The organism is Microbacterium plantarum, assembly GCF_035231185.1.
Lineage (GTDB): Bacteria > Actinomycetota > Actinomycetes > Actinomycetales > Microbacteriaceae > Microbacterium > Microbacterium plantarum.
Genome location: NZ_CP141117.1, coordinates 2,285,855 through 2,341,797, shown reverse-complemented (window position 1 = coordinate 2,341,797; position 55,943 = coordinate 2,285,855). Strand labels below are relative to the sequence as shown.

59 protein-coding genes and 1 tRNA gene (2 of these 60 running past the window's edge) are annotated in these 55,943 nt (G+C 69.3%); 45 read left to right on the top strand and 15 right to left on the bottom strand.

Translation table 11 applies throughout. From position 1 onward, the window contains the following. From VC184_RS11310 to VC184_RS11260, 11 genes are all read left to right on the top strand, one after another. Positions 1-616, top strand: partial view of a hypothetical protein gene (locus tag VC184_RS11310; protein ID WP_323986195.1) — the 3' portion only. Its footprint begins 338 nt before the window's first position; the window shows 616 of its 954 coding nt (coding positions 339-954); its start codon lies beyond the left edge, outside the window; it ends in the stop codon at positions 614-616. Positions 617-761: 145 nt separating this feature from the next. Next, the gene (locus VC184_RS11305; protein ID WP_323986194.1) at positions 762-1,697 is read left to right on the top strand and encodes a hypothetical protein; all 936 of its coding nucleotides are present in this window, start codon (positions 762-764) and stop codon (positions 1,695-1,697) included. Continuing rightward, on the top strand, positions 1,690-2,595 hold the full coding sequence (locus VC184_RS11300; RefSeq protein ID WP_323986192.1) for a hypothetical protein: 906 nt from the start codon (positions 1,690-1,692) through the stop codon (positions 2,593-2,595). The genes VC184_RS11305 and VC184_RS11300 overlap by 8 nt, the downstream gene beginning before the upstream one ends. Positions 2,596-2,663: 68 nt before the next feature. Then, positions 2,664-3,158, top strand: coding sequence for a hypothetical protein (locus tag VC184_RS11295; protein ID WP_323986191.1), 495 nt, complete (start codon positions 2,664-2,666; stop codon positions 3,156-3,158). An 8-nt stretch (positions 3,159-3,166) separates the two neighbouring features. Continuing rightward, complete coding sequence (locus tag VC184_RS11290) at positions 3,167-4,087, top strand: peptidoglycan DD-metalloendopeptidase family protein (RefSeq protein ID WP_323986190.1); 921 nt, start codon at positions 3,167-3,169, stop codon at positions 4,085-4,087. Further along, complete coding sequence (locus VC184_RS11285) at positions 4,087-4,536, top strand: hypothetical protein (RefSeq protein WP_323986189.1); 450 nt, start codon at positions 4,087-4,089, stop codon at positions 4,534-4,536. Before VC184_RS11290 ends, VC184_RS11285 begins: the two co-directional genes overlap by 1 nt. Continuing rightward, on the top strand, positions 4,533-4,859 hold the full coding sequence (locus VC184_RS11280; RefSeq protein ID WP_323986187.1) for a hypothetical protein: 327 nt from the start codon (positions 4,533-4,535) through the stop codon (positions 4,857-4,859). The genes VC184_RS11285 and VC184_RS11280 overlap by 4 nt, the downstream gene beginning before the upstream one ends. A gap of 59 nt (positions 4,860-4,918) precedes the next feature. Next, positions 4,919-5,245, top strand: coding sequence for a hypothetical protein (locus tag VC184_RS11275; RefSeq protein WP_323986185.1), 327 nt, complete (start codon positions 4,919-4,921; stop codon positions 5,243-5,245). 18 nt (positions 5,246-5,263) lie between these two features. Next, on the top strand, positions 5,264-7,168 hold the full coding sequence (locus VC184_RS11270) for a sialate O-acetylesterase (RefSeq protein ID WP_323986184.1): 1,905 nt from the start codon (positions 5,264-5,266) through the stop codon (positions 7,166-7,168). 460 nt (positions 7,169-7,628) lie between these two features. Then, the gene (locus VC184_RS11265; protein WP_323986182.1) at positions 7,629-7,913 is read left to right on the top strand and encodes a hypothetical protein; all 285 of its coding nucleotides are present in this window, start codon (positions 7,629-7,631) and stop codon (positions 7,911-7,913) included. A 215-nt stretch (positions 7,914-8,128) separates the two neighbouring features. Further along, positions 8,129-8,329 carry a DUF3263 domain-containing protein gene (locus VC184_RS11260; RefSeq protein WP_323986180.1) on the top strand — a complete coding sequence of 67 codons (201 nt, stop codon included), beginning with the start codon at positions 8,129-8,131 and terminating at the stop codon, positions 8,327-8,329. Between the two features lie 66 nt (positions 8,330-8,395). Here the strand turns inward: VC184_RS11260 and VC184_RS11255 are convergent. Further along, positions 8,396-8,468, bottom strand: a tRNA-Arg gene (locus VC184_RS11255). A gap of 88 nt (positions 8,469-8,556) precedes the next feature. Between VC184_RS11255 and VC184_RS11250 the strand changes: the two genes are divergently transcribed. The 4 genes from VC184_RS11250 to VC184_RS11235 are packed head-to-tail and all read left to right on the top strand — an operon-like array spanning position 8,557 to position 10,308. Next, positions 8,557-8,982: a hypothetical protein gene (locus VC184_RS11250; RefSeq protein WP_323986178.1), complete on the top strand. Its 426-nt coding sequence runs from the start codon at positions 8,557-8,559 to the stop codon at positions 8,980-8,982. Next, a complete protein-coding gene (locus VC184_RS11245) occupies positions 8,979-9,332 on the top strand; it encodes a transcriptional regulator (RefSeq protein ID WP_274178808.1) in 354 nt (117 codons plus the stop codon). Before VC184_RS11250 ends, VC184_RS11245 begins: the two co-directional genes overlap by 4 nt. Further along, positions 9,329-9,928, top strand: a complete 600-nt coding sequence (locus tag VC184_RS11240; RefSeq protein WP_323986176.1) for a GNAT family N-acetyltransferase — start codon at positions 9,329-9,331, stop codon at positions 9,926-9,928. Before VC184_RS11245 ends, VC184_RS11240 begins: the two co-directional genes overlap by 4 nt. Further along, positions 9,925-10,308 carry a YybH family protein gene (locus VC184_RS11235; RefSeq protein ID WP_274178806.1) on the top strand — a complete coding sequence of 128 codons (384 nt, stop codon included), beginning with the start codon at positions 9,925-9,927 and terminating at the stop codon, positions 10,306-10,308. Before VC184_RS11240 ends, VC184_RS11235 begins: the two co-directional genes overlap by 4 nt. Before the next feature lie 17 nt (positions 10,309-10,325). Here the strand turns inward: VC184_RS11235 and VC184_RS11230 are convergent, their stop codons facing one another. Together VC184_RS11230 and VC184_RS11225 are read right to left on the bottom strand one after the other, a co-directional pair. After that, the gene (locus VC184_RS11230) at positions 10,326-11,132 is read right to left on the bottom strand and encodes an SGNH/GDSL hydrolase family protein (RefSeq protein ID WP_323986174.1); all 807 of its coding nucleotides are present in this window, start codon (positions 11,130-11,132) and stop codon (positions 10,326-10,328) included. Between the two features lie 75 nt (positions 11,133-11,207). After that, positions 11,208-11,615, bottom strand: a complete 408-nt coding sequence (locus tag VC184_RS11225) for a RidA family protein (protein WP_114588469.1) — start codon at positions 11,613-11,615, stop codon at positions 11,208-11,210. Positions 11,616-11,719: 104 nt separating this feature from the next. Between VC184_RS11225 and VC184_RS11220 the strand changes: the two genes are divergently transcribed. The 3 genes from VC184_RS11220 to VC184_RS11210 are packed head-to-tail and all read left to right on the top strand — an operon-like array spanning position 11,720 to position 15,095. Further along, positions 11,720-12,547: a transglutaminase-like domain-containing protein gene (locus tag VC184_RS11220; RefSeq protein ID WP_274178803.1), complete on the top strand. Its 828-nt coding sequence runs from the start codon at positions 11,720-11,722 to the stop codon at positions 12,545-12,547. A gap of 59 nt (positions 12,548-12,606) precedes the next feature. Then, positions 12,607-14,274: an arginine--tRNA ligase gene (locus tag VC184_RS11215; RefSeq protein ID WP_323986172.1), complete on the top strand. Its 1,668-nt coding sequence runs from the start codon at positions 12,607-12,609 to the stop codon at positions 14,272-14,274. Positions 14,275-14,279: 5 nt separating this feature from the next. Continuing rightward, entirely contained in the window at positions 14,280-15,095 is an 816-nt protein-coding gene (locus tag VC184_RS11210; protein ID WP_323986170.1) for an LmeA family phospholipid-binding protein, read from the top strand. Positions 15,096-15,127: 32 nt separating this feature from the next. Here VC184_RS11210 and VC184_RS11205 read toward each other — a convergent pair whose 3' ends face one another. Continuing rightward, entirely contained in the window at positions 15,128-15,643 is a 516-nt protein-coding gene (locus tag VC184_RS11205; protein ID WP_269267742.1) for a hypothetical protein, read from the bottom strand. Positions 15,644-15,678: 35 nt separating this feature from the next. Between VC184_RS11205 and VC184_RS11200 the strand changes: the two genes are divergently transcribed. The 7 genes from VC184_RS11200 (at position 15,679) to prfA (ending at position 24,501) form a co-directional block, all read left to right on the top strand. After that, a complete protein-coding gene (locus VC184_RS11200; RefSeq protein ID WP_323986169.1) occupies positions 15,679-16,272 on the top strand; it encodes a YdeI/OmpD-associated family protein in 594 nt (197 codons plus the stop codon). A gap of 129 nt (positions 16,273-16,401) precedes the next feature. Continuing rightward, on the top strand, positions 16,402-17,811 hold the full coding sequence (lysA, locus tag VC184_RS11195; protein ID WP_323986167.1) for a diaminopimelate decarboxylase: 1,410 nt from the start codon (positions 16,402-16,404) through the stop codon (positions 17,809-17,811). Further along, a complete protein-coding gene (locus VC184_RS11190; protein WP_269267739.1) occupies positions 17,808-19,127 on the top strand; it encodes a homoserine dehydrogenase in 1,320 nt (439 codons plus the stop codon). The genes lysA and VC184_RS11190 overlap by 4 nt, the downstream gene beginning before the upstream one ends. 1 nt (position 19,128) lies before the next feature. Beyond that, positions 19,129-20,214: a threonine synthase gene (gene thrC, locus VC184_RS11185; protein WP_323986165.1), complete on the top strand. Its 1,086-nt coding sequence runs from the start codon at positions 19,129-19,131 to the stop codon at positions 20,212-20,214. After that, a complete protein-coding gene (gene thrB / locus VC184_RS11180; protein ID WP_112617273.1) occupies positions 20,211-21,140 on the top strand; it encodes a homoserine kinase in 930 nt (309 codons plus the stop codon). Before thrC ends, thrB begins: the two co-directional genes overlap by 4 nt. A 152-nt stretch (positions 21,141-21,292) precedes the next feature. Then, complete coding sequence (rho, locus tag VC184_RS11175) at positions 21,293-23,422, top strand: transcription termination factor Rho (protein ID WP_323986163.1); 2,130 nt, start codon at positions 21,293-21,295, stop codon at positions 23,420-23,422. A 2-nt stretch (positions 23,423-23,424) separates the two neighbouring features. After that, complete coding sequence (prfA, locus tag VC184_RS11170) at positions 23,425-24,501, top strand: peptide chain release factor 1 (RefSeq protein WP_323986161.1); 1,077 nt, start codon at positions 23,425-23,427, stop codon at positions 24,499-24,501. A gap of 104 nt (positions 24,502-24,605) precedes the next feature. Here prfA and epsC read toward each other — a convergent pair whose 3' ends face one another. Together epsC and cysK are read right to left on the bottom strand one after the other, a co-directional pair. Continuing rightward, the gene (epsC, locus tag VC184_RS11165) at positions 24,606-25,178 is read right to left on the bottom strand and encodes a serine O-acetyltransferase EpsC (protein ID WP_323986160.1); all 573 of its coding nucleotides are present in this window, start codon (positions 25,176-25,178) and stop codon (positions 24,606-24,608) included. Continuing rightward, entirely contained in the window at positions 25,178-26,131 is a 954-nt protein-coding gene (gene cysK, locus VC184_RS11160) for a cysteine synthase A (protein ID WP_323986159.1), read from the bottom strand. The genes epsC and cysK overlap by 1 nt, the downstream gene beginning before the upstream one ends. 126 nt (positions 26,132-26,257) lie before the next feature. Between cysK and prmC the strand changes: the two genes are divergently transcribed. The 17 genes from prmC (at position 26,258) to VC184_RS11075 (ending at position 42,932) form a co-directional block, all read left to right on the top strand. Continuing rightward, positions 26,258-27,139, top strand: a complete 882-nt coding sequence (gene prmC / locus VC184_RS11155) for a peptide chain release factor N(5)-glutamine methyltransferase (RefSeq protein WP_323986157.1) — start codon at positions 26,258-26,260, stop codon at positions 27,137-27,139. A 34-nt stretch (positions 27,140-27,173) separates the two neighbouring features. Further along, positions 27,174-27,935, top strand: a complete 762-nt coding sequence (locus tag VC184_RS11150; protein WP_112617267.1) for an L-threonylcarbamoyladenylate synthase — start codon at positions 27,174-27,176, stop codon at positions 27,933-27,935. After that, on the top strand, positions 27,932-29,083 hold the full coding sequence (locus tag VC184_RS11145; RefSeq protein ID WP_112617266.1) for an MraY family glycosyltransferase: 1,152 nt from the start codon (positions 27,932-27,934) through the stop codon (positions 29,081-29,083). Before VC184_RS11150 ends, VC184_RS11145 begins: the two co-directional genes overlap by 4 nt. After that, on the top strand, positions 29,080-29,538 hold the full coding sequence (locus VC184_RS11140; RefSeq protein ID WP_112617265.1) for a hypothetical protein: 459 nt from the start codon (positions 29,080-29,082) through the stop codon (positions 29,536-29,538). The genes VC184_RS11145 and VC184_RS11140 overlap by 4 nt, the downstream gene beginning before the upstream one ends. A gap of 182 nt (positions 29,539-29,720) precedes the next feature. Continuing rightward, entirely contained in the window at positions 29,721-30,497 is a 777-nt protein-coding gene (gene atpB, locus VC184_RS11135) for a F0F1 ATP synthase subunit A (protein WP_309300110.1), read from the top strand. Positions 30,498-30,540: 43 nt separating this feature from the next. Further along, positions 30,541-30,780: a F0F1 ATP synthase subunit C gene (atpE, locus tag VC184_RS11130; RefSeq protein WP_091502856.1), complete on the top strand. Its 240-nt coding sequence runs from the start codon at positions 30,541-30,543 to the stop codon at positions 30,778-30,780. 31 nt (positions 30,781-30,811) lie between these two features. Further along, a complete protein-coding gene (locus tag VC184_RS11125) occupies positions 30,812-31,363 on the top strand; it encodes a F0F1 ATP synthase subunit B (protein ID WP_112617572.1) in 552 nt (183 codons plus the stop codon). Beyond that, entirely contained in the window at positions 31,363-32,151 is a 789-nt protein-coding gene (locus tag VC184_RS11120) for a F0F1 ATP synthase subunit delta (RefSeq protein ID WP_112617263.1), read from the top strand. The genes VC184_RS11125 and VC184_RS11120 overlap by 1 nt, the downstream gene beginning before the upstream one ends. A 73-nt stretch (positions 32,152-32,224) precedes the next feature. After that, on the top strand, positions 32,225-33,865 hold the full coding sequence (atpA, locus tag VC184_RS11115; protein WP_274178794.1) for a F0F1 ATP synthase subunit alpha: 1,641 nt from the start codon (positions 32,225-32,227) through the stop codon (positions 33,863-33,865). A gap of 21 nt (positions 33,866-33,886) precedes the next feature. Beyond that, entirely contained in the window at positions 33,887-34,789 is a 903-nt protein-coding gene (locus tag VC184_RS11110; protein ID WP_112617262.1) for a F0F1 ATP synthase subunit gamma, read from the top strand. A gap of 21 nt (positions 34,790-34,810) precedes the next feature. Continuing rightward, on the top strand, positions 34,811-36,256 hold the full coding sequence (gene atpD / locus VC184_RS11105) for a F0F1 ATP synthase subunit beta (protein ID WP_091502862.1): 1,446 nt from the start codon (positions 34,811-34,813) through the stop codon (positions 36,254-36,256). Between the two features lies 1 nt (position 36,257). Then, entirely contained in the window at positions 36,258-36,515 is a 258-nt protein-coding gene (locus VC184_RS11100) for a F0F1 ATP synthase subunit epsilon (protein ID WP_023955192.1), read from the top strand. A 69-nt stretch (positions 36,516-36,584) separates the two neighbouring features. Then, a complete protein-coding gene (locus VC184_RS11095) occupies positions 36,585-37,337 on the top strand; it encodes a YaaA family protein (protein ID WP_282501307.1) in 753 nt (250 codons plus the stop codon). 113 nt (positions 37,338-37,450) lie between these two features. Next, positions 37,451-38,182: a large exoprotein gene (locus VC184_RS11090; protein WP_112617260.1), complete on the top strand. Its 732-nt coding sequence runs from the start codon at positions 37,451-37,453 to the stop codon at positions 38,180-38,182. A gap of 84 nt (positions 38,183-38,266) precedes the next feature. Then, positions 38,267-39,250, top strand: coding sequence for an aldo/keto reductase (locus tag VC184_RS11085; RefSeq protein ID WP_112617259.1), 984 nt, complete (start codon positions 38,267-38,269; stop codon positions 39,248-39,250). 72 nt (positions 39,251-39,322) lie between these two features. Beyond that, entirely contained in the window at positions 39,323-40,123 is an 801-nt protein-coding gene (locus VC184_RS11080; RefSeq protein ID WP_114588455.1) for a PP2C family protein-serine/threonine phosphatase, read from the top strand. Between the two features lie 67 nt (positions 40,124-40,190). Then, the gene (locus VC184_RS11075) at positions 40,191-42,932 is read left to right on the top strand and encodes an FtsK/SpoIIIE domain-containing protein (RefSeq protein WP_282501306.1); all 2,742 of its coding nucleotides are present in this window, start codon (positions 40,191-40,193) and stop codon (positions 42,930-42,932) included. Here the strand turns inward: VC184_RS11075 and ald are convergent. Together ald and VC184_RS11065 are read right to left on the bottom strand one after the other, a co-directional pair. Beyond that, on the bottom strand, positions 42,898-44,013 hold the full coding sequence (gene ald / locus VC184_RS11070; protein WP_274178789.1) for an alanine dehydrogenase: 1,116 nt from the start codon (positions 44,011-44,013) through the stop codon (positions 42,898-42,900). The two genes, VC184_RS11075 and ald, sit on opposite strands and share 35 nt — an antisense overlap. Before the next feature lie 34 nt (positions 44,014-44,047). Further along, a complete protein-coding gene (locus tag VC184_RS11065; RefSeq protein ID WP_112617255.1) occupies positions 44,048-45,037 on the bottom strand; it encodes an asparaginase in 990 nt (329 codons plus the stop codon). A 52-nt stretch (positions 45,038-45,089) separates the two neighbouring features. Between VC184_RS11065 and VC184_RS11060 the strand changes: the two genes are divergently transcribed. Further along, positions 45,090-45,569, top strand: a complete 480-nt coding sequence (locus tag VC184_RS11060) for an OsmC family protein (RefSeq protein WP_112617254.1) — start codon at positions 45,090-45,092, stop codon at positions 45,567-45,569. A gap of 9 nt (positions 45,570-45,578) precedes the next feature. On the opposite strand, the gene VC184_RS11055 is transcribed toward VC184_RS11060, so the two are convergent. Both VC184_RS11055 and VC184_RS11050 read right to left on the bottom strand, forming a co-directional pair. Beyond that, positions 45,579-46,382, bottom strand: a complete 804-nt coding sequence (locus tag VC184_RS11055; protein ID WP_378719934.1) for a lysophospholipid acyltransferase family protein — start codon at positions 46,380-46,382, stop codon at positions 45,579-45,581. Between the two features lie 125 nt (positions 46,383-46,507). Beyond that, entirely contained in the window at positions 46,508-47,932 is a 1,425-nt protein-coding gene (locus VC184_RS11050) for an HNH endonuclease signature motif containing protein (protein WP_274178788.1), read from the bottom strand. A 142-nt stretch (positions 47,933-48,074) separates the two neighbouring features. Here VC184_RS11050 and VC184_RS11045 point away from each other — a divergent pair, with 142 nt between their 5' ends. Beyond that, positions 48,075-49,052 (top strand): FKBP-type peptidyl-prolyl cis-trans isomerase, encoded by a 978-nt coding sequence (locus tag VC184_RS11045; RefSeq protein ID WP_274178787.1) that lies wholly within the window; start codon positions 48,075-48,077, stop codon positions 49,050-49,052. Between the two features lie 57 nt (positions 49,053-49,109). After that, positions 49,110-50,195, top strand: coding sequence for a 1-deoxy-D-xylulose-5-phosphate reductoisomerase (gene dxr, locus VC184_RS11040; protein ID WP_274178786.1), 1,086 nt, complete (start codon positions 49,110-49,112; stop codon positions 50,193-50,195). A gap of 9 nt (positions 50,196-50,204) precedes the next feature. Here dxr and pflA read toward each other — a convergent pair whose 3' ends face one another. The 5 genes from pflA to VC184_RS11015 form a co-directional block, all read right to left on the bottom strand. Then, on the bottom strand, positions 50,205-51,008 hold the full coding sequence (gene pflA / locus VC184_RS11035) for a pyruvate formate-lyase-activating protein (protein WP_274179033.1): 804 nt from the start codon (positions 51,006-51,008) through the stop codon (positions 50,205-50,207). Positions 51,009-51,022: 14 nt separating this feature from the next. Further along, positions 51,023-53,296: a formate C-acetyltransferase gene (pflB, locus tag VC184_RS11030; RefSeq protein WP_274178785.1), complete on the bottom strand. Its 2,274-nt coding sequence runs from the start codon at positions 53,294-53,296 to the stop codon at positions 51,023-51,025. Positions 53,297-53,478: 182 nt separating this feature from the next. After that, the gene (locus VC184_RS11025; RefSeq protein ID WP_274178784.1) at positions 53,479-55,086 is read right to left on the bottom strand and encodes a Mur ligase family protein; all 1,608 of its coding nucleotides are present in this window, start codon (positions 55,084-55,086) and stop codon (positions 53,479-53,481) included. Positions 55,087-55,152: 66 nt separating this feature from the next. Continuing rightward, a complete protein-coding gene (locus tag VC184_RS11020) occupies positions 55,153-55,854 on the bottom strand; it encodes a DUF1775 domain-containing protein (protein ID WP_274178783.1) in 702 nt (233 codons plus the stop codon). 57 nt (positions 55,855-55,911) lie between these two features. Continuing rightward, positions 55,912-55,943, bottom strand: partial view of a hypothetical protein gene (locus VC184_RS11015; protein ID WP_274178782.1) — the end only. It continues 556 nt past the right edge of the window; the window shows 32 of its 588 coding nt (coding positions 557-588); its start codon lies beyond the right edge, outside the window — the gene reads right to left on this strand; it ends in the stop codon at positions 55,912-55,914.

The following is a 55,943-nucleotide window of genomic DNA, read 5'->3' as shown; positions in this document are numbered from 1 at the left end:
ATGCTGGGACGGTGACACATCCATGGGGCGTGTGAGCCTCGGCGGTGTCACACTCCCGGGTCCGGCAGACCCTTGGGTGACGATCGTGCAGCAGCCCCTCGAACCGCGCCTGAACGCGGTGCTCGAGGAGACGGCAGTGAACGCGCCCGGTGTCGGACGTGTCGGCCCCGGGTCGCTGGTCACGGTTGAGGGCAAGTCGTACCCGACGGTCCTTTCCCAGGGTCCCCGTGGCGGGCTGACGGGTGTGGAGTTGTCGTTCGCGGCAACCACACGGGACACTGCTGCGGCGACCTGGGCGACTGTCGGAACCGAAGACAACCCACAACTTCCCGTGTGGCTTGTCCGGTCCCGTCACCCCCTGCTCCCCGCCGTGTTCTTTTGCGACAACCGTGGCCTGCAAGAAATCGGTGTGAACCTGCACGTCGGCGGGGAAGAATCACGTTTCGAGCTGACAACCGACGAGGTTTCCCCGCCGGCGCCGGCTCTGGTGATATCGCCGTTGTCGTACGACGACTTGGATTCCGCGTTCCCTGACTACGACATGGCTGACGCAGCGTTCACGTCATACGACGCGCGGGATTCGGCGTGGGAATACGCGGGGGCGTCTGGTGGCTAGGGCGGTTTCGAGTACGACGGCGGCGTTGATCGTTGACCGTGGGTTCGATGTGGAGTGGGTTGCTGACCTGATCTACGACGGTGACCGGCGGCTCGCGAACATTCCGATCCGGGACGTGCGGTTGCAGTGGTCGGGTTCGCAGTTCGTGGCGGGATCCGGGTCGGTTTCGATCGTGTGGTCCGATGATCACGCGTCGTCGATGCTTCCTCGGCAGATCGGTGACTGGTTCTCGCCGTTCGGTTCGGAATTGCAGGTCGATGTGATCGTTCGTGCGGGCAGGTTCAGTGAACGGATCCCGCAGGGCCGGTTCGTGATCGAGTCTGTGCCGGAAGCGAACCGGACCGATTCCGCGTTCGGTGTGCGGAAGATCACGGCCGGTGAGGTGTTCAAGGTGGAGTTGCGTGACCCTCTGGTGAGGGTGGCGCGTGACGAGTTCTCGTTCCCGACTGCACCGTCGTCCACGTCGGCGTGGGGTGAGATTCAGGCGACCACCGGGTTCCCTGTGGTCCGGAACATGCCTGATGTGGTCGTGCCCGGTTCGGTGTCGTACGCGGATGAGAAGTCCGGTGTGTTGAACAAACTGTTCGACCTGCTGGGCGCGTGGCCGCATGTTGATGCGGCTGGTGCGTTGACGGCACGTCCGAAAGCGTGGCCGGCCCCGATGGGTGTCGTCACGGGGGTTGTGTCGGCGCCGATCTCGATGCGGTCGGAGAAGACGTACAACCGTGTCGTGGTGGAGGGGAAGTCTCCTGAGGGTCTCCCGTTGTATGGCGTCGCTGATGTGCGTGAAGGGTTCCTGCGGGTCGCGAACGCGGATGGTTCCGCGTCGCCGTTTGGTGTCGCCGTGTACCGGTACGCGTCCGACTTCCTGCAGTTCCAGGGGCAGGTTAACGCGGAAGCGCGCGCCCTCCTCGAACGGGTGTCGCGGGTGCGTTCCGTGACGCGTCGCGTGGAGGAACCGTTCAACCCGACCCGTGAGCTCGGTGACGTGCTGACCCTCCATGACGGGGTGGGGCGGGTGATCGACCTGACCCACGACGGTGCCGTGACGCAGATGGTGTTGGAGGTTCCCGATGAGTGAAGCCGCCCGCCGTGTCGTTGACCAGAAGACGAAGGTCACGTCCCGTGTCGGCAGGTATGTCGGCAACCAGGGCCAGTTGGCTTTGGTGGACATGGGAGACCAACGCGTCCCGGTCGTGTTCGCGACACCGTGGGTTCCGGAGATCAACGAACCGGTTCATGTCGACACGATCGACGGTGTTTCACGGTTGATCGGTCCGACGGCACCGAAACCTGGCATGGGCGTTGTGGTGACGGTGGACGCGTCGGGGGATTACGTGGATGTGATAACCGATTTCGGGACGTACCGGATGCCCTACGCGGCAGCGGACGCGGACACCCCACCGCCAGGTTCGGGTGATTCGGTGGGTATCGACTGGTCTTCCGGGCCGAAGTGTTACCGCTTGTCCACGTCTCCTGACCCGGTGCCGCCGCCCCCGGACCCAGGCGGGGGTGGTGCGACCACGCACACGAGCGTGTTCCGTGCCGTTGATGCTGGTTCTATCCGGAAGACCGGTGTGAACGGGTGGTGGAACCCGCGCCCGTGGAACAGCCCATCCAATTTCGGTGCGTGGTTCTACGGGACGCAGATGGCCGACACGATCCCCGACAACGCAGAGTTCGTTGGGCTCGAGATCTACCTGACGTGGGCTGTGCGGCGGTGGCCGAACACGCTCCGTTGGGGAACCCACACGCACGCCCGCAAGGACGGGCTGATCAATGTGAACGGGTCGGACCTGTGGGATCCGGGTTCCGCGGCGGGATGGTACACGCCCCCGTTCGCGCAGCCCTGGTTCAACACCGCGAAGACCGGTGTTCTCGGTGTCGCGTTGAACGCGCAGGGGTCCGGTCAGGAAGAAGCACGGTCGCTTGCTGAGGACGGTCAGTCCGGGGCGCTACGAATCACTTGGAGGGCCTGATGGGCAACGTTGTAAACGCGGACGGTTCGGTTCAGATCACACCGACGCCGACTCAGACGGTCGCTGACATGCAGCGGATCGCGGACCGGGTCGAGCAGATCGGTGGTGTCCTGCGGGTCACGTCGACGGAGCGGCAGCAGTTGACTGCCGGTCAGACGAAGGTGGGTTGGTTGATCTCGGAGACTGACACGGGTCTCGTGTACCTCCGAACCGCCGACCGCCCCCAGGGTCTCCTGATCATCGAGGACACGGGGTGGATTGATCTGACCCTCGCGAACGGTTGGCAGAACTGGGGTGAGGCGTACGAGATCGCGCGTGTCCGCCGGCTGAACCGGACCGTGCACGTAACCGGGCTGATCCGAAACGGTGACCCCGGTATCGGTGTCCGAATCACCACACTCCCGGTCGGGTTCCGTCCGGGGAAGGTGCAGCAGAAGGTTGTGTGGGCGAACGGTCAGGCCCGTCAGGTCGATATCTACCCGGATGGTCGGATCCTCATTGGTGACACCCCGACCTCAACGTTCCGGATGACGCTCGACATGTCGTTCGTCGCCGAACAGTAGGAGGCGTGATGCTCTCTCGAGCCGAGTTCTACGCCGTCCGTATGTGGACGCTCCTCTTTGCCGCGTGGGGTGCGTTGTACTCGATTGTCGAGTTCCGGCACATTGGTATCGACATCGGCACGAACCGTCGCGTGATCGACGTCCCGGCGCTGCTCGGGGGGACCGTCGTTCGGGTGATCCGAGCCTCCGAGACCCTCGGGTCGGTCGTTGTTCTCGACGTCGGGCACGGCCTGTTCCATTCGTACTGTCACCTGTCGAAGGACCGTCTACCGGTACGCGGTGACTGGATCGGTCCCGGGGAACGAGTGGGACGGCTCGCCGGCGGGCCGAGCACGCTGCCGATGGGTCACGTCGACTATCCGGGCAGCGCGTGGGGTGGCATCCACCTGCACCTGGTCATCAGCACTCACCCCGAGTCGGCGTACAGCAAGGTTGCCGGGCATCGCACGCTGAGGGCGTTCCGTGACCCGGCTGACACAATCCGCGAAGTCTTGTCCGCGCCCGCCGCGAACAAAAGTCGCCCGTTTGTCCCGCAGACCTTCGAGGTCGTGGAGGAAGAGGTAGAGATGAAGATCATCACGTCGAGCATCGGCCAGTCGCTCGCGATTGGTTCGCTGGTTGTGCAGTTCGGTTCGCCTGAGGAGGTCGAGGTCGCACTGTCGAAGGGTCTCGAGATCCAGGAGGTTCACCCGGAGACGCACAAGCGGATGATCGCGGAGAGCAACCTGCGACGCCACGACCGGCTCCCGTTCGTGCTCGTGTACGGTGACCCGTCGGGCACGGTCTACACGTTCGCCGGTGACGAGCTGAACCCGGTGTACGACCCGTCGACTCTGCCTGTTCTGAAGCAGGGCGCGTATGACACGGTCACGTGGAGCGCGGAGGAGATCCGTCTGCGGTTGGCTCAGCAGGAAGCCGCACGGAGCTGATGCGGCGCCTGTGGCGGGCGTCTATCTGGCACCCCGACGCGATCCCGCCCGACGAGTTCAAGTACCGGAACCTGAAAAGAGTCTGGTTGCCCCTGTATGACGCGATAGCGATCTTCGCCGGCATCCAGGCGATCATGTTCGGTTCCACCATCCTGAACCGGCTCTTCAACCCACTCATGGTCGACCTGTTCGGTGGTGTGCTCACAGGTGTCGCAGTCGTCTGCCTCGCCGGCGTCGCGTTCCCCAGACTGTGGGCGGTGGAGATCGTCGGGAAGATCCTCCTCGTCGGGCTCGTCGCCGGTTACGTCACCACGATTCTCCTGTTCTCCGAGAACCCGGGACCGAACCTGTTCGTCGTGGGGATGCTGACGTTCGGTCTGCCCCTCGCGTTCTTCCGGTTGAACCTGCTCGGGGAGGAGTTCAAGGAACGACGGGCGGTGGTTGCATGAGCGAAATCGTCATCGCGGTCATCGGTGGTGTGTTCCTGCTCGGTGGGGCGCTGGTCGCGTACATCGGCACCCGCGGGAAGACGCAGGCGGACGCGAAGACTGCCCTGGATGCTCGTATCGACGCGCGCGTGGAAACTCAGCTTGAGTCCGCGTGGGAACAGATCGACGAGTTGAAAACGAAGGTCGACAACCACGACAAGAAGTGGGGCGCAGTCGGGCGGGTCTTCCGTGCGATCGATCAGCAGTTCGGCACACCGAACCTGAACCCCTCCGACATCGTCCTCATCGAGGACACCATTCCGCCTCACTGGATACGCCGGTAGGCCCAGTCCGCACCTTATTCCGCCGCCTCTCGGGGCGGCTTTCCTGTTTGGAGGAAGCAATGTCCACTCCCGTTCCCGAAATCTGGTTCAAGACCCAGCGCGCCCTGCGTTCGATCGCCGGATCCCTCATCGTCCTCGTCCCCCTCGCGAACGGTGTCGCAGCCGCCGCAATCGCGTACCTGACCGCGCAGACCGACGTGGCCGTGCACCCGGTCGTGTTCGTGTGGCTCAACGCGATCGTCGCCGTCACCGCGCTCATCATCGGCCTCGTGTCACGGATCATGGCAGTCCCCGGTGTGAACGAGTTCCTCACCCGCCTCGGCCTCGGTTCCGTCCCGAAGGGGTCGGTCGGCGACGTCAACGCGATCAACGCAACCAACCACTGACACGGGAAGGGGTTTCGCATGGCACTCGCGCAGATCACTATCCGCCGCGGCACAACTGCCGAGTGGGCGGCAGCGAACCCTGTCCTCGGCGACGGGGAAATGGGATACGACTCCACCCTGAAACGGGTGAAGGTGGGCGATGGAGTGGTGTCGTGGGTCGGCCTCGGCTGGTCGACGATGTCACCGGGGGAGGTGCAGTCTGTCCTCACCGCCGCGACGATCATCGACCAGGCTGACACCCCCACGGACGCGTCCGTCGCGAACCTGATCACCACCCCCGGATCACAGACCAACACCCAACTATCCACCGCCATTGCCGAGGCCGCCGGGAATGAGTGGCTGCTGCTACACGCGGGACCACCGGCAGCACAGTCCAACGTGGCTGGACGTGGAACTCCGTACTCCGCTGTCACCGATCCGGAGAACGAACTCATCTTCCAGTTCGGCTACAAGACGCGGACCCTCCGCAAGGCGACCGAACCGCTCGACATGAATGAAGGCGGGACCCCGGGAATTGGGCCGATGTTCCAGTTCGCACGGCAGCTCATCGCACGGGGCCTCAATGGCGGTCGGAGGATCCTCATCATCCCGTCGGCTCGGGGAGGAACGCAGCTGTCAAAGGACACCGCCGCCACCTGGCGTTCCAGCGTCCGCGACTCGCTGTGGGATAACTGGGTGCGACTGCGAGCGGACGCCATCGCGGCGATCGAAGCACGCGGCGAGACGTGGATCGACTTCGCAGCTATCAGCATTCAGGGCGAGAGTGACGGCGACCAGAATGTCTCCGGCGCCACCTACCAGGCGGATCACGACGCAAACATCGTGGCGATGCGCGCAATCGTTGGCGACGACATGCCGCTGCTCGTCGGCGGCATGGTTCCGGAGTACCTCAACACCGGCACCCGAGCCGCGATCAACGCCGTCCATGCGACCGTCGCGGAACGCCACCGCGCCGTCGCCTTCGTGCCAGCTCCGCTGAACCGCAACAAGGGCGATGGCAACCACTTTTCCCGTCAAGGCGAGGTGGAGATCGCAGCCAATATGGCTGACGCATTCGCGAAGCTCTATGCAGGGCTCCCTTACGATTCGGGATACAGCGCGCCTGCAGGACAAGTGACGGGCGTTGCCATAGGAGCGGTGGCGGGAACCTCGGTTTCACTGACGTGGACGGCGCCCGTGAACGCGGTCAGCTACCGGGTCGAATACCGTGCGGTTGGTGCCGCCTCGTGGACTGCCGGGCCGCAGCCCACCACGACCGCAGCTACCGTGTCCGGCCTGACGCCCGTGACGCAGTACGAATTCCGCGTGACTGCTCGGAACGGTGCTGGTGTCGACAGCGCTCCCTCCGCAGCCGTGTCTGCCACGACTGCTGCACCATCGTTCCGCGCCTTCACTAGCGACGGATTCTCCGGATCTGGCGTCCTGGCGGGTCGGACGACGGATGCCTTCGACGGTGGGTCGCCGGCAGGCTATGCAACGCCCGGCCCGTCCGATCGCGGAACAGTGAGTGGGGGCAAGCTAGTCCCGGGGAGTGGCAGTGGCGTCTGGGGGCAATTCCTACTTCCGGATCCGCGCGGACGGGTGGAGCTGACGTTCGACGCTCTACCGACGGCCGGCTTCGTCTACCTGTCAGCGCGCACGTCGAACGTTTCGGGCGCGGGCGGTTATCGACTGGCCGTCGGGTCGACTTCCATGCAGCTCGAGTCGAACGGGGCGGTGATCGCGTCGGCTATTCCGATCACAGCCCCCGCATCGGTCGCGCTGGATGTGAACGGGACAGCTATCCGCGTCCTCGTCAACGGTTCCGAAGTGGCGAACGTCACGGACTCGGTAACCAGCGCGGCCGGATATGCCGGCATCGGTCTGGGAAGCACCGCTGTCGGCTTCGTCTGTGACGCGCTGAAGGTCTCGACGGTGTTCTAGCCGTGCGCCTGCATCTCGGCGTCGAACTCTCCGCACGCGTCCGAGCAGTACCGGTCACCGGATCGCTTCGGGCGCTGCCTGCACATTACGCACCGCGAGTTGCGGCGGACGAACCACGCTGCGATCCGATGTATCGGCAGTCGGTCGGCGGTCATGCGCGAGAGTGTACCGGAAACACATCTATCGCACGCAGATAGTTCAGCCCCCGACCGCCTCCACGCGAGGTCGGTCGGGGGCTGTTTCGCGTGTCCGGGACTGGTGGCGCGCCTTCGCCGAGGCTAGTTTGATACGAGGCCTAGCTGTGAGAGCCGGTCGTCAACTTGAGCCCATGAGGGATCGTCCTCGTACCAGCCCTCTGCGCGCGCTTGCGCGACGAGCGACACGATCTCGTGCTCAATCTCCTGCCGCGTCATGCACTCATGGTAGACCATGTCGGCGCCGGATGGCATGATCGACACCCATGGCCAACTGGCACCCGATACTTGCTGCCGAGGAACGCGTACCCGGCACGTGGACGATGGTCGACCCTGACGGCCGTGAGTACGGGCTCGTGGAGATCCGCCGGGTCGACGGGCGGATCGCGTACCGGGTGACCGCGATGGGGCGGCCGGCCGGCTACACAGCCACGCTCCGGGAAGCGTGCTTCCGTATCCACCATGCGTTCATCGCGTCGCACAGCCCCGGCCCACCACCGGGCGGGATCTACCCTGACCTGAACGGCATCCTCGACGCCGGCCGCGGGTAGTCAGCGTCGCTTTCGGTTCCGCGCGCGCTCGAGTTCTTCCGGTGTCGCCTGACGTGACACTACCGGGGTTGCCTCCGGTGTCCCCTGACCGAGGAACGGGCCCGTCTCGGCTCGCATCTGATCTGCGGACGGGAAGGGGCGGCTTCCTGAACGACGGTTGCTCGGCATGCCCGCACCATACAGCAATGTCCGAACCCCCACCGATGATGGGGTGCATGGTCAGCACAGCACAGCTGCTCGACTTCGAAGCCGCACACCCCACATGGACGGGGCGCAAGGAAGAAGCCATCATCCGTGAGCTCGGGTTGCGTCCCGCACGGTACTGGCAGTTGCTGCACCGTGCCGTGTTGACGCGGGAAGCGGTCGAGCATGACCCGATGACATCCCACCGGATCGTGCGTCGACTGGCTTCGTGAGGCGTGGGATGCACTTAGGGATGCACCGGGATTCCCCGCCTGACCTGCTTGCCTTACTCTCTACTGTGCCCCCGACAGGAATCGAACCTGCGACCTTTGGTACCGGAAACCAACGCTCTATCCCCTGAGCTACGGAGGCGTGCCGATCGAGACTATCACCGCGGAGGCGACCGGAACGACCGCGGGAGAGGTGGCAGCATTCGCTTTACAACTGTTAAAGTCATTGCATGGCGCAAAACAGCTTCGCATACGATGACGCAGCCCGCATGGTCGCCGTCGGGACGAAGGCCGAGAGGGATGCGCGTCGCGCGACGCGCTGGTTCCGGATCTTCGTCGTGGCGCAGGCCACGTACGCGCTCGCGTTCACCCTGTCGATCGACGTCGCCGGCGTCGGCTACTGGAAGGCCTTCGCACCCTTCCTCCTCGCGACGCTCTGCATCTGGACCATCGCGTTCCGCTACCAGCGGTCGGTGCCCCGCAACGGACTGCGGAACATGGGGATCGCGGTCGCGACCTGGTTCGCGCTCTACACGCTGATGCTCGACCCGGCGCTCCAACTGCTCCAGCTCTCGTCGCCGTGGTGGTGGGTTCTCGCGGGAATCGTGTCAATCTCTCCGATCCTCGCCTGCCTCTTCCCGAGCTCACGCCGATGAGTCACCCGCGCAAGGACATCGACGCCCTCATCCATTCGCCCGTGCGCTTCTCGCTGCTCGCTGCCCTCCGCAATCTCGAGGACGTCGACTTCCGCTTCCTCGCCGACCTGCTCGAGGTGAGCGACTCGACCCTGTCGCAGACGCTCACCGTGCTGGCCGACGCGCGGCTCGTCGAGGTGCGGAAAGAAGCCGTCGGCAGGCGGACGCGGACGTGGGTCGGCATCACGGATGCCGGTCGCGAGGCGTTCGCCCGCCACCTGGCGACGCTGCAGGCGATCATCGAATCCGGTTCCGCGACGCCGACAGCGCCGGCATCCGACCGCAAGCAACCCAAGGACGCACCCGCATGACACCTCGCACTCGTCTCGCCGCCGAGAACGAACTGGATGCCGCCGCCGACGCTCTCGCGGAGGCGTTCGAGGATTACGCGTGGACACGCCATGTCATCCCCGACGATGACTACGCGTGGCGGCTCCGTGAGCTGCAGCTCGTCTACCTGCGGCACGCGCACGCCCACGGCTTCGTCGGGGTCACGGGGCCCGCTGACGGAGTGATCGCCGTGCTCCCGCCGGATGCGCCCGACCCGGCACCGGCCGTCGTCGACCGCATCGTTCAGCTGCACGGCGACCGACTCGGACGACTCGGCGACGCCGCTGACACGCCGTCCGAGCCGGACTCGTGGCGGATCGAGACGGTCGGCGTCGTGCCCGCCAGTCAGGGGCAGGGCCTCGCATCCGACCTCATCCGGTTCGCGCTCGCGGAGGGCGGGCGACGGGGCGCCGACCGCTTCGCGCTCGACACATCGGACGAGCGCAACGTCCGGCTCTACGAACGACACGGCTTCTCGGTCGTCTCGCGGGTCGAACCGCGGGGCGCGCCACCGGTGTGGAGCATGAGCGCCGTCGTCGGCGCCGCCGCTCCGATGAACGAAAGGACCAAGACATGACCGCATCCGAGACGCTCGCCCGCTACATCGCCGCGACCAACACGCATGACTTCGACGAGGTTGCACAAGTGCTCGACGCGAGCGCGGTGTACTACTTCGGCGATGCCACCTGCGTCGGCCTCGCTTCCGTCCGCGCCTACTTCGAGCGGACGTGGACGCTCATCCCCGATGAGGTCTACGGGGCGGAGGACGTCGAGTGGGTCGTGGATGCCGCCGATGCGGCGGTGGCCGTCTACACGTATCGCTGGAGCGGACACATCGACGGACAGGCCCGAAGCGGTCGCGGTCGGGCGACCAACGTCTTCCACCGCACCGGCTCGGGCTGGCGTCTCGTGCACGAGCACCTCAGCACGGGCCCTTCGCCCCACAGCGGCGCTTAGGCGGCGAGACCAGCGGGTCAGGGGACGAGCGGCTCGGGAACGGGCTCGGCGGCGACGGCCGGTGCATCCGTGATCGCCGCGACGTCGGCTGCGAGGCGATCGGCGAGATACGCGTGCCCCGCTGTCGATGGGTGGTCGCGCCCCGTGGCACTGGTGTCGATGACGTCGCTGTAGTTGGCGTCGGTGATCCAGCCCTCGGCGATGGGGGAGAGGTACCACCAGCCCCGGGCGCCGGCGAGCTCGGCGAGATCCCGGTCGACGCGGGCCGTCTCACTCTCGACCGGGAGCACCTGCGGTGCGGGGCCCAGCACGACGATGCGCGCTTCGGGGTAGGTCGCCGCGAGATCGTCCCACGCCGCGTTCACGGCGTCGCGGTACCCGGCGGCACCTTGCTTGCGGTCGTTGATCGACCCCTGGATGATCACGAGGTCGGGATCGAGTGCGGGGTCGAGCGCGGCGATTCGGTCGCCGAACGCGGGACCGTCGATGCCCGGCTTGAGGTAGCCGCTGCCGCGGATGCCGTCGACGATCGTCGTCCACCCGGTTCGCTGGGCGACGACATAGGCGTATCCGAGGGTCGGATCGGATGCCGCGGAGCCGTAGGTCCACGAGTCGCCGAAGATCAGAACGCGAGCCCCCGTGGGAAGCGCGAGCGGCGGCGCCTCGATCCTCGCGACCGCGCCGGGTCCGGCCGCCACCGGTGCCGCCGTGGGAGCCGCCCAGGGCCGCAGGAATGCCGTCAGCGCCACCGCGACGACGGCGGCCGAGATCGCCGAGACAGCCCACACGGTTCTGCGGCGGGGGCGGGCGTTTCGGGTTCGCACACGCTGAGGGTACGTCATCGGATGGGGTGCCGGGACGCCTGCGTGGCAAGACCGCGCGGCCCGAGGCCTGACCCCTCAGTCGCGGACGGCGGCGACGGCTTCGATCTCGACGAGCTGATCGTCGTAGCCGAGCACCGTCACGCCCATCAGCGTGCTGGGCACGTCGTGGTCTCCGAAGGCGTCGCGCACCACCTCCCAGGCGGTGACGAGGTCGGCCTGCGAGCTCGACGCGACGAGCACACGCGTGCTGATGACGTTCTCGATCCCCGCGCCGGCGGCCGCCAGGGCGACCTTCATGTTCTCGATGCAGGATGCCGCCTGGGCGGCGTAGTCGCCGACGCCGACCGTCGACCCGTCGGCGGCGAGCGGGCACGAACCGGCCAGGAAGATGAGGCGCGCGTCGGCGGGCGCGGTGGCCGCGTACGCGTACTCAGCGGCATCCGACAGGGATGACGCGCGGATGAGGGTGACGGTCTTCGACATGAGGGCTCCTCGTTTCATGGCCGACCACCAGCCTCTCATCGCGGCCGATCCGATCACCGCCGGGAGCGGCCCGACGGCGCTTCGCTGCGTGCGAGGATTACCCGGTGCAGCGCATCCTGACGGCCGAACTCGACCTCCAGCTGACCGGTCCCGTCGACGTCATCCTGCAGATCGCCGCGTCGCGCGCGGCGTCTTTCCGCAACGAAGAACTGAGCGTCACGCTCGCCGGCCGCTCGCTGTCCGTCTCCGAGATCGTCGACCCGCCCGCGTCTCCCGCGGGCACGCGCATCCATCGCCTCGCGGGAGAAGCGGGCACGATCTCGGTTCGGTACCGCGCTGTCGTCGACGGCTCCGCCGCCCCGGCGCCGACGAGCGAGCTCGAGACCATCGCGTACCTGCGGCCGAGTCGCTACGCGCAGTCCGACGAGGTGTTCGCGCACGCGCGTCGGCAGTTCCGGGGCCTGCAGGGCCGCGAACTCGTCTCGGCCATCAGCGACTTCGTGGCCTCGAACACGACCTACGCGCCGGGTCTCAGCCTCGGCACCGACTCCGCGGTCACGACCCTCGCGACCGGACAGGGGGTGTGCCGCGACTACGCCCACCTCGTCATCGCGCTGCTGCGCGCGATGGACGTTCCCGCGCGCTATGCCGCCTGCTACGCGCCGGGGCTTCGCCCGATGGATTTCCACGCCGTCGCCGAGGCGTACGTCGACGGCGCCTGGCACGTCATCGACGCGACTCGGCTGTCGAACCGCCGCGGGCTCGTCCGGATCGCGACCGGCCGGGATGCCGCCGACTGCGCGTTCCTCAGCTACTACGGCGGCAACGTCGCGCTCACGCATCTGCGGGTCGATGCCGAGGTCGCCGGGGGAGACGCCGCCGTCGACGATCCCGCCCGAGACGATCACGAGGCTTTCATCACCCTCGCGTGATGCCGTCCGCGAGACGTTCAGCATCGGGCCCGTGGCCGCCCGCCTAGAATCGGAGGGCTATGAATCCCGATGCTCTTGCCGAAGCCCTCCTGTCCGTCGTCGCCCCGCTCGCCGAGGCGCGACGCCCCGGCTCGAGCGATGGTCTCACCGCCGCCGACTTCGTGTTCGAGCGCCCCAAGAACCGGGACCACGGCGACTGGGCGTCCAACGCGGCGATGAAGCTGGCCAAGCGTGTCGGTGCGAACCCGCGTGAGTTCGCCGCCGAGATCGCCGCGGCGCTCGCCGAGACGCCGGGGGTGGCATCCGTCGAGGTCGCCGGCCCCGGGTTCATCAACATTCGCCTGGATGCCGCCGCCGCCGGCGCGCTCGCCCGCGAGATCGTCGAGGCGGGGGCCGCGTTCGGCCGCAACGACAGCCAGGCCGGCAACTCGATCAATCTCGAGTTCGTGAGCGCGAACCCCACCGGTCCGATGCACATCGGGCACACGCGCTGGGCGGCGCTCGGCGACGCGATCGCCCGTCTCCTGCTCGCCAGTGGGGCCGAGCTCGTCCGCGAGTTCTACATCAACGACGCGGGAGCGCAGATGCAGCGGTTCGGCCGCTCCGTGCTCGCGAGCGCCAAGGGAGAGCCCACGCCCGAGGACGGCTACCCCGGCGCGTACATCGACGACCTCGCCCAGCGGGTGCTGTCGGCGCGCCCGGATCTGCTGACCCTCGCCCTCGAGGAGCAGGAGCAGGTCGCTCTCGACCTCGGCTACGAGCTCCAGATGGCCGACCTCAAGGACTCGCTCGAGAAGTTCAACGTGCACTTCGACGTGTTCTTCAGCGAGCGGCTGCTGCACGCGACCCCCGCCGACGGTGGACCGAGTCTCGTCGACCAGGCCGTGGACCGGCTGCGTGCGCAGGGACACGTCTTCGATCAGGACGACGCCGTCTGGGTGCGGACGACCGACTTCGGTGACGACAAGGACCGCGTCATCCGTCGTTCCAACGGCGAGTACACCTACTTCGCCGCCGATGCCGCCTACTACCTGAACAAGGGCGACCGCGGTTTCGCGCACAAGATCTACCTGCTGGGCGCTGATCACCACGGCTACGTCCACCGTTTGAAGGCCCTCGCAGGCGCGGCCGGTGACGACCCCGAGAAGGACATCGAGGTGCTGATCGGCCAGCTCGTCTCGGTCAACGGTGCGCGTCTGTCCAAGCGTGCGGGCAACATCATCGAGCTCGACGACCTGCGCGACTGGCTCGGCACCGACGCGCTGCGCTACTCGCTCGCGCGTTACCCCGCCGACTCGCCGCTGACCCTCGATCCCGAGATCCTGCAGAAGCGCACGAACGACAACCCCGTGTTCTACGTGCAGTACGCGCACGCCCGCACGCACAACGTCGCGCGCAACGCCGCCGACTCCGGGGTCACCCGCGATGCGTTCGCCCCGGAGCTGCTCGACCACGAGACCGAGTCGGCTCTCCTCGGCGCGCTCCAGGAGTTCCCGCGCGTCGTGGCGTTCGCTGCCGAGCTGCGCGAGCCGCACCGGGTCGCCCGGTACCTCGAGGAGCTCGCGAGCCTCTACCACCGCTGGTACGACACCTGCCGTGTCACGCCGCTCGGAGACGAAGAGGTCACCGACCTCCACCGCACTCGCCTCTGGCTCAACGACGCCACCGGGCAGGTGCTGCGCAACGGGCTCGACCTCTTGGGTGTCAGCGCCCCCGAACGGATGTGACCGACGTGAGCGGTGCCACTCAGCCCACCCTTCCGCTGCCCGAGGCTGTCGCCGTGCCGCCGAAGCGACGGCGGCGGGCGCTGCCGTGGATCATCGCTCTCGTCGTGGTCGTCGGCCTTGCGATCGCCGCGTGGTTCGTCGCTGAGAGCATCACGCGCAGCATCCTCACGAATACCGTGCGCGAGCAGGTGATCACCCGGCTCGCACTGCCCGAGGACCGGCAGATCGACGTCGGCTTCGACGAGCCGGTGCTGCCCCAGGTCATCGGGGGCCGGCTCGACCGTCTCGATGTGGCGAGCGACGGGATCCCGCTCGGCGACGTCGTGGCCGACGTGTCGGTGCGCGCGACCGATGTTCCCATTCGAGCCGACGGAGGCGACATCGGATCGGCGGAGGCGACGGTGGTCTTCGCGGAGGACCAGCTCGAGACCCTGCTATCGCAGGTCTCCGGCGACTCAGGTGCGGGGGTCACGCTGGATCCGCCGAACGTGACGGTCGACGTCGAGATGCCGCTGTTCGCCCTCTCGGTTCCGCTCGGGCTCGACCTGACGCCGAGCGCTGCAGACGGTGACATCGTCCTGACGCCCACTGCTGTCCGGCTCGGTGGCGCGGCGCTGACCGGCGACGATCTCCGCCAGCGATTCGGCTCGGCCGCCGACGGCGTGCTGCGCGACTACCCGATCTGCATCCGCGATCGCCTTCCCGCCGGGCTGACGCTGCGCGAGGTGCGCGTGGAACCCGGCGCGCTGGTGGCCGAGGTCGATGTCGACGGAGCGATCATCCGCGATCCGGCGCTTCAGGCCGACGGCACCTGCGCCTGAGCCGGCCGCCCCACCCGGACGCCTGCCCCGGCTCAGTGGCCGTGAGCGAGGAGAAGCGCGACGGCGACCGCCGCGACCAGCCCGAGCAGCAGCGCGGATGCGACCAGGCGCTGCAGCGCGGTCAGGCCCGTGCGCGCACTGGCGAGCAGCACGACACCGACCAGCACCGCCGCGTCGGCGATGATCCCGATGATCAGCGCCGTGTCGAGGTCGATGAGGTCGAGCAGGGCGAGCAGCAGCGCGAGCAGCGGGAGCGACGCGGTTCCGAGGGCGACCACGGCCGTGCGCGCCATGACCGCCAGCTCTCGTGCGCTCGGGAACTGGCGATGCCCGATCTGATGGGCGATGACTTCGGCGACGAAGCCGGCGGCCGCGATCGCGAAGATGCCGACCGCGAGGGCGAAGATCGACTCGGTGACCGTGACGTGCTCGGCCGTGAGGAGTCCCGCCAGGATCGCCAGCCCGGTCACCGTCGCATAGATGCGTTCCTTCAGCGCACCGATACGCTCGTCGAGTCCGGCCGGTTCGCGCGTTCCATTGCCCATCATCGCCTCCTGCGCCAGGCTACAAGCGTGGAGTGCTCATGACAGCGGATGCCGGCGGTCCGCCTCTTCTCGTCGTCTCGGATGCGGCCGCGTGGCGAGCCTGGCTCGACGCGCACGAGTCCGACTCCGACGGCGTGCGGCTGGTGCTCGCAAAGAAGAACGTGACGGAGCCGACGTCGCTGACGTACGCCGAGGCGCTCGACGAGGCGCTCTGCAGCGGCTGGATCGACGGCCGGCGGAACTCCCGAGACGACTCCACCTTCCTGCAGCTCTTCACGCCGCGCCGCGCCCGTTCGATCTGGTCGCTCCGCAATGTGGGGATCATCGAGCGGCTGGTCGCGGAGGGGCGCATGCGTCCCCGCGGCCGGATGGAGGTCGAGCGTGCGCAGGCCGACGGGCGCTGGGAACGCGCTTACGCAGGCCAGGCCGGGGCCGCGGTGCCGGCTGACCTCGAGGCTGTGCTCGCGGCGTCGCCCGCGGCATCCCGCCGGTTCGCCGCGCTCCGCGCCGCCGAGCGGTACTCCGTCCTGCATCCTGTCCTGAGCGCGCCGTCGGATGCTGCGCGGGCGGCGCGGATCCGCCGGGCCGTCGCCCGGCTCGCGGAAGAGGACGCGCCCTCGTCGCTCTCGTGAGCGGGCTCACGGCCGCGTCTGTCGCGGGCGGTCACACCGGCGGAGCCCGCGCGGCGGGTGTCCTAGACTGGCGGCACCGTCGCGGCCCCGTCTGCCGGACGGTCAGCGTCTCTCCCGATTGGTGTTCCCGTGTCCGCGTCCGACGTCCGCCCTGCCGTACCGGAATGGCTGCTCCCTCCCGCTGACGTCAACGAGCTGGTCGAAGCCGTCTGGCCGCCCCGCGCCGAGCGCGACGACCTCGGTGCGCTGTCCGTCGGCGGCATCGCGACCACCGACCTCGCCGCTCAGTTCGGCACGCCGCTCTACGTGCTCGACCAGGATGCCGTCGTGGCGCAGGCGCGTCGCGTCCGTCAGGCATTCGACGCCGCCGCCGCACGCCACGGCACGAGCGCTCGGGTGTACTACGCCGGCAAGGCGTTCTTGAGCACCGAGATCGTGCGATGGGTGACGGCGGAAGGGCTCGCGGTCGACGTCGCGACCGGCGGTGAGCTCGCCGTCACCCTGGCTGCGGGAGCGGATCCGGCGCGCATCGGACTGCACGGCAACAACAAGTCGCGCCTCGAGCTCGCGCGCGCCGTCGAACTCGGAGTCGGTTCCGTCATCGTCGACAGCCTCGTCGAGATCGACCGGCTCGCCGAGATCGCCGCCGCACGCGAGGCGGTCCAGCCCGTGCTGGTCCGGGTCAACAGCGGCGTGCACGCCGAGACCCACGACTTCCTCGCGACGGCCCACGAGGACCAGAAGTTCGGCTTCGCGCTCACGGATGCCGAGGCCGTGGTCGCTCGCATCCGCGAGCTGCCCTCGCTGCGTTTCCTCGGGCTCCACTGCCACATCGGATCGCAGATCTTCGGTACGGCGGGCTTCGCCGAGTCGGCGTCACGGCTCGTGGCCGTCCACGCCCGCCTTCTCGGCGGCGGCGAGGTTCCGGTGCTCAATCTCGGCGGCGGCTTCGGCATCGCCTATACGAGCGTCGACGACCCGACCCCGATCGAAGAGCTGGCCGACGGCATCGTCGCGGCCGTCGCTCGCGAGTGCGAGGCCCACGGCATCCCGCTGCCGATGCTCGCCTTCGAGCCCGGTCGGGCCATCGTCGGCCGCGCCGGGGTGACCCTGTACGAGGTCGGCACCACCAAGCCGGTCCGCGTCAGCGACGAGCTCGAGCGCCTGTACGTCAGCGTCGACGGCGGCATGAGCGACAACGCACGGCCCGCCCTGTACGGCGCGGCCTATTCGGCACGAGTCGCGAACCGTCGCAGCGACGCGCCCGCCGCGCTCTCGCGTGTCGTGGGTCGGCACTGCGAATCGGGCGACATCGTCGTCGACGCCGAATACCTGCCCGCCGACGTCACTCCGGGCGATCTGCTGGCTGTCCCGGCGACGGGTGCCTACTGCTACTCGCTCGCCAGCAACTACAACTACGTCCCGCGCCCGCCCGTCGTCGCCGTCTCGAACGGCGTAGCCCGGGTGATCGTCCGCGGCGAGACGATCGACGACCTGCTCGCCCGCGACGCGGGCATCCCCACAGAAGGAGCCGAATGACGGACTACCGCCGCCTGCGCGTGGCCCTGCTCGGAGCCGGCGCCGTCGGCTCGCAGGTCGCCGCGCTGTTGCTCAAGCATGGAGACGAACTGGCCGATCGCGCCGGAGCCGCCCTCGACCTCGTCGGTATCTCGGTGCGCGACATCGACGCGCCGCGAGACGTCGAGCTGCCGCGCGAGCTGCTGACCACCGATCCCGAACCGCTCCTCGTCGGCTCCGACATCGTCATCGAGCTGATGGGCGGGATCGAGCCCGCGCGCACGAGCATCCTGAAGGCCATCGGCGCCGGAGCCGACATCGTCACGGCGAACAAGGCGCTGCTCGCCACGCACGGACCCGAGCTGTTCGAAGCGGCCGACCAGGTGGGCGCGTCGATCTACTACGAGGCTGCGGCCGCCGGCGCCATCCCGATCATCCGCCCGCTGCGCGACTCGCTCGCCGGCGACCGGGTGCAGCGCATCATGGGCATCGTCAACGGAACGACGAACTACATCCTCGATCGCATGGACCGCGAGGGATCGGACTTCGCCGACGTCTTGGCCGACGCGCAGGCGCTCGGGTACGCCGAGGCCGACCCGACCGCCGACGTCGAGGGGTACGACGCTGCCCAGAAGGCCGCGATCCTCGCGTCGCTCGCCTTCCACACCGCCGTGCCGCTGAATGCGGTGCACCGCGAGGGCATCACCCAGATCGACGCCGACATGATGGATGCCGCGCGCAAGGCCGGCTTCGTCATCAAGCTCCTCGCCGTGTGCGAGCGCCTCGCCGATGCCGAGGTGTCGCCGTCGGGCGAGACGATCTCGGTGCGCGTCTACCCCGCGCTCGTGCCTCGCGAGCACCCGCTCGCGAGCGTGCACGGAGCCAACAACGCCGTGTTCGTCCAGGCGGAGGCCGCGGGCGACCTCATGTTCTACGGCGCGGGCGCGGGCGGGGTGCAGACCGCGTCGGCTGTGCTGGGCGACGTTGTATCGGCGGCCCGCCGCCACATCGCCGGCGGTGTGGGCGTGGGGGAGTCGACGCGGGCGAACCTGCCGGTCGTCCCGATCGGTCACGTCACCACGCGCTACCAGATCACCCTCGAGGTCGACGACCGCTCGGGCGTCCTCGCCGCGGTGGCGGGGCTGCTCAGCGACGGCAACGTCTCGGTGGCGACGCTCGAGCAGACGATCGTCGCCGACGGCGACGTGCAGACGGCCCGCCTGGTCATCGGCACGCACACCGCCCGCGAGCAGGACCTCAGCGACGCTGTCGCCTCGCTCGGCGAGAGCGGCGTCGTCAAGCGCGTCGTCTCGGTGCTCCGGGTCGAGGGAGACTGACATGGCATACGTGTGGCAGGGGGTCCTGCGCGAGTTCGCCGACCGTCTCGACGTCACCGAATCGTCGACGATCGTGACGCTCGGCGAGGGCGGTACGCCGCTGGTGCCCGCTCGCGAGCTCTCGCGGCGCACCGGCGCCGACGTCTGGGTGAAGTTCGAGGGCATGAACCCGACGGGGTCGTTCAAGGACCGCGGGATGACGGTCGCGCTCTCGCGCGCCGTCGAGCGCGGGGCGAAGGCCGTCATCTGCGCCTCGACGGGCAACACGTCGGCCTCTGCTGCGGCCTACGCCGCCCACGCCGGAATCACAGCTGCCGTCCTCGTCCCGGAGGGCAAAATCGCGATGGGCAAGCTGAGTCAGGCGGTCGCGCACGGCGGCCGTCTCATCCAGATCCGCGGCAACTTCGACGATTGCCTCGAGATCGCGCGCGAACTGGCCGACCACTATCCGGTGCACCTGGTCAACTCCGTCAATCCCGATCGCATCGACGGGCAGAAGACCGCGGCGTACGAGATCGTGTCGCAGCTGGGCGACGCGCCGGACTTCCACTTCGTGCCCGTCGGCAACGCCGGCAACTACACGGCCCATGCTCGCGGCTACCGCGAGGAGGCGGCCCGCGGGGCGGCGACGCGCGTTCCGCGGATGTTCGGCTTCCAGGCCGCCGGATCGGCGCCGCTCGTCCGCGGCGAGGTCGTGAGAGACCCCGACACCATCGCGACCGCGATCCGCATCGGCAACCCGGCCTCGTGGCACCTCGCCCTCGAGGCCCGTGACGCGACGCAGGGCTGGTTCGGCGCCATCGACGACGACCGCATCCTCGCGGCGCAGAAGCTTCTCGCGAGCACGGCCGGTGTGTTCGTCGAACCCGCGTCCGCGATCACCGTCGCCGGCCTGCTCGACCGGGCCGAGGCGGGCGTCATCCCCGCGGGCTCGACCGTCGTGCTGACCGTCACCGGTCACGGCCTGAAGGACCCGCAGTGGGCCCTCCGCAACGCGGACGGCACTCAGGCCGAGCCGATCGTCGTCGACGCGGCGACGTCGGAAGTGGCATCCGTGCTCGATCTCGCGCCGGAGGCGACGGCATGACCCGCTCGGTTCAGGTGCGTGTTCCCGCGACCAGCGCCAACCTCGGTCCCGGCTTCGACACCCTGGGTCTCGCGCTCAGCGTCTACGACGAACTGATCGTCACGGAGCTGCCGGCACCCGGCCTCGAGATCACCGTCTCCGGCGAGGGAGCCGCCGACGTCCCGACGGACGCCTCGCACCTCGTCGTGCGGGCGATGGCCTACGCGTACGAGGCGTTCGGGCGGACGATGCCCGGCGTGCGCCTCGAAGCGGTCAACGCGATCCCGCACGGGCGGGGGATGGGCTCGTCGGGCGCCGCAGTCGTATCGGGACTCCTCGCGGCGAAGGGCCTCCTCGCGGGCGACGTGGAGATCGGTGCCGACGCGCTGCTGCGCCTCGCGACAGAGCTCGAGGGCCACCCGGACAACGTCGCGCCGGCCCTGTTCGGCGGCCTCACGATCGCCTGGGTCGACGAGCACGGCCCGCAGCACAAGAAGCTGCTCGTCCACCGCGGCGTCGCGCCGCTGGTGTTCGTGCCCGACTTCACGATGTCGACCTCGGTGGCGCGGGGGTTCGACCCTCTGCAGGTCACGCGCGAAGACGCGATCTTCAATCTCTCGCGTTCGGCGCTGCTCGTCGCGGCTCTCACGCAGAGCCCTGACCTGCTGTTCGCGGCCACCGAGGACAAGCTCCATCAGTCGTACCGCGCCCAGGCGATGGTCGAGACCGACAAGCTCGTCCGGGCTCTGCGTGCCGAGGGGTTCGCGGCGGTCGTGTCGGGTGCCGGCCCCAGCGTCCTGGTCCTCGCCGACGGGCCGGGGCAGCGTCTTGCGGCCGCCGAGGTGGCCGCGCATACCACAGACACCCCGTGGGACGCGCGGATGCTGGCGGTCGATGTGCGCGGTGGTATGGTGAGGGACCATACGGAGGGTTCCACACCTTTGTGATCTGAGCCTCCGTCGCAATTCTGCGAATCACCGCGAACACCCCTGATCCATACCCCGTGCCGTCGGCCGGACGCGTGTGGCAGGTGGATGGCGCCCGCCGTGGACGGCGCTGGACGCGGTTCTGTCATATCCACCGTTTAAGAGGAGCACTCGTGGAGTCCAACTCCGAGAACCCGACGATCGACGAGACCGTCGACGCCCCAGCCGAAGAGGCGACCGAGCAGCAGGATGCCGTCGTCGAGACGCCCGCTGAGGAGGCCGCCCCCGTCGAAGACGCTGCCCCCGCTGAGGAGGCCGCCCCCGTCGAAGAGGCGCCCATCGAGCAGGCGCCCGCCGAGGTGGCCGCCCCCGCCGAGGTCGCCGCCCCCGCCGAGGCGGCTGAGCCCGCCGAGAAGCCGGCGAAGGCGCCGCGCAAGCGAGCACCCCGTCGCGCGAAGAGCACGGATGCCGCGCCTGCGGCGGCCGCTGACGAGACCCCGGCCGCCGCCTCCGAGGCAGCAACGGAGCTCTCCGCCGCCACCGATGCGTCGGCCACCGCCGATGCTCCCGCAGCCGACGCCGTCGCCGCCGACGCGCAGCCGGCTGCGGATGAGAGCGCGTCTGACGCCACGGCCGAGGCCGTCGAGGCGGAGCCCGCGGAGGCGCCGAAGAAGCCGGCGCGAGGCCGTGGCCGCGGACGCAATGCCAAGAAGGAGGCCGAGGCCGAGGCTGAAGCCGCCCCCGCGGGCGATGCGGCCACCGAATCCGCTGACGCTCCGTCTGCGGAGGGTGCCGTCGACGCTCCCGCCGAGCAGGCGCCGGACGCCGACGCCTCCTCCGACGACTCGTCGAAGTCCGACTCCGGCGAGGGCGAAGGCGAGTCGACCGGCCGTTCGCGCAGCCGTTCGCGCAGCCGCAACCGCAACCGCAACAAGGACAACGCGCAGGGCAGCCAGGGCCAGGCCGGCCAGAACCAGGGCGGCAACCAGAACCAGGGTGGCAACGGCCAGGGCGGCAACAACAACGCCGCCGATGATGACGACGCCTCGGGACAGAACGGTCGGGGACGTCAGCGCAACAAGCGCCGCGGCCAGGGCAGCGGCGACGAGTTCGAGACCGAGATCAACGAGGACGACGTCCTCATCCCGATCGCCGGCGTGCTCGACGTTCTCGACAACTACGCCTTCGTGCGCACGACCGGCTACCTCCCCGGTACGCAGGATGTCTACGTCTCGCTCGGACAGGTGAAGAAGTACAACCTGCGCAAGGGTGACGCGGTCGTCGGCGCGATCAAGCAGCCGCGCGAGGGCGAGCAGTCGAGCCGTCAGAAGTACAACGCGCTGGTCAAGGTCGACTCGATCAACGGCCTGTCCGTCGAGGACGCCGCCGACCGGGTCGAGTTCGGCAAGCTGACGCCGCTGTACCCGCAGGAGCGTCTGCGCCTCGAGACCGGCCCCGAGAAGCTGACCCAGCGCATCATCGACCTCGTCGCTCCCATCGGCAAGGGCCAGCGCGGTCTCATCGTCGCACCGCCCAAGGCCGGCAAGACGATCGTGCTGCAGCAGATCGCGGGCGCGATCGCGCAGAACAACCCCGAGGTCCACCTCATGGTCGTGCTGGTCGACGAGCGGCCCGAAGAGGTCACCGACATGCAGCGCACGGTGAAGGGCGAGGTCATCGCCTCGACCTTCGACCGTCCCGCCGAGGACCACACGACCGTCGCCGAGCTCGCGATCGAGCGCGCCAAGCGTCTCGTCGAGCTCGGCCGCGACGTGGTCGTGCTGCTCGACTCGATCACGCGCCTCGGTCGCGCCTACAACCTGTCGGCCCCGACGTCGGGCCGCGTCCTGACCGGTGGTGTCGACGCTTCGGCGCTGTACCCGCCGAAGCGCTTCTTCGGTGCAGCGCGCAACATCGAGAACGGCGGCTCGCTCACGATTCTCGCGACGGCGCTGGTGGAGACCGGCTCCAAGATGGACGAGGTCATCTTCGAAGAGTTCAAGGGCACGGGCAACAGCGAGCTGCGCCTGTCGCGTCAGCTGGCCGACAAGCGCATCTTCCCCGCCGTCGACGTCAACGCCTCCTCGACGCGTCGTGAAGAGATGCTGCTCTCCTCCGACGAGGTCAAGATCACGTGGAAGCTGCGCCGTGCCCTCGCGGGTCTCGACCAGCAGCACGCGCTGGGCGTCATCCTCGACAAGCTCAAGGAGACGCAGTCCAACGTCGAGTTCCTCGTGCAGATGCAGAAGTCGATCCCGGCGCCGACCACGCACTCCGGCGGGCACGACAACAGCATCCGCTGATCGTGTTCGAGTCGGTCCGGGGGCTGCTCGACGAGCACCGCGCGGTTCAGGAGGAGCTCTCCGACCCCGCGGTGCACGCCGACGCTGCGCGCGCGAAGCGCGCGAACCGGCGGTACGCCGAGCTGTCGCGGATCGTCGCGGCCCACGACGCGTGGGTCGCGGCATCCGACGATCTCGCGGCGGCTCGCGAGCTCGCCCGCGAGGACGAGGCCTTCGCCGCGGAAGTGCCCGCGCTCGAGGAGGGGCTGCGCGAGGCGCAGGAGCGGCTTCGCCGTCTGCTCATCCCGCGCGATCCCGACGACGCCCGTGACGTCATCATGGAGATCAAGCAGGGCGAAGGGGGAGCGGAGTCCGCTCTCTTCGCCGCCGACCTGCTGCGGATGTACATGCAGTACGCCGCCTCGCGCGGATGGAAGACCGAGCTGCTCGAGCGCAACGAGTCCGACCTCGGCGGGTACAAGGACGTCCAGGTCGCCATCAAGGGCTCGTCGTCCGACCCGTCGCAGGGGGTGTGGGCCCACCTGAAGTACGAGGGCGGGGTGCACCGCGTGCAGCGTGTGCCCGCCACCGAGTCGCAGGGGCGCATCCACACCTCGACGACCGGCGTGCTCGTGTTCCCCGAGGTCGATGAGCCCGAAGAGATCACCATCGACCCGAACGACCTGAAGATCGACGTCTTCCGTTCGTCCGGCCCGGGCGGGCAGTCGGTCAACACGACCGACTCGGCCGTCCGCATCACCCACGTGCCGACGGGCATCGTCGTCTCGATGCAGAACGAGAAGAGCCAGCTGCAGAACCGCGAGGCCGGCATGCGCGTACTGCGCGCCCGGCTGCTCGCGAAGCAGCAGGAGGAACGGGATGCCGCGGCATCCGACGCCCGCCGCTCGCAGATCCGCGGGATGGACCGGTCCGAGCGCATCCGCACGTACAACTTCCCCGAGAACCGCATCGCCGATCATCGGACCGGGTACAAGGCCTACAACCTCGATCAGGTGATGGACGGCGCCCTCGCGCCGGTCATCGACAGCTGCATCGCCGCCGACGAAGAGGCCCGCTTGGCGGCTCTCGCCGACGACTGAGCCCCGCTCCTCCTCCCGCCGGCGCGTCGACTCGCCGGGATCTGCGGATCCGTCCGGCCCCGCACCCGCCGTTTCTGGCGAGCCGACGGGGCAGAGGGGGGGAGTCAGATGTGGTACTCGGGGGCGGTCAGGACGGCGCGGGTGTCCTCGCCCTCGCGGCGGACACGCGGCCGGGCGGGGACGCCGACGAGCACCGAGTCGGCCGGGGCATCCTTCGTGACGACCGCATTGGCGCCGACGACGCTTCGGGCGCCGATCGTGATCGGACCGAGGATCTTCGCGCCGGCGCCGACGGCGACGCCGTCCTGGAGGGTGGGATGCCGCTTGCCGGCATGACGGGTGCGGCCGCCGAGGGTGACCCCGTGGTAGAGCATGACGTCGTCACCGATGACGGCGGTCTCGCCGATCACGACGCCCATGCCGTGGTCGATGAAGAACCGGCGGCCGATGCGCGCCCCCGGGTGGATCTCGATCCCCGTGAGCCAGCGGGTCAGCTGCGACCCGGCGCGCGCGAGGAAACGCGCGCGCCGGAGCCACAGCCGATGCGTGATGCGGTACGACCAGACCGCGTGCAGCCCCGGGTACAGCAGCGCGATCTCGATGCCGCTGCGAGCCGCGGGATCGCGGAGCTTCGCGGCGGCCAGGTCTTCGCGGATGCGTGCTCGGAGCCTTCCCATCAGTCTTCGCGCAGGTCCTCGAACAGCGGGGTCGAGAGGTAGCGCTCACCGAACGAGGGGATGATCACGACGATGTTCTTGCCCTCGGACTCGGGACGTGCCGCGACCTGGAGCGCGGCCCAGACGGCGGCTCCCGACGAGATGCCGACGAGGATGCCCTCCTTCTGCGCCACCTCGCGCGCGACGCGGACAGCGTCGTCGAAGGTGACGTCCTGCACCTCGTCGATGACGCCCTGGTCGAGGATCGGCGGGATGAAGTTGGGCCCGATGCCCTGGATCTTGTGGGGGCCGGGCTTTCCCTCCGTCAGGAGGGGCGAGTCCTTCGGCTCGACCGCGACGACCTTCACATCGGCGACGCGCTCCTTGAGCACCTGGCCGACGCCGGTGATGGTGCCGCCCGTGCCGATGCCGGCGACGAAGCAGCCCACCTGGCCATCGGTGTCGCGAAGGATCTCCTCCGCGGTCGTGCGGCGGTGGATGTCGGGGTTGGCCTCGTTGGCGAACTGCTTCGCGAGGACGGCGCCCGGCGTCTCGGCGGCGATCTTCTCCGCCTCCGACACGGCGCCCTTCATGCCCAGCGACGGGTCGGTGAGCACGAGCTCGGCGCCGTAGGCCTTGAGCAGGAGGCGACGCTCCATCGACATGGAGGAAGGCATCGTGAGGATGACGCGGTAGCCCCGCGCCGCGCCGACCATCGCCAGGGCGATGCCGGTGTTGCCGCTCGTGCCCTCGACGATCGTGCCGCCGGGCTGCAGAGCACCGGCCTTCTCGGCCGCATCCACGATGGCGATGCCGAGACGGTCCTTGACGGATGACGCGGGGTTGTAGAACTCGAGCTTCGCGAGCACCGTGCCCGGCAGGCCCTCGCTGACGCGGTTCAACCGCACGAGAGGCGTGTTGCCGTACGCGGTGGTGATGTCGGGGTGGATGCCGTGAGTGACCGGGTCGGACATGTCTGCCTTTCGGGTTTTCGAGCGGATGCCGCGTCGCGGCGGGATCGTCGCCCCAGCCTATTGTCGCCCTTCGCCACGGGAGCCGAATGTGACGAATCCGCACTCGTGATTAGGCTTGTCGGCGCCATGAGCACCGCGCCCCTTCCCGCACCGACCCTGACCGAGGTCCTGCGTGCCGCGACCGCCGAGCTCGAGGCCGCCTTCGTCCCGACCCCGCAGGTCGACGCCGAGCTCCTCGCCGCACACGTCCTGGGAGTCGGCCGCGGCGAGCTGTCGGCCGCCGTCTTCCGCGGCGATGCGATCGGCGCCGAGGATGCCGCGCGACTGGCTGAACTGGTCGCGCGTCGCGCGTCGCGCGAGCCCCTGCAGCATCTGACCGGCGTCGCGCCGTTCCGCCACCTCGAGCTCCGCGTCGGCCCCGGTGTGTTCGTGCCGCGCCCCGAGACGGAGTCGGTCGCTCAGATCGCGATCGACCTGCTGCGCGCGGCGGCCGGCCCCGAGCCCGTCGCGGTCGACCTGGGCACCGGTTCGGGAGCGATCGCCCTCGCTCTGGCGACAGAGGTGCCGCACGCACGCGTCTACGCCGCCGAGAATTCCGTCGACGCGTTCATCTGGACGAAGGAGAACTTCGCCCTCGTCGGGGCTCCGAACGCCCGCCTCGCCTTCATCGACCTCGAGCGCGCGTTCCCGGAGCTCGACGGCACCGTCTCGGTGCTCGTGTCGAACCCGCCGTACGTGCCCGACGACGCGATCCCGCGCGATCCCGAAGTGCGGCTGTGGGACCCGCCGGCGGCGCTCTACGGCGGCGCGGACGGCCTGGACGTCGTGCGGACCCTGTCGCGCGTCGGGCTCCGCCTGGTGCACCCCGGGGGCAGCATCGTCATCGAGCATGGCGAGCTGCAGGGGGCCGCGATCCGCGGCATCCTGGCCTCCGACGGGTGGTCGGCGACCGCGACGCATCCCGACCTCACGATGCGCGACCGCACCACGACGGCCATCCGCTCCTGAGTGCGGCCGGGGTCCGCCGTACACTGGAGCGGTCATGTCTCCCGTTTTCGACTGCCGCGACGAGACCCAGGTCCTCCCCGGCATGCGCCAGGCGCGCCAGGCCATCGGTCGCGGCGATCTCATCGTCCTGCCCACCGACACCGTCTACGGTGTCGCCGCCGACGCCTTCAGCGCCTCGGCCGTCGCCAAGCTGCTCGCCGCGAAGGGACGGGGTCGTCAGTCGCCGCCCCCGGTGCTCGTCGCCGGCATCGCGACGATGCGCGCGCTCGTGGCCGAGGTCCCCGAGCCCGTCGAACGGCTCGTCGAGGCCTTCTGGCCGGGCGGCCTGACGATCGTCCTGCCGGCACAGCCGTCGCTGTCGTGGGATCTGGGGGAGACCCGCGGGACCGTCGCCGTGCGCATGCCCGCCGACAGGTTCGCCCTGGAGCTCCTGGAGGAGTGCGGGCCCTTGGCCGTCTCGAGTGCGAACCTCACCAAGATGAACGCCGCCGTCACGATCGACGACGCGGTGCGGATGCTGGGCGACAGCGTGTCGGTCTATCTCGACGGCGGCCCCGCGGCGACCGGCGTCGCATCGACGATCATCGACGCGACGCCCCTCGTCGGCCCCGACCCCGCCCCGGTGCGCGTGCTGCGTGACGGGGCGGTCACACGTGAGGCTCTGCGCGACGTCCTCGGCGACCTGCTCGAGCCCGACGTCGAGCCGGAGCATGCCGAGGCGGCGAATCGCACGCCCATGGAGTCGGGCTCGGCCGGTGTCACCGGCGGAGAGACCGCCGGCGGCAGCGTCGCGTGAGGCTCTACCTGGCCACCTTCGTGGTCACGGCCCTCGTCACCTTCGGGCTGACCTGGCTCGTGCTGAGGGTGAGTCTGCGCTACAAGCTCTATCCGGAGATCCGCGAGCGCGACGTCCACAAGACACCGACACCGAGGCTCGGCGGCGTCGGGATGTTCCTCGGCGCCACCGCCGTCATCCTGACTTCGTCGCAGATTCCCTTCTTCTCGATCTTCTGGGCCAGACCCGAGCCCATCTGGGCCATCCTGGCGGCGACCGCCCTCATCGTCGTCGTCGGCGTCGCCGACGACCTGTGGGACCTCGACTGGCTCATCAAGCTCGGCGCGCAGTTCGGCGCCGCAGCGATCGTGGTCGGGTTCGGGGGCGTGCAGATGTACACGATCCCGCTCGGCGGGCAGACTGTCGTCTCGAGCGCCGCGAGCTTCACGATCACGGTCTTCTCGATCGTCGTCGTGATGAACGCCGTCAACTTCATCGACGGTCTCGACGGCCTCGTGGCGGGCGTGGCACTGATCGCGAACGGGGTGTTCTTCACTTACACCTACCTGCTCGGTCGCGACTTCGGTGCGAGCAGCTACGCGAACCTCGCCTCCTTCCTCGCCGTGGTGCTGCTCGGGGTCTGCGCGGGCTTCCTGCCGCTGAACTGGAACCCTGCGAAGCTGTTCATGGGCGACTCCGGAGCGCTCATGATCGGGTTGCTCATGAGCTGCTCGGCCATCCTCGTCACGGGCACCCTCGTCCCGGCCACGGGTGACAACGACGTGTTCGGCCGCTCGCAGCTGCTGGGTGCGTTCATCCCCATCCTGCTGCCGGTCGTCGTGGTCCTCCTGCCGCTGCTCGACTTCGGGATGGCGGTCATCCGCCGCATGTCCCGGGGTAAGTCGCCGTTCTCGCCCGACCGCAAGCATCTCCATCACCGCATGCTCGACATGGGTCACAGCGACCGCGACGCCGTCCTGATCTTCTACGCCTGGACCACGGTTGTCAGCCTCTCGGTGCTGCTGATGTACATCGGCACGACCGCCGCCTGGCCGGGGGACTACCTCTTCGGCCTCGGCTTCCTCATCCTCGGCGTCGCCGCGTGCCTCGTCGTCACCCTGATCCCCGCTCGGTCCGCGCGGGATGCCTCACCCGTGGAGAACTCATGAATCAGAAGACCCTCTCGAGCACGCCGATCCTGCGTGCCGCGCTCACCTGGGGCCTCATCGTCGGTGCCGTCGTCGCTGTCGTCGCCGCCGTCGCGGGCGCGGTCGTCGCCGGACCCGAGGGTGCGTGGAGCGGAGTGATCGGTGCGGCGGTGGGAGTCATCTTCCCCGCACTCACCGCGCTCAGCATCCTGATCGCCAACCGGTGGTACGGGCAGGACACGTTCCTGCCGATCTACTTCGGCATCGTGATGGGCGGCTGGGTGGTCAAGTTCGCCCTCGTGCTCGTGGCGCTCCTGGTCATCAGCCGCATCGAGTGGATCGTGTCGCCGATGTTCTTCTTCGCCCTGGTGGCTGCGGCGATCGGCGCGATCACCGTCGATCTCGTCGTGATGGCGCGGATGCGACTGCCGCACGTATCGGACACGACGCTGCCGGAGACGAACCCCGAAGTCTGACGTCCAGGCATTCGGATGACGGGCAGTGCCCGGTTGTTTGATAGGCTGACACAGCACTTCACGGATGGTGGGCAGCGGCGACGCTGAGGCCCCGTGGAGATCTCTTCTCATACTTACCGAGCTGGTTCACGCTGGCACGAGAAGCTGGAGCCAACCCGTTGACTCAAGCGGCAATGATCGCCATGGCGGCCGACAACGAATTCCACCCGCCCTCCATCAGCGACTTCTTCCCTGAGGTCCTGCTCTTCGAAGGCACTCCGTTCGCGTTCACGCGGATCTCGATGGTGCAGTTGATCGCGACCGCGGTGCTGGTGCTCATCCTCGTGATCGGCGCACGGCGCATGACCGTCGTGCCGGGACGCTTCCAGAGCGTGCTCGAGCTGGGCTTCGGCTTCGTGCGCGAGCAGGTCGCCTATCAGGTCCTGGGCGAGAAGGACGGCAAGCGGTTCCTTCCGATCCTGACGTCGCTGTTCTTCGGGATCCTCTTCCTGAACCTCACGGGCATCATCCCGTTCCTCAACATCGCGGGCACCGCGGTCGCGGGCGCGCCGCTGATGTTCGCGCTGGTCGCATACGTCGTCTTCGTCTACGCCGGCCTCAAGAAGCACGGCCTCGGACGTTTCCTGAAGAACTCGCTCGTGCCGAGCGGTGTGCCGATCGTGATCGTGCCGCTGATCGCCCTGATCGAGCTCATCTCGATCTTCGTCGCGCGGCCCTTCTCGCTGTTCCTGCGACTGCTCGCCAACATGATGGTCGGCCACCTCATGCTCGTGCTGTTCTTCGCAGCCACCCAGTTCTTCCTGATGAGCTTCAACTGGTTCTCGATCCTGTCGGCCGGTACCCTCGCGATGGGTTTCGCCTTCACCCTGTTCGAGATCTTCGTTGCCGCCCTGCAGGCATACATCTTCACCATCCTGACCGCGGTCTACATCCAGCTCGCTGTCGCCGAAGAGCACTGACGATCAGCCACCCGGCTGCTCGCCCTACGAAAGGAAAAATCCAGTGGACGCTACGACGATCCTTGCCGCCGTCACCGGAAACATCGCAACCGTCGGCTACGGCCTCGCCGCCATCGGTCCGGCCATCGGCCTCGGCATCATGATCGGCAAGACCATCGAGTCGACGGCCCGTCAGCCCGAGCTCGCCGGTCGCCTCCAGGTGACGATGTTCATCGGTATCGGCCTCATCGAGATCCTCGCGCTGATCGGCATCGCCACGCCGTTCATCTTCAACGCGCTCTGATCCGCTCGTCATTCACCAAGAGGGAGGCATGATGGTCGACGCACTGCTCACCGTCGCCGCCGAAGAGGGCTCCGGCAACCCGCTGCTGCCCGCCTACTACGACATCATCTGGTCGGGCGTCTGCTTCGTCATCATCGTTCTCGTCGTCGTCTTCTACGCGCTGCCCCGTGTCACCACGGTGCTCGACGCGCGCAGCGCGGCCATCGAGGGCAACATCGCCAAGGCTGACGAGGCGCAGCGCAAGGCGGAGGCAGCGCTCGAGGAGTACACCGCTCAGCTGGCCGAGGCCCGCAAGGAGGCCGGTGAGATCCGCGACGCCGCTCGCGAGGACGGTCGCAAGATCGTCAGCGAGGCGAAGCAGAACGCATCGGCCGAGGCCGAGCGTCTCACCGCTGCCGCGCACACGCAGATCGAGGCCGAGCGCCAGGCTGCCGTCGTCTCGCTGCGCAGCGAGGTCGGCACGCTCGCTCTCGACCTGGCCGGCGGCGTCATCGGCGAGACCCTGTCCGACGACCAGAAGGCGCAGGCCGTCGTCGACCGCTTCCTCAGCGAGCTCGAGGCTTCTGAGAAGGCGTCGAACTGATGGGCAGCGCGACCACTCAGGCACTCGTCGCGACGACGGCGGCCATCGCCGAGACCCCCGGGCTCACGCTCGACGTGTCCGGTGAGCTGTTCGTCGCGGCGCGGGCTCTGGCGGACTCGCCGCAGCTGAGCGGCGCGCTGACGGACAACGCGGCTTCGCCGCAGGCTCGCGACAAGGTCGTCGGCGACGTGTTCGGTCCGGCCTTCGCGGCGCAGACCGTGTCGCTGCTGCGCACAGCCGTCGCGCAGCGCTGGTCCTCGGTCGACGACTTCGTCGACGCCGTCGAGGAACTGGCGATCCGCGCCGCAGCCGTCGCCGATCAGGGCGATCTCGAGAACGAGCTGTTCGGTGTGCTGCACACCGTGTCGGCGAACCCCGAGCTCGAGCTCGCTCTCGGCAGCAGGCTGGGGGAGGCCTCGGCCAAGGGGGCTCTCATCGAGCGCCTTCTCGACGGGCGTTTCGGTGCCGCAACGCGTCTGATCGCTTCGTCGATCGTGCAGCGTCCGCGTGAGCGCCGTGTGCGGCAGCTGCTCGAGCGGGCGATCCGCATCGTCTCGGACCAGCGCGGCCGCGTCGTCGCGAGCGTTCGCACGGCGACCGCTCTCAGCGATCAGCAGCGCGCCCGCCTCGCCGAGACCCTCTCGAACCGCTACGGCACGCCCGTCGCGCTCAACCTCGTCGTCGACCCCGCGGTCGTCGGGGGGCTGCGCATCGAGATCGGCGACGACGTGATCGACGCGACCGTCGCCTCTCGCCTCTCCGATCTCCGCCAGCGACTGGCGGGCTGACCCACCTCACCGCCCGCAGGGGCGCACCGGCCGGATGCATCCGGACCCTCAGACTCAGGACCGAAGGAACACCATGGCAGAACTGTCCATCAGCCCGGATGTCATCCGTGACGCGCTGAAAGACTTCGTCGCCGCGTACGAGCCCACCGGGGCCGCCGCGACCGAGGTCGGCACCGTCGTCGACGCGGCCGACGGCATCGCCCACGTCGAGGGTCTGCCCGGCGTCATGGCGAACGAGCTCGTCCGCTTCGAGAACGGCGTCGAGGGCCTCGCGCAGAACCTCGACGAGCACGAGATCGGTGTCGTCGTCCTCGGCGACTTCGCCGGTATCCAGGCGGGCCAGAAGGTCACGCGAACCGGTGAGGTGCTCTCGGTCGGAGTCGGCGAGGGCTACCTCGGCCGTGTCGTCGACCCGCTCGGCAACCCGATCGACGGTCTCGGCGAGATCGCCACGACCGGCCGTCGCGCACTCGAACTGCAGGCGCCCGGCGTCATGCAGCGCAAGTCGGTCCACGAGCCGATGCAGACCGGCATCAAAGCCATCGACGCCATGATCCCCGTCGGCCGCGGTCAGCGTCAGCTGATCATCGGCGACCGCCAGACCGGCAAGACGGCCATCGCGATCGACACGATCATCAACCAGAAGGCCAACTGGGAGTCGGGCGACGTCAACAAGCAGGTCCGCTGCATCTACGTCGCGATCGGCCAGAAGGGCTCGACCATCGCTTCGGTGAAGGGCGCGCTCGAGGACGCCGGTGCCATGGAGTACACGACGATCGTCGCGGCTCCCGCATCCGACCCCGCCGGCTTCAAGTACCTCGCTCCGTACACCGGCTCGGCCATCGGCCAGCACTGGATGTACGAGGGCAAGCACGTCCTGATCATCTTCGACGACCTGTCGAAGCAGGCCGAGGCCTACCGTGCGGTCTCGCTGCTGCTGCGCCGTCCGCCGGGCCGCGAGGCGTACCCCGGTGACGTCTTCTACCTGCACTCGCGTCTGCTCGAGCGTTGCGCGAAGCTCTCCGACGACCTGGGTGCCGGATCGATGACGGGTCTGCCCATCATCGAGACCAAGGCCAACGACGTCTCGGCGTACATCCCGACCAACGTGATCTCGATCACCGACGGCCAGATCTTCCTGCAGTCCGACCTGTTCAACGCCAACCAGCGTCCGGCGGTCGACGTGGGCATCTCGGTGTCGCGCGTCGGCGGTGACGCTCAGGTCAAGTCGATCAAGAAGGTCTCGGGAACGCTGAAGCTCGAGCTCGCTCAGTACCGCTCGCTCGAGGCGTTCGCGATGTTCGCGTCGGACCTCGACGCCGCGTCGCGTCGTCAGCTGGCTCGCGGTGCGCGTCTGACCGAGCTGCTCAAGCAGCCGCAGTACTCGCCGTACCCCGTCGAGGAGCAGGTCGTCTCGATCTGGGCCGGCACCAACGGCAAGCTCGACACGATCGAGGTCGAGGACGTCCTGACCTTCGAGCGCGAGCTGCTCGACTACCTCAAGCGCAACACGTCGATCCTCGACACGCTGCGTGAGACGAACGTGCTGGGCGATGACACCGTCGCCGAGCTCGAGAAGGTCGTCGACGAGTTCGTGCTCGAGTTCCAGGGCGGAAAGGGCCAGGCCATCAACAAGCCGGGCCACGAGGAGACCGCTGCCGCCGAGGCCGACGACGTGAACCAGGAGCAGATCGTCAAGGGCCGCCGCGGCTGACGCGGAGGACGACACACACTTATGGGCGCACAACTCCGGGTCTACAAGCAGAAGATCAGTTCTGCTCAGACGACCAAGAAGATCACGAAGGCGATGGAGCTCATCGCGGCTTCGCGCATTCAGAAGGCGATGGGACGCGTCCGCGCATCCTCTCCCTTCGCGCGAGCTGTGACGCGCGCCGTCTCCGCGGTGGCGACCCACTCCGACGTCGAGCACCCGCTGACGACCGAGCGCGAGACGATCCGTCGTTCCGCGGTCGTCATCTTCGCCTCCGATCGCGGCCTCGCCGGCGCGTTCAACTCGCAGATCCTCCGCGAGGGTCTCGAGCTGGCCGAGCTGCTGCGGTCGCAGGGCAAGGAAGTGGACTACTACCTCATCGGTCGCAAGGCCGTCGGGTACTTCCAGTTCCGCCGGATGCGGGCTGCGGGCGAGTGGACGGGTGACACCGACACGCCGCACTTCAGCACGGCCGAGCAGGTCGCCGGGGCTCTCCTCGACGCCTACGCTCAGGGCGGCGAAGACGGCGGCGTGGACGAGATCCACCTCGTGTACAACCGCTTCGTCAGCATGATGACGCAGACACCTGAATCAGTCCGTCTGCTGCCCCTCGAAGTCGTCGAGGCCGATGCGGCGACGGCGGACCAGGCTCCGGTCTATCCGCTGTACGAGTTCGAGCCCGACCCCGAGACGGTGCTCGACGCGCTGCTGCCGGTGTACGTCCAGAGCCGCGTGTTCAACGCGCTGCTCCAGTCGTCCGCCGCGAAGCACGCCGCGACGCAGAAGGCGATGAAGTCGGCGAGCGACAACGCCGACAAGCTCATCACCGACTACACCCGCCTGCGCAACAACGCTCGCCAGGCCGAGATCACTCAGCAGATCGCCGAGATCGTCGGCGGCGCCGACGCTCTGGCGTCGGGCAAGTAAGACCAACCGAAAGAGACAGACATGACTACCGTCACTGCCGAAGCCACGTCGGTCGTCGGCCGCGTTGCGCGCGTCACCGGCCCCGTCGTCGACATCGAGTTCCCGCACGACTCGATCCCCGACATCTACAACGCGCTGAAGACCACGATCACGATCGACGGCGAGTCGACCGAGATCACCCTCGAGGTCGCTCAGCACCTCGGCGACGACCTCGTTCGCGCCATCTCGCTGAAGCCGACCGACGGCATGGTCCGCGGCCAGGAGGTGCGCGACACCGGCGGCCCCATCACGGTCCCCGTCGGGGACGTCACCAAGGGCAAGGTCTTCAACGTCACGGGCGACGTTCTCAACGCCGCCGAGGGCGAGACCGTCGAGGTCACCGAGCGCTGGGGCATCCACCGCCAGGCGCCGAGCTTCGACCAGCTCGAGTCGAAGACCCAGATGTTCGAGACGGGCATCAAGGTCATCGACCTCCTCACCCCGTACGTCCAGGGTGGAAAGATCGGCCTCTTCGGTGGTGCCGGCGTCGGCAAGACCGTCCTCATCCAGGAGATGATCCAGCGCGTCGCGCAGGACCACGGTGGTGTGTCGGTGTTCGCCGGTGTCGGTGAGCGCACCCGTGAGGGCAACGACCTCATCCACGAGATGGAGGAGGCGGGCGTCTTCGACAAGACCGCCCTCGTCTTCGGCCAGATGGACGAGCCGCCGGGGACGCGTCTGCGCGTCGCCCTGTCGGCCCTGACGATGGCGGAGTACTTCCGCGACGTGCAGAAGCAGGACGTGCTGCTCTTCATCGACAACATCTTCCGCTTCACGCAGGCCGGTTCCGAGGTCTCGACGCTGCTGGGCCGTATGCCCTCGGCCGTGGGCTACCAGCCCAACCTCGCCGACGAGATGGGTGTGCTCCAGGAGCGCATCACCTCGACGCGCGGTCACTCGATCACCTCGCTGCAGGCGATCTACGTCCCCGCCGACGACTACACCGACCCGGCCCCGGCGACGACCTTCGCGCACCTCGACGCCACGACCGAGCTCTCGCGCGAGATCGCGTCGAAGGGTCTGTACCCGGCCGTCGACCCGCTGAGCTCGACGAGCCGCATCCTCGACCCGCGCTACATCGGTGAGGACCACTACCGCGTGGCCACCGCCGTGAAGCAGATCCTGCAGAAGAACAAGGAGCTGCAGGAGATCATCGCAATCCTCGGTGTCGACGAGCTCTCCGAAGAGGACAAGATCGTCGTGTCGCGTGCACGCCGCATCCAGCAGTTCCTCTCGCAGAACACCTACATGGCGAAGAAGTTCACCGGTGTCGAGGGCTCCACGGTCCCGATCAAGGAGACCATCGAGTCGTTCGACGCGATCGTCAAGGGCGACTTCGACCACGTGGCCGAGCAGGCCTTCTTCAACGTCGGCGGTATCGGCGACGTCGAAGAGAAGTGGGCGAAGATCCAGAAGGAGAACAGCTGACATGGCTCTGACGGTCACGCTCGTCTCCGCCGAGGCGGAGGTCTGGTCGGGCGAGGCGTCCCTCGTCGTGGCCAAGACCGTCGAGGGCGAGATCGGCTTCATGGCGGGTCACGAGCCGGTGCTCGCGATCCTCGCCGAAGGTCAGGTGCGTATCACGCAGCCCGGCGGCGAGAAGATCGTCGCCAATGCGCAGGACGGCTTCCTGTCGATGGAGGGCGACGAGCTCACCATCGTGGCGGGTAACGCTGCGCTCGCCTGACCCGCACTGCGTCTACGAGAGACCGCACCCTCCGGGGTGCGGTCTCTCGCGTTGAAGGGAGATTTCCGGATGCTGCTCCTGCTGCCGCCGTCCGAGACCAAACGCGCCGGGGGTACCGGTGCGCCGCTCGACATCGACGCCCTGGCCCTGCCGCAGCTGGCGCCCGAGCGCCGCGCGGCCGTGGACGCGCTCGTCGCGTTGTCGGCGGATCCGGACGCCGCGGCGCGGGTGCTCAAGCTCAGCGCGCGTCAGCTGGGCGAGGTGGCGGTGAACTCCGCGCTCATGACCTCTCCGACGATGCCCGCCGTCGACCGGTACACCGGCGTCCTCTTCGATGCTCTCGATGCGGCCGCGCTCGACGCCGGGGCGCGGGGCTGGCTCGGCGAGCATGTGCTCATCCAGTCGGCGCCCTTCGGTCCCGTCGCCGCGCTCGATCCCATCCCGGCGTATCGGCTGGCGGCGGGCACGGCGCTTCCGGGCATCCCGCCGCTCCGCCGGCATTGGGCTGCGGCGAGCTCGGCCGCCTTGATGGGGGCCGGGGCGCCGTTCGTGCTCGATCTGCGCTCGGAGGCCTACGTGGCCCTGGCTCCGGTCCCCGCGGCGATGCCCTCCGCGTTCGTCCGCGTGGTCTCCGCCGGCGCCGATGGAACAGTGCGCGCCCTCAACCACTTCAACAAGCACGCGAAGGGCGAGTTCACGCGTTCGCTCGCCCGTTCGGCTGCGACCGTGAGCTCTCGAGACGACCTTCTCGCGTGGGCCGCGTCACACGGATGGGTGCTGCGCGAGACGGCTGGATCGTCCGAGCTCGAGCTCGTCGTCTGATGCCCCATGCCCGGTGCTGTCGAGGTCGCACGCCGGGTCCGGTGTTTCGCTAGCATGAGCGGCGACCCACGGCGCGAGCGCTTCGTGCCGGGTCGCGACTGAGGAGGTCGTACATGTCGGGTTACTACGACGATGGTGCGGGCGCGGGCGCTTTCCTCGCCCTCATCCTGCTGATTCTTCCCATCATCCTGATCATCGTGCTCGCGGGCTACATCATCAGCTCGTTCTTCTACATGAAGATCTTCGAGAAGGCCGGCGTGCAGGGAAAATGGCGCGCCTGGGTTCCGGTCTACCGCGAGATGGTCTTCGCGAAGCTCGGTGACATCTCTCCCTGGGTCATGCTGGGCGCGCTCGTCGCGACGGCGGTGCTGAGCAACATCCCGGCGATCGGATTCATCTTCAGCTACCTCGCGATCGTCGCGCTGGCTCTGGCCAGCGTTCGCGTCGGTCAGAAGCTCGGCAAGGACTGGCCGCTCGTGCTGCTGTACATCATCCCCGGCATCGGCGGGCTGATCTGGCTCGGTATCGCCGCGTTCTCGAGCTCGCCGTGGAATCCCCACGTGCAGCCCTCGCCGTGGCGCACCTCGTTCCTGCGCGACACGACGGTCTGGCAGGGCATCCCGGTCCAGCCCGACGGCGGCGCGGCACCCGCACCGGGCGCGTACGGCTCCACCGGTGCCGGCTATGCATCTTCCTCCGCTCCCGCCGCGCCGCCGGCCGGTTCGTACCCGCCGCCGGCCACGCCGCCGGCGCCCCCGGCCGGTGCCTACCCGCCGCCGGCGGCACAGCCGCCCGTGACGCCTCCGACCACCGAGCCCCCCGCGCCGGACGCCCCGCGGCAGTGAACACCCGAGGAACCCTCGTCGTATGACGGGGGTTCCTCGCCGTAGCGGGCGCCGACCCCACGGATTCGGGTCTAGCGTGGAGGGATGGACGACGCAGTGCACACCCGCCGACTCGGAACCTCCGGCCTGCTCGTCTCGGCCGTCGGGCTGGGATGCAACAACTTCGGGCGGCGGGGAACTCCCACGCAGACTCTCGACGGCACGGTCGCGGTGCTCGACGCCGCTTTCGACGCCGGCATCACCTTCTTCGACACCGCCGACATCTACGGCGGCGAGCCCGGTCTGTCCGAGACGCTGATGGGTGAGGCCCTGCGGGGACGTCGCGACCGCGTCGTGGTCGCCACGAAGTTCGGTCACAGCGCCGTGGACCTCGGGCTGCCGGGCGCGAAAGGATCTCGCGCCTACATCCGACGTGCGGTGGAGGCCTCGCTCGAGCGCCTGCAGACCGACTGGATCGACCTCTACCAGCTGCACACCCCCGACCCCGAGACGCCTATCGAAGAGACGCTCGACGCGCTGTCGGAGCTCGTACGGGAGGGCAAGGTCCGCTACATCGGACACTCCAACTTCGCGGGTTGGCAGATCGCCGAGGCCGAGGCCGTGGCGCGTGCACGCGGTGATGTGCCGTTCGTCTCCGCGCAGAACCACTACAGCCTGCTCGCACGCGCCGCCGAGCGTGAGGTCCTGCCGGCCGTCCGTCATTTCGGGAGGGGATTCCTCCCGTACTTCCCGCTGCACAACGGCTTGCTCACCGGGAAGTTCACCCGCGACCACATCCCCGCCGACTCGCGGGTCGCGAGGGAACGGCGTCATCTGTGGGAGAACGCTCCCTGGGACGCCATCGAGGCGTACCGGACCTTCTGCGACGAGCGTGGCATCACGATGGTGCAGGCGACCTTCGGCTGGCTCCTGGCGCAGCCGGCCCTGAGCAGCGTGATCGCCGGCGCGACCTCACCCGAGCAGGTTCACTCGAATGCGGCAGCCGCCTCGGCGTGGCACCCCGATGCTGCCGAGCTGGCCGCGATCGACGCGCTCTTCCCGTTGCCGTCCGACCCCGCCGCGGGGTGAAGAAATCACGCTCAGCGGGTGCGTCCACTAGAGTGTGACACGCCCATCCGTCGACGAAAGAAGAGTGACAGCGTGCCCGACCCCACGACCCAATCCCGGATCGTGGACGTCCCGTCCGGTGCGATCGAACTCCGGTGGGCCGCCGCGACCGACACCGGACGCCGCCGCGACAGCAACCAGGACGCCGTCCTTGCGCAGTATCCGCTGTTCATCGTCGCAGACGGCATGGGCGGACATATCGGCGGCGAGATCGCGAGCGCGAGCGCCGTCGACCGGCTCCGTGGTGTCGCCGAGCGCGGAGTGGTGACTCCCGAAGACATCGAAGAAGCCCTCGAGCGCGCCGTCGGAGACATCGCGGATCACCCCGAGACGACGGATGACGGAACGGGAACGACCGTCACCGGCGTGTACCTCGACATCGTCGACGGCGAACCGCAGTGGACGACGTTGAACATCGGCGACTCGCGGGTGTACCTGCTGCGCGACCAGGCGATCGCCCAGGTCACGACGGATCACTCCGTGGTGCAGGAGCTCGTGGCGGCCGGCCGGCTCAGCCCCGAAGAGGCGGAGCAGCACCCCTACGGGAACGTCATCACCCGCGCGGTGGGACCGAGCGACGGAGTCACCCCCGACTACGTTCGCCTCGATGTCGTCGATGGCGACCGCTTCGTGATCTGCAGCGACGGGCTCACGAAAGAGCTCACCGACTACGGCATCCTGCACTTCCTGCTCGAGAACGCCGATCCTGCGGCGGCCGTGTCGGCGATGATGACGGCGGCGTTGGAGAACGGGGGCCGTGACAACGTCACGGTCATCGTGCTCGACGCGCACGTGCGTGCTTCGAACGACGACTCCTCCCCGAACCAGGGCTGAGCCCGATCCTCCACCGCGGGCCGTGGCGCCTCTCCGGCGGCGTCTCGTCATCGCTTGACTGGGGTGCGTGCACTCCTCAGCCCGACTCGACGACCCCATCCGGCTGTCCACGTCGCTGACGCAGACGCAGGCGCGGCGATCATCCTTTCCGCTGTGGGCGGTGGTGGTCCCCATCGCCGGGGCGGTGATCCTGTGGCAGGTGACCGGCTCGCCGACGGTGCTCTGGTTCGCTGCGCTCGGTCCTCTCGTAGCCACCGCCACCATGCTCGATTCTGCACGCGTCGCGCGGCGGGAGCGGCGGCGGGCCGCGAAGCACGCAGCGGCGAGCATGCACAGAGCGCGCCTCGAGGTCGACGAGCGGCACGCGCTCGAGCGCGCGGAGCTCTGGCGTGCCACGCCGGATGTCGCGCGGCTGCTCGACGACCCCGACGAGCTGTGGCGCCCGAGGGCGGTACGCGATGTGCTCGTGATGGGAGCGGGCGATGCGCGGTCGTGTGTGCGGATCGAGGGCGAGCCGACGCCGGAGCTCCGGCATGCCGCAGGGGTGCTCCGAGATGCACCGGTCACGATCCCACTGACTGCAGGAGTAGCCGTCGTCGGACCGGCTGCGGCGCCAGCGGCGATCGCGCGCGCTCTCGTGATGCAGATCTGCCTCGTCCACCCGCCCGGTGAGGTGTGGGTGGTCGGCGCCGCTGAGGACTGGGCCCGTGACCTCCCGCACGCATCGACTCCGGGCGGCCGGCGCCTGTGGTGGGGGACCGGGGTGCCGCCTGCCGATGCCGACATCGTCATCGTCTCCGCGGGCTCCGGCGCACCGCCGCCGCAGTGTGCGGCCGTGCTCCGCGTGGGGGACGCCGACGCGGCGGTGCTCGCGTACAGCGGTTCGTCGCGGCCGATCCGTCCGGAGCCGCTCGGACGGGAGCAGGCTGCTGCGGTGACCGCCCTGCTGCGGGAGCGCGCGGAGGCGATGGGTGGTGACGCGGCGGCACCTCCGTCATTCGATGATCTCCCCGTCGTCGGAGGGGCCGGCCTCGCTGCCGTCCTCGGGGCGGGGCCCGACGGCCCGCTGGCGATCGACCTGGTCGACGACGGGCCGCACGCCGTCGTGGTGGGGGTCACGGGCAGCGGCAAGAGCGAACTGCTCGTGACGTGGATCGCCGCGCTCGCGCGGAGTCTGCCGCCCGAGCGGGTGAATTTCCTGCTCATCGACTTCAAGGGAGGTCGGGCTTTCGATGCCCTCGCGTCGCTGCCCCACGTGACCGGCGTCGTGACGGATCTCGACGAGCGCAACGCGGTGCGCGCGATCGAGAGCCTCACCGCGGAGGTGCGCCGTCGCGAGCGCGTTCTCGCCGGCCTCCGGGCCCGCGACATCGCGGATGTGCCGGACGCTCTGCCGCGATTGGTCGTCGTCGTCGACGAGTACGCCGCGCTCACCTCGACACACCCCGCGATGCACGATGTCTTCGCCGACATCGCCGCTCGAGGCCGCGCACTCGGGATGCACCTCGTGCTCGCGACCCAGCGTGCTGCGGGCTTCCGTGAGGCGGTGCTCGCGAACGCACCGTTGCGGGTCGCGCTTCGCGTGACCGACGTCGCGGATTCGCGCGCCGTGCTCGGTTCGGGCGACGCCGCCATGCTTCCCGGCGGCCGCGACGAGCGCGGGACCGCGCTGGTGATGCGTCCGGCTGATGTCCATCCGCACGTGATTCGGGTGAGCCGGTGCCCGTTGCCGGCCATCGAGTCGATCGCGCGAGCCGCGGCGGGTGCGGCCCCCGCGCGTCGGCCCTGGTTGCCGCCCTTGCCGGATGGCGTCGCGCTCGCCGACCTGCGGGGCGAGGGGTCCGTGGTGCTCGGTCTGGCCGACGAGCCGGATGCGCAGCGTCAACGTGCGGTGACGCTGGACCCTGGAGCGCCGGGGGTGGCGGTGCTCGGACGAGCCGGAGCCGGGCGCACGACGGTGCTCCGGACCATCGCTGCCCAGGTGCCCCACGATCGGGTGTGCTGGCTGCCCGACGATCTCGAGGCCGCGTGGGACGTCATCGTCGGACTCGACGACATCCCGCCGGGGTGGCTCATCGTCGTCGACGATCTCGACCGTGTGCTGGCGAGGCTGCCGGATGACTACAGCGCCGCCGCCGCGGCGATCCTGGAACGTGTGGCGCGCGACTCGCGGTCGCGTGGCGTTCAGTTCATCTGCTCTGCACAGCGGATGACCGGCGCCGTCGGCAGGATCGTCGACCAGCTTCCCGATCGCGCCGTGCTCGCCGCCGTGTCCCGGTCGGAGCATGTCGCCTTCGGCGGTGAGGGGGCTCACCATGACCCCACGGCCCCAGCGGGCCGCGGGAGGTGGCGCGGCATACTCGTGCAGTTCGCGGACGCCGGAGCGTTCGACCCCGCGCGGGAGCGGGCCCGGCCGCCCGACGTGTTCGAGCCGCGCCACGCCACGGCGTTCGTCGCGCCGCCCACCGCCGCCACGCGTGCCGCGCTGGAGCATTGGAATCGTCGGGGCTTCGAGATCGCGACCGTCGAGCAGACGACGTCGCTGCGGTCGAGGAGGGTGGTCTGGGGCACCCCGGACGCCTGGATCGGTCGGTGGCGCGCAGCGGCGACCGCCGCGCAGACCCGATGCCAGCTCGTCATCGATGCCTCGTGCGTGGGGGAGGTGCGGCTTCTGACCGGCAACAGAGATCTGCTGCCGTACGCCGCTCCCGGGCGCGGCCGCGCCTGGGTCATCGACACGCGGACGGATCGGGTCCGGCGGGTGGTGCTGCCCCTCAGCTCAGCGCGTCATCCAACGACCCCGCGGTGATGCCGTGCGCCGCCGCGACGCCGGAGTTGACGACGTGGCCTCCGGCGGTGTTCAATCCGGCGGCCAGGGCGCCGTCTGCCCGCAGGGCAACGCGCCAGCCGTGGCGGGCGATCTGCCGGACGTAGGGCAACGTCGCGTTGGTGAGCGCGGATGTCGAGGTATTCGGCACGGCGCCCGGCATGTTGGCGACGCAGTAGAACACGGTGTCGTGCACGCGGAAAGTCGGGTCGGCGTGGGTCGTCGGTCGCGTGTCCTCGAAGCAGCCTCCCTGGTCGACCGCGATGTCGACGAGCACCGAGCCCGGCCGCATCCGTGCGACGGTCTCGTTGCGCACCAGTTTGGGAGCCTTCGCCCCGGGGATGAGCACCGAGCCGATCACGAGATCGGATGCCACGACCGCACGTTCGAGATCGAGCGGGTTGGATGCCGCGGTCTTGACGCGCCCCTGGAAGTGATCGTCGAGGAAGCGGAGACGCTGGATGTTGGTGTCGAAGATCGTGACGTCCGACCCGAGACCCGCCGCGATGTACGCCGCGTTGGCCCCGGCGACCCCGCCGCCGATGACCGTCACCGCGGCGGGCCGGGTTCCGGGAACGCCGGACATCAGCAGTCCGAGGCCCCCGGCGGAGCGCAGCAAGGTTGAGGCCCCCACCATCGGGGCGAGGCGGCCGGCCACTTCGCTCATCGGGGCGAGGAGCGGCAGGCCCCCGCCGGGCAACTGCACCGTCTCGTAGGCGATGGCGGTCATGCCGCTTTCCAGGAGCCGGTCGGTGAGCGGACGGTCGGCTGCAAGATGCAGGTAGGTGAACAACACGAGGTCGTCGCGGAAGCGGTGGTACTCGCTCGCGATCGGCTCCTTGACCTTCAGCAGCAGCTCCGCGCGTGCCCAGACTTCGTCGGGGTCGTCGAGGAGCACCGCGCCGGCGTCGGCGTACTCGGAGTCGGGGAGCGACGATCCTGCGCCGGCCCCGCGCTGGACGAAGACCTCATGACCTGCGACGACCAGGTCGTGCACGCCTGCGGGGGTGAGGGCGACGCGGTACTCGTTGTTCTTGACCTCGGTGGGAACGCTGATGCGCATGGCAGTCCTTTCTGCGCTCCCTCGTGAGGAGCCGCTACACCGTCGGCCGGATGATGCCGACGTTCTGTCCGCCGCCGAGCACGGTCAGCGGAAGATGAGAGATCACGCGGGCCACCGGCGCCGCTTCGAGCGCACCGGCCTTCACGAGGAGCGTGAGTGCGATCGCCGTCGCGGCTCTCCCGTTGCCGTCGAGCACCTTCAGGGCCACGGTGGTGCCGTCGGGGGCCACCATCACGAGCACACCCTCGGCACCGGTCTTCGCGAAGACGCCGAGGCGCTCGATCGCGACGGTGTCGGGCCGGCCGGGGCCGTCGATCGTCCACGGGTTCTCGCGAACTGCTCGGACGAGGGCGCCGGCCATGCGGTGCAGCGCGAAGGGCGACCGCTCGCTCGCGGTGCCGATGCGCTGGATAGCGCGTCCGAGCGCGATGAGGCTCATCGCGTAGACGGGGGCGCCGCAGCCGTCGATCGCCATCGCCGACGCCTTGGTGCCGGTGAGTCGCTCGATGACCTCGCGGGTGTGAACCTGAAGCGGGTGGTCGGGGTCGAGGTAGGTGGTGGTGTCCCATCCGCTCGCGACGCAGGCAGCCAGCATCGCGGCGTGCTTGCCGGAGCAGTTCATCCGGATGCGGGTGGGGGAGCCGAGTTCGCGGACCATCTCGTCGCGCGTCGCGGTGTCGCCCGGCCAGGCGGGAGGGCAGCCGAGGTCGTCCTCGCCCAGCCCGACGTCGTTGAGGATGCCTCGGACGACGGAGACATGCCGGTCGGTGCCGGAGTGGCTGGCCGTCGCCAGGCCGAGTCGCTCACCCTCGAGAGAGGCCCCGGCGGTCAGGCTGGCGAGGGCTTGGAGGGGCTTGAGCGTCGAGCGCGGCAGGATCGGGGCGTCGACGTCGCCGAGGGTGCGGATCGGTGCGCCGTCGGCGCCCAGGACGACCGCTGCACCGGCATGTCGCGACTCGATGAAACCGCTGCGCTCGACGACCGCGAGCTCGACAGCGGCGGGAACGGCGAAGGTCTGCGGCACCCCGACAGCCTACCGTCGCGGACCCCGCGATGCCGCGTGCCAGACTGTCCGCATGTTGGGTGAGCATCACTACTCCGTGCGGGCTGAGTGGACCGGCAACCGCGGCACCGGGACGAGCGGCTACCGGGACTATGACCGGGCCGTGACGTTGAGCATCGAGGGCAAGCCGCCCCTCGCCGCGTCGAGCGATAAGCCCTTCCGCGGAGACCCGAGCCGGTGGAATCCGGAGGATCTTCTGCTCTCGGCGCTCTCCGAGTGCCACCTGCTGTCGTATCTGCACGCCTGCGTGACGACCGGCGTCGTCGTCGTCGAGTACACGGACGACGCCACCGGGATGATGCGCGAAGACGGGCGTGGCGGCGGTGCGTTCACGGAGGTCGTTCTGCGGCCCCGCGTCGTCGTCGCTGAGGAGTCGATGCGCGAAGCAGCCATCGCGGCGCACGCGCAGGCGAACGAATGGTGCTTCATCGCGAACTCGGTGAACTTCCCGGTCCGGCACGAGCCGACGATCGTCGTGTCGGGCGAGGGATGATTCGCTGCGTCAGCGGCGCTCGTGGGGCAGGGCCTGCTTGATCCGTTCGACGGCGTTCTGCGGCGGGGCCTCGTTGTAGGCGCCGGCGAGCTCCTGACCCGACAGGGCGTGGATCGCGGCCATGATCTCGTCGGTGGCATTGCGGCGCGCGCGACCGGAATCCGCCGACCCGTGGTGGCTGAGGTCGAGCGGCTCGCCGAATCGCACGGTGACGCGTGGGCGCAACCGCGGGAACTTGGCGCCGACGGGCATGATCTCGCTCGTGCCGATCAGTCCGACGGGGATGACCGGTGCGCCGGTCTGCAGAGCCAGGAAGGCGACCCCGGTGCGGCCCTTGTACAGGCGGCCGTCGAGTGACCGCGTGCCTTCCGGGTAGAGAGCCGTCGACCATCCCGCGTCGAGCATCTTCTTCTGCTGATCCAGGGCATCCAGCGCAGCCTGGCCGGCACCGCGCCGGACCGGGAACGCGCCGGCGGCGTAGAAGAACTCGCGCGAGAGCCACCCGCGGAAACCGGTGCCGTCGAAGTAGCTCGACTTCGCCAGGAACCGCACCGGACGCGGCGAGGCCATCGGGATGACGAAGGAGTCGATGAACGAGAGATGGTTGCTCGCGAGGATGACGGCGCCCTTGCGAGGGAAGTTCTCGCGGCCCTCGATGCGCGGGCGGTAGAGCATGCGCGCCAGCGGCGCGAGCACCCAGCGGCCGATCACGTAGGTGAGACCGATTCCGGGAACGGCTTCGACGGCGGCTGCGGCTTCTTCGTGCTCGCCGGGCTCGCCGGACTGCGGCTCGGTTGCGTCAGCGTTCACCAGACGAGGCTACTGCGGAACGCATAACTCCGTGGACATGTTGTCCCAGCGCGCGCACCCGCCGAGCGCGCGCGCCGAACTCGCGGAGCGGGCCGAACTCGCGGAGCGCGCGTCGAAGGGTGGACTCGTCAGAATGGCGGAACTCCCGGTCCGGGCGGAGCCGCGACGGTGAAGGCGACGAGCGGTGGTGGTGCGTCCTCGCGGTAGACCCGCCCCGTCGGTGATGTCCAGATCAGCCGTCCGCCGGGGAGTTGTCGTACTCGCCATCGGGTGTGGTGTTTGACGTCGTGATGGCGTTTGCAGAGGTTGGCGAGATTGCACACGTGGGTGGCACCGCCGTCGGATGCGGCGATGGTGTGGTCGAGTTCGCAGCGGATGGCGGGTTGCCGGCATCCGGGGAACCGGCAGTGCCGATCACGGGCCCGCAGCAGCCTGACCATGGCGGCGGTGGGCCGGTAGCTGTCGCACTCGAGCACGGTTCCCGTGACCGGGTCGGTCATCAACCGATCCCACGCGGTCGCGTTGCCCGCGAGCTCACGTGCAGTGGCGGCATCGATGGGGGAGCGGCCGGCCAGGTCAGCCGGCCCCTCGTCCTGACCCATCAGCGTGAGTGCCGATACCGCGACCTGCACGTGCGCGCGGATCGCCCCGAGGGTTCCGTTCCCGTCACCGGTGCCAGTCGGGTCGAGGGTCGGCGAGCCGGCGAGGAGCAGGTCGGAGAACACATCGGCGCGCACCTGATCGATCGTGCGGGCATCGTCGACGAACGACGACCCGTCGCAAATCGTCGTATCGGCATGGAGCGCGCCACCGCTCGCGTCGGTTCGCGCGTCAGGGACGTCGGCTCGTGCTTCGGGGGCGCCCGCGCCACCCGCCGCGTCGCCCTGCACCCGCGCATTGATGATCTCCCGGGCCTGGCGCGTCAGCCGGTCCACGATTCCGTCGGCGATCACGGTCGGCAGCGTCGCGATCAGGTCCGACATCCCATCCGGCCCGGGCTGCACCCGCACGCACCGCCCCGCGGCGGCGTCTTCGTGCCGCTCGGTGAACGTCCGCGGGTTGATCCGCTCCGCCAGCATCCGCAGCGCTTCGCGCACCCGGTTGGGCGTCTCGCCCTCGCACTTCTCGATCGCGGCGCGTTCGAACTCCGCCCGGCCCTCTGCGGGCACGAGGCATCCGACCTCCTGAATCACCCGCACATGCCCGCGGACGATGCGCCCGTCCTCCCACGCGGCCATCGCCAGCGGGAAGTTGTCGACCAGATCCCGGGCCTCGTCGATGCGGCGCTGCAACGTCCGGTCGGTCGCGACGAACACCCCGGCGAGCTCCGCCGCGATCCCCCGCAGCGCCATCTCGCGCGCCTTGACCTTCTCGGACGCGCCCGCGGCCTGCTTCTCCGCGAGCACCGAGGCCGCGGCGAGCACCCGAACCTCACGCACCTGACCAGCCCGAACGACGTCCGCCGCTCCTTCGGCATCCGCGACCAGCTCCGCGAGCGCATCGACGTCTGCGTCACTGCCCATCCCGCCGCTCAACCCGCCATTCGAATGCATGTTCTAATATTCCCACGGACCTCCGACATCGCCCCGCGGTTCTCCACAGCCCGAAGGGGCACGTGCATCCGCCGCTCTCAGCGCACACCGATGCTCGTGCGAGAGGATGAGAGCTCCCACCCCCGATCGAAGAGGTTCTTCCGTGCGTCTGCGCCCGTTCGCCGCCCTGTCCGTCGTCGCCGTTTCGGCGCTTGCGCTCGCCGGTTGCGCGAGCGGTGACACGGCCACCGAGTCGCCCAGCCCGAACGCCTCCGGTGCGTCGGAGCAGTGCCTCGTGAACGCCCAGCCGGGGGAGTCCTCCGACAGCATCGAGGTCTCGGGGTCCGCACCCGAGCTCACGGCGAAGGTCAATCCGGGCCTCGAGCCCGCCGAGATCGAGCGGACGCTCACGACTCGCGGCGACGGCGAGGACCTCGTCTCGGGCGATCTCGTCTCCGGCTCCTACGCGATCTACGACGGCGCGACGGGCGAGCTGCTCGAGCAGTCGCGCGACACCTCTCCCGATGACTCCGGTCTTGTGCCGGTGCTGCTCGACCCGCAGCAGTACTCGGTGTTCGTCGCGGCTCTCGAATGCGCGCCGCTCGGCTCGACCGCCGCCCTCGCGATCCCCGGCTCGGCCTTCGGTCAGGATCGGACATCAGTGGTCGTCGTCGCCGAGGGGGTCGAGAAGCTTCCGACGCGAGCCGACGGCGCCGACCAGGCCCCCGTCGACGGAATGCCGACCGTCGCCCTGGCCGACAACGGCGCCCCCACCATCACCCTCCCCGGCACGGACGCGCCGACCGAGGTGCAGCTGGCCAACCTCAAGACCGGTGACGGCGCCACCATCCAGCCCGGTGACACCGCGTTCGTGCAGTACACCGGCGTGAAGTGGTCGGACGGCTCGGTGTTCGACTCGAGCTGGGACCGCGGCCAGCCCGCAGCGTTCGAGACGAATAAGGTCGTCGCCGGCTTCCAGCAGGCGCTCGAGGGGCAGCAGGTCGGCTCGCAGGTGCTCGTCGTCATCCCGCCGGCCGCGGGTTACGGTGCGCAGGAGGGCAGCGAGCTCCAGAACGAGACGCTCATCTTCGTCGTCGACATCCTCGGCGTCCAGCGCACCCCGGCCCCCGCCGCGGGCTGAGGTCACCCACCGCCGCGGCAACTAAACCGGCACACCCGCAGCACCTAGGCTGACGGCATGCGTCGCGTCCTCATCCTCGGCTCCACCGGCTCGATCGGAACGCAGGCGCTCGACGTCATCGACTCCCGTCGAGACCGGTTCGAGGTCGTGGGACTCGCCGCGGGCTCGAACGCTCGGATGCTGGAAGAGCAGGCGGCGCGGTTCGGTGTGACCCACACCGCACTCGGTGCGGCCGACGCGGAACGTCTTGTCCGTGACGTCGAGGCCGATGTCGTGCTCAACGGCATCACGGGGTCGGTCGGGCTGGGCCCGACCCTGGCCGCCCTGGAGTCAGGTCGCACCCTCGCGCTGGCGAATAAAGAATCGCTCATCGTCGGCGGCGAGCTCGTCACGTCGCTCGCTGCGCCGGGTCAGATCGTTCCTGTCGACTCGGAGCACTCCGCCATCGCGCAGGCGCTGCGGTCGGGCGAGCCTGACGAGGTCCGGCGGCTCGTGCTCACGGCATCCGGCGGGCCGTTCCGCGGCCGTTGCCGCGACGAACTGGCCTCCGTCACACCGGACCAGGCCCTCGCTCACCCCACGTGGGACATGGGACGCGTCGTGACCACCAACTCCGCGACCCTCGTCAACAAGGGGCTCGAGGTCATCGAGGCGCACCTGCTGTTCGGCGTGGAGTACGACCGCATCGACGTCGTCGTGCATCCCCAGTCCGTCGTGCATTCGATGGTCGAGTTCCTCGACGGGTCCACCATCGCCCAGGCCTCGCCGCCCGACATGCGCCTGCCGATCTCGCTCGGTCTCGACTGGCCGCGCCGGGTCGCGGGCGTCGGCGCTCCGCTCGACTGGACGCGCGCGAGCGCGTGGACCTTCGAGCCGCTCGACGACGCCGCGTTCCCGGCCGTCGCCCTCGCCAAACGCGTGGGTCGCGAGGGCGGAACCTATCCGGCGGTCTTCAACGCCGCGAACGAGCAGGCCGTCGAGGCGTTCCATGCGGGCGCGCTGAGCTTCCTCGGCATCGTGGAGACCGTCGAGCGCGTCGTCGAAGCGCACCGCCCGCCGAGCGAACTCTCGCGGGAGTCGCTCGCGGAGGCCGAGTCGTGGGCCCGGAACGCCGCTGACCGGGCGATCGGTGCGACGCGATGACGACCGCCGTCAGTAGACGGTGAGGCCTCGCGCGGCGAACTGACCGCGGACCCGGGCGAGCAGCTCGGCATCCGGCGTCGGTCGCCCGGCGAGCGGATAGGGGATGCCCAGACGCTCCCACTTCGACGTACCCATCTGATGGAACGGCAGCACCTCGACCCGCTGCACGTTCTGCCACCGGGCGACGATGTCGGCGACGGCGTCGACGTTCTCCGCGGCATCCGTGAGTCCGGGCACGAGCACGAACCTGATCCACACCGGAGTGCCGCGGGCCGCGAGGCGGTCGCCGAACTCGATCGTCGGCTGCAGGTCGCGGCCGGTGACCTCGCGATAGGTGTCGGGCAAGCCCGACTTCACGTCGAGCAGGACGAGTGAGACATCGTCGAGCAGCGCATCGGATGCCGCGCGGCCGAGGTTGCCGGAGGTGTCGATGGCGACGTGCACCCCGAGCTCGGCGGCGGCTCGGGCCAGGCGGGTGACGAAGGCCGACTGCTGCAGCGGCTCGCCGCCGGAGATCGTGAGCCCGCCGCCCGTCGCGCGGAAGACCGGCAGGTACCGGCGCAGCCGGGCGACGATGTCGTCGAGAGCGGTGAGCTCGCCGTCGCGCTGACGCCAGGTGTCGGGGTTGTGGCAGTACTGGCACCGCAGCGGGCATCCCGCGAGGAAGAGGGTCATCCTGGTGCCGGGGCCGTCCACGGAAGTGACGAGCTCCCAGGAGTGCACACTCGCGACGTGCCCGGACCGTCGTGCGGCGAGACGGTCATGACGGGGATCGCTCAGATCGGCGGTGCAGGCTTCGCCCGGCACCAGGATGGCGGACACGGGAGTCAGACCCCCGTGTGGAAGGTGCGGCTGAGCACGTCGAGCTGCTGCTCTCGGGTCAGTCGCACGAAGTTGACCGCGTAGCCGGACACCCGGATGGTCAGCTGCGGGTACTTGTCGGGATTGACCATCGCATCCTCGAGCGTCTCGCGCGTCAGCACGTTGACGTTGAGGTGGTAGCCGTCCGACGCCATCTGCGCATCGAGCAGCCCCACGAGGTTGCGCACCCGTTCCTCGGGCGTGCGCCCGAGACCGCTCGGCGTCACCGTCGTGGTCAGCGAGATGCCGTCCTGGGCCTGGTCGAAGGGCAGTTTCGCGACCGACAGTGCCGCCGCCAGCATCCCGTGCGTGTCGCGCCCGTTCATGGGGTTCGCGCCCGGGGCGAAGGGCTGACCGGCACGGCGACCGTCGGGGGTGTTGCCGGTGGCCTTGCCGTACACGACGTTCGACGTGATCGTCAGCACCGACTGGGTGTGCACCGCATCACGGTACGTCTGGTGCTTGCGGATCATCGACATGAAGTCCGACACCAGCTCGCGGGCGATCTCGTCGACGCGGTCGTCGTCGTTCCCGAAAGTGGGGAAGTCGCCGTGCACGAGGTAGTCGACGACGAGCCCCGACGCATCGCGCACCGGCTCGACGGTCGCGTACTTGATGGCCGAGAGCGAGTCGGCGGCGACCGAGAGCCCCGCGATGCCGCATGCCATGGTGCGCAGGACGTTGCCGTCGTGCAGAGCCATCTCGAGACGCTCGTAGGCGTACTTGTCGTGCATGAAGTGGATGCAGTTGAGCGCGTCGACGTACGTCTCGGCGAGCCACTCCATCATCACCCGGAAGCGCTCGCGCACGTCGTCGTACCCGAGCACGTCTCCCGAGACGGGGGCGGCGGCCGGTGCGATCTGCTTGCCGCTCACCTCGTCGCGTCCGCCGTTGATGGCGTACAGGAGAGTCTTGGCGAGGTTGACCCGAGCCCCGAAGAACTGCATCTGCTTGCCGACCGTCATCGGCGAGACGCAGCACGCGATGGCCGCGTCGTCGCCGCACAGTGCGCGGATGTGGTCGTCGGACTCGTACTGGATCGACGAGGTGTCGATCGAGACCTGCGCGCAGAACTCCTTGAAGCCGTCGGGCAGGGCGTCGGTCCACAGCACGGTCAGATTGGGCTCGGGTGCGGGGCCGAGGTTGTAGAGCGTCTGCAGGAAGCGGAAGGCGGTTTTGGTCACGAGCGTGCGTCCGTCCTCGCCGACGCCGCCGATCGACTCGGTCACCCAGGTCGGGTCGCCCGAGAACAGTGCGTCGTACTCGGGTGTGCGCAGGAATCGCACGATGCGCAGCTTGATGACGAGGTCGTCGACGAGCTCCTGGGCCTCGGCCTCGGTCAGGATGCCGCGCGCCATGTCGCGCTGGATGTACGCGTCGAGGAACGCGGTGTTGCGCCCGAAGCTCATCGCGGCGCCGTTCTGCTCCTTCACTGCGCCGAGGTAGGCGAAGTACAGCCACTGGATCGCCTCGCGGGCGGTGGCGGCGGGCCGGGTGATGTCGAAGCCGTACGAGGCGGCCATCTCGGCGAGCTCGTGCAGGGCGCGGATCTGCTCGGCGTTCTCCTCGCGCGAGCGCAGGATGTTCTCCGTCGAGGGGTGCATGTCGAGCTCCGCCCGCTCGACGTTCTTCGCCGCCACGAGTGCGTCGGTGCCGTACAGGGCGACGCGGCGGTAGTCGCCAATGATCCGGCCGCGGCCGTAGGCGTCGGGAAGGCCCGTGATGATGTGGCTGCTGCGGGCGCGGCGGACGGCCGGCGGGTAGACGTCGAACACACCGTCGTTGTGCGTCTTGCGGTACCGCGTGAAGATCGTCTCGAGGGTCGGATCGACCGGATAGCCGTATGTCTCGAGGGCGCCCTTGACCATGCGCCATCCGCCGTTCGGCATGATCGCCCGACGGAGGGGCGCGTCGGTTTGCAGACCGACGATCAGCTCGTCCTCTCGCCGGATGTAGCCCGGAGCGTGCGACGTGATCGTCGAGGGGGTGAGGGCGTCGACGTCGTACACGCCGCGCTCGCGCTCCGCCGGGAACATCTCGCTGAGCGTCTGCCAGAGCCCGGTCGTGCGGGCCGTCGGTCCCACGAGGAACGATGCGTCACCGGTGTAGGGCTCGTAGTTGCGCTGGATGAAGTCACGGACGTCGACGTCGTCCTGCCACGGGCCCGGGGCGAAGCCCGCCCACGCGGCGGGGACCGCGTCGTCGTCGTGTGCTGTCGTGGTCGGGATGACTGTGCTCATCGTGGGTCCTTCGTCCTGTCGGAAGGCCCGCCGGGGAGCGGGGAAGGCGCTGGTCGTGCCTGCCGCGGCGTGCCTGTGGCCGACGCTACGCCGCACCCGCACGTGGCGGAGGAATCGTGCACGCGAGCGACAGGACGGCGGGAGACCCCTGATTTTTCACAGTGGTCCGACCACAAACGCGCTCAGTCGGCGTAAGGCACGGCCCAACTCGGTTCGGGCACGGGCCAGCCGGCGTCTCGGAGCGCGCGACGGGCGAGCTCTCGAGCGGAATACGGCGTGCGGACTCCGCGGATGTCGCGATAGTCCTGGTGTCCCGGCCCCGCCCACAGGATCGCGTCGCCTTCTCCGACGAGCGAGACGGCCTCGATGATCGCCTTCTCGGGCGGCGACGACTCGCGGATGTCGGCATCCGGTCGCGCTCGCCGAGCGCCCTCCAGGAGAGTGGCCCGGATCGCGTCGGGATCCTCGAACCGCGGGTGGTGGTCGGTCACGATCAGGATGTCGCTGCCGAGGACGGCAGTGGCACCCATGTCGTGCCGCTTGGTCTTGTCGCGATCGCCGTCGGCCCCGAAGACCATGACGACGGTCCCGGGGGTGACGCGCCGCACGGCGGCCAGGGTCTTCTCGAACGCATCGGGGGAGTGCCCGAAGTCGACGTACACGGCCGGGCCGCGGTCACCCGAGACGCGCTGCGTGCGCCCCGGCAGGTGAGCGTCGATGCGTCGCCCGTCCAGCACGCGCACGAGCTCGTCCCACGCGTAGCCGCCCTCGAGCAGCATGACGATCGCGAGGCCGGCATTCGCGGCCATGTGCCGTCCGATGACCGGAACCGTCGTGGTGAGCTGTCGTTCGTCCGGCCCGACCAGGCGGAACTCGGTGCCGCTCTGCCGCTCCGCGACGATCTCGACCGTCCAGTCCGCGGTCGCGGAGGGCGACTCGGCGATCGCGGGTGTGACGATCGTCGTCACGGGGATCTCGGCCCGCGCAACGATCTGGGTGCCGGCTTCGGAGTCGAGGCAGACCACGCCCCGGCGCGCACGGTCGGCACGGAACAGGGGGAGCTTGGCCTCGAAGTACTCCGCCATGTCGCGGTAGTCGTCGAGGTGGTCGTGCGTGAGATTGGTGAAGCCGGCGACGTCGAAGACCACACCGTCGACACGGTGACGTGTCAGTGCCTGCGCGCTCACCTCGACGGCGACCGCCTCGACGCCGCGTTCGCGCATGAGGGCGAGCAGCGCGTGGAACTCCGAGGCCTCGGGCGTCGTGAGCCGCGAGACGATGACCTCGCCCGCGATGTGGCGCTCTGCCGTGGACGACAGCCCGGTGACGGCTCCGAGCTGACCGAGGATGCCCTCGATGAGGTGCGACACGCTCGTCTTGCCGTTCGTCCCGGTCGTGCCGAAGAGAAGAGGAAGGCGGTCGTCACGGCCTGTGCCGTAGACCCAGGCAGAGAGCTCGCCCAGTCGGGCCCGGGGGTCGTCGACGACCACGATGGGCAGGCCGGCGTCGGCGGCGAGCTCGGCCCCGCGGGTGTCGGTGACGATCGCGGCGGCGCCCGTCGCGGCGGCCTGCGTCGCGAACTCGGCGCCGTGCCGCGCCGCGCCGCGGATCGCGACGAACGCTTCCCCCGGACGCAGGTCGGCCGTCGCGAGGGTGATACCCGTGACCGAGACGTCGGATGCATCGCCGACGATCCGGCCGCCGACGTGGGCGGCGAGCTCGGCCAGGGAGCGGCGCGGCGGCGTCTCGGGTCGGAGGACGGGAGGGAGGTTCGGGGCGTCGGTAGGCATTCCCACCATTGTCTCATCCCGGTTCCGGGGCGGCCGCGCCGATTGACGCGCCCGCCCCGGCTGTGCTCACGCGCGTCGGCGGGTGATCGCCAGGACGAGCGCCGCAGCCGCGAGGACGAGTGCGCCGGCCGAGAGCCAGATCGGCAGCGGGTCGGCCGCGGGCGCGGCCGCGGCCGTCGCCTCGGCATCGGCGGCGTCGGACGTGCCCGCGGACGAGTGGCCGCTCTCGGAGTGACCGCCGTGCGCGTCGGCTGCGGCCGCCCCCACAACCACGACGGGAGCGGGGTACTCGAGGTCGTCCGGGTCCTGGCCGTCCTCGGCGACCTGCACCCAGGCAGCCTCTCCCGCCTCGCACTGCTGCGTCACGGGGAAGGCGAAGCTCTCGCCCTCGGCCGATCCCGGGAAGATCACGTTCATGCCGGCGGAGGCCGCGTAGGCGTCGGGGATGGGCGCCACCGCTGTGTACGTGACGCGCGTGGGGATGCCGTTCTCGCCCGCTTCGGTGGTGATGGTCCACGCGCCGTCGATGACGGGGGTCGCTCCCTGTGCCTCGGCGGGGATGTCGACGACGAGCGCCGTCGTGGGCGATCCGTCGCAGCCGTGGCTGAACGAGAAGTCGATGCGGGTCGAGCCGTTGGCGGCGACTTCCTCCGGCGTCACGTGGACGTGCGCGGAGGCGGCCAGCGGAAGGGCCAGGGCGAGTGCGGCGCCGGCGGTCACGCCGACGGCCAGGCGCGCACGGCGGCGCGCGGTGATGGTGAGGGTCATTGTCGTCTCTCGGAACATGCGGGCGGCGTCGTGCCGGCCGCTACGGGAAGGGGGGGGTCACGCGGTGGCGACCGGCGGACCCCGCAGCG

What these genes read in the sequence shown, in the direction of transcription:
- VC184_RS11295 (WP_323986191.1), top strand. Translation starts at nt 2,664, where the DNA reads ATGCAGCGGATCGCGGACCGGGTCGAGCAGATCGGTGGTGTCCTGCGG.
- VC184_RS11265 (WP_323986182.1), top strand. Translation starts at nt 7,629, where the DNA reads ATGGCCAACTGGCACCCGATACTTGCTGCCGAGGAACGCGTACCCGGC.
- dxr (WP_274178786.1), top strand. Translation starts at nt 49,110, where the DNA reads ATGCGTCGCGTCCTCATCCTCGGCTCCACCGGCTCGATCGGAACGCAG.
- VC184_RS11245 (WP_274178808.1), top strand. Translation starts at nt 8,979, where the DNA reads ATGAGTCACCCGCGCAAGGACATCGACGCCCTCATCCATTCGCCCGTG.
- atpD (WP_091502862.1), top strand. Translation starts at nt 34,811, where the DNA reads ATGACTACCGTCACTGCCGAAGCCACGTCGGTCGTCGGCCGCGTTGCG.
- VC184_RS11260 (WP_323986180.1), top strand. Translation starts at nt 8,129, where the DNA reads ATGGTCAGCACAGCACAGCTGCTCGACTTCGAAGCCGCACACCCCACA.
- prmC (WP_323986157.1), top strand. Translation starts at nt 26,258, where the DNA reads ATGAGCACCGCGCCCCTTCCCGCACCGACCCTGACCGAGGTCCTGCGT.
- atpA (WP_274178794.1), top strand. Translation starts at nt 32,225, where the DNA reads ATGGCAGAACTGTCCATCAGCCCGGATGTCATCCGTGACGCGCTGAAA.
- VC184_RS11190 (WP_269267739.1), top strand. Translation starts at nt 17,808, where the DNA reads ATGACGGACTACCGCCGCCTGCGCGTGGCCCTGCTCGGAGCCGGCGCC.
- VC184_RS11120 (WP_112617263.1), top strand. Translation starts at nt 31,363, where the DNA reads ATGGGCAGCGCGACCACTCAGGCACTCGTCGCGACGACGGCGGCCATC.
- VC184_RS11235 (WP_274178806.1), top strand. Translation starts at nt 9,925, where the DNA reads ATGACCGCATCCGAGACGCTCGCCCGCTACATCGCCGCGACCAACACG.
- atpB (WP_309300110.1), top strand. Translation starts at nt 29,721, where the DNA reads ATGGCGGCCGACAACGAATTCCACCCGCCCTCCATCAGCGACTTCTTC.
- VC184_RS11270 (WP_323986184.1), top strand. Translation starts at nt 5,264, where the DNA reads ATGGCACTCGCGCAGATCACTATCCGCCGCGGCACAACTGCCGAGTGG.
- VC184_RS11020 (WP_274178783.1), bottom strand. Translation starts at nt 55,854, where the DNA reads ATGACCCTCACCATCACCGCGCGCCGCCGTGCGCGCCTGGCCGTCGGC.
- VC184_RS11140 (WP_112617265.1), top strand. Translation starts at nt 29,080, where the DNA reads ATGAATCAGAAGACCCTCTCGAGCACGCCGATCCTGCGTGCCGCGCTC.
- VC184_RS11090 (WP_112617260.1), top strand. Translation starts at nt 37,451, where the DNA reads ATGTCGGGTTACTACGACGATGGTGCGGGCGCGGGCGCTTTCCTCGCC.
- thrB (WP_112617273.1), top strand. Translation starts at nt 20,211, where the DNA reads ATGACCCGCTCGGTTCAGGTGCGTGTTCCCGCGACCAGCGCCAACCTC.
- VC184_RS11250 (WP_323986178.1), top strand. Translation starts at nt 8,557, where the DNA reads ATGGCGCAAAACAGCTTCGCATACGATGACGCAGCCCGCATGGTCGCC.
- VC184_RS11225 (WP_114588469.1), bottom strand. Translation starts at nt 11,615, where the DNA reads ATGTCGAAGACCGTCACCCTCATCCGCGCGTCATCCCTGTCGGATGCC.
- VC184_RS11095 (WP_282501307.1), top strand. Translation starts at nt 36,585, where the DNA reads ATGCTGCTCCTGCTGCCGCCGTCCGAGACCAAACGCGCCGGGGGTACC.
- VC184_RS11300 (WP_323986192.1), top strand. Translation starts at nt 1,690, where the DNA reads ATGAGTGAAGCCGCCCGCCGTGTCGTTGACCAGAAGACGAAGGTCACG.
- VC184_RS11215 (WP_323986172.1), top strand. Translation starts at nt 12,607, where the DNA reads ATGAATCCCGATGCTCTTGCCGAAGCCCTCCTGTCCGTCGTCGCCCCG.
- VC184_RS11110 (WP_112617262.1), top strand. Translation starts at nt 33,887, where the DNA reads ATGGGCGCACAACTCCGGGTCTACAAGCAGAAGATCAGTTCTGCTCAG.
- VC184_RS11285 (WP_323986189.1), top strand. Translation starts at nt 4,087, where the DNA reads ATGCGGCGCCTGTGGCGGGCGTCTATCTGGCACCCCGACGCGATCCCG.
- VC184_RS11060 (WP_112617254.1), top strand. Translation starts at nt 45,090, where the DNA reads ATGTTGGGTGAGCATCACTACTCCGTGCGGGCTGAGTGGACCGGCAAC.
- VC184_RS11200 (WP_323986169.1), top strand. Translation starts at nt 15,679, where the DNA reads ATGACAGCGGATGCCGGCGGTCCGCCTCTTCTCGTCGTCTCGGATGCG.
- VC184_RS11085 (WP_112617259.1), top strand. Translation starts at nt 38,267, where the DNA reads ATGGACGACGCAGTGCACACCCGCCGACTCGGAACCTCCGGCCTGCTC.
- ald (WP_274178789.1), bottom strand. Translation starts at nt 44,013, where the DNA reads ATGCGCATCAGCGTTCCCACCGAGGTCAAGAACAACGAGTACCGCGTC.
- thrC (WP_323986165.1), top strand. Translation starts at nt 19,129, where the DNA reads ATGGCATACGTGTGGCAGGGGGTCCTGCGCGAGTTCGCCGACCGTCTC.
- VC184_RS11150 (WP_112617267.1), top strand. Translation starts at nt 27,174, where the DNA reads ATGTCTCCCGTTTTCGACTGCCGCGACGAGACCCAGGTCCTCCCCGGC.
- cysK (WP_323986159.1), bottom strand. Translation starts at nt 26,131, where the DNA reads ATGTCCGACCCGGTCACTCACGGCATCCACCCCGACATCACCACCGCG.
- epsC (WP_323986160.1), bottom strand. Translation starts at nt 25,178, where the DNA reads ATGGGAAGGCTCCGAGCACGCATCCGCGAAGACCTGGCCGCCGCGAAG.
- VC184_RS11290 (WP_323986190.1), top strand. Translation starts at nt 3,167, where the DNA reads ATGCTCTCTCGAGCCGAGTTCTACGCCGTCCGTATGTGGACGCTCCTC.
- VC184_RS11050 (WP_274178788.1), bottom strand. Translation starts at nt 47,932, where the DNA reads ATGCATTCGAATGGCGGGTTGAGCGGCGGGATGGGCAGTGACGCAGAC.
- VC184_RS11275 (WP_323986185.1), top strand. Translation starts at nt 4,919, where the DNA reads ATGTCCACTCCCGTTCCCGAAATCTGGTTCAAGACCCAGCGCGCCCTG.
- VC184_RS11280 (WP_323986187.1), top strand. Translation starts at nt 4,533, where the DNA reads ATGAGCGAAATCGTCATCGCGGTCATCGGTGGTGTGTTCCTGCTCGGT.
- VC184_RS11125 (WP_112617572.1), top strand. Translation starts at nt 30,812, where the DNA reads ATGGTCGACGCACTGCTCACCGTCGCCGCCGAAGAGGGCTCCGGCAAC.
- pflB (WP_274178785.1), bottom strand. Translation starts at nt 53,296, where the DNA reads ATGAGCACAGTCATCCCGACCACGACAGCACACGACGACGACGCGGTC.
- VC184_RS11100 (WP_023955192.1), top strand. Translation starts at nt 36,258, where the DNA reads ATGGCTCTGACGGTCACGCTCGTCTCCGCCGAGGCGGAGGTCTGGTCG.
- VC184_RS11205 (WP_269267742.1), bottom strand. Translation starts at nt 15,643, where the DNA reads ATGATGGGCAATGGAACGCGCGAACCGGCCGGACTCGACGAGCGTATC.
- VC184_RS11240 (WP_323986176.1), top strand. Translation starts at nt 9,329, where the DNA reads ATGACACCTCGCACTCGTCTCGCCGCCGAGAACGAACTGGATGCCGCC.
- VC184_RS11025 (WP_274178784.1), bottom strand. Translation starts at nt 55,086, where the DNA reads ATGCCTACCGACGCCCCGAACCTCCCTCCCGTCCTCCGACCCGAGACG.